Genomic DNA, 54,212 nt, shown 5'->3' with positions numbered 1-54,212 from the left:
GTGCGCGTGCCGGAGCTGTTCGCGGTGGAGACCTACCCCAACGTCCATCACCTGGTCAGCAGCGTGCGCGGCGAGCTGGCGGACGGCAAGGACGCGCTGGACCTGCTCGAAGGCAGCTTCCCCGGCGGCTCCATCACCGGCGCACCGAAGGTCCGCGCCATGCAGATCATCGACGAGCTGGAACCGACCCAGCGCAGCATCTACTGCGGCAGCCTGCTCTACCTCGACGTACGCGGCGAGATGGACAGCTCCATCGCCATCCGCACCGTGCTGGTGAAGGATGGCCAGGCCAGTTGCTGGGCTGGCGGCGGCATCGTCGCCGACTCCAACTGGGAGGAGGAATACGAGGAATCGCTGACCAAGGTGGGCGTGCTGCTGCGGACACTGGAAGGCCTCTGAGTCCTGCCGCATCCCTGTAGGAGCGGACCATGTCCGCGAAGTCTGTCAGGCCGGCCTGTCGGCCGGTTCGCGGATAAGATCCGCTCCTACAAAAAGCGCCCAAAAGAAAAAGCCCCGCTGATGCGGGGCTTTTTCGTCACAGCCGGTCTTACAGGCTGAGCGGGCGGTTGGACGCCTTGAGGAATTCCTTCTTCAGGTCCTCATAGGTGTGCACGGCCGGGAACTGCGGGAACTCGCGAATCACGTTGTCCGGCGCATGGAAGAGAATACCGGCGTGGGCTTCGGAGAGCATGGTGGTGTCGTTGTAGGAATCGCCTGCGGCGATCACACGGTAGTACAGGCTCTTGAAGGCAATGACCGACTGACGCTTCGGATCTTTCTGGCGCAGTTGGTAGCCGACGACGCGATCGGTCTCGTCGGTGATCAGCTTGTGGCACAGCAGGGTCGGGAAACCGAGCTGGCGCATCAGCGGCTGGGAGAACTCGTAGAAGGTGTCGGAAAGGATCACCACCTGGAAGCGCTCGCGCAGCCAGTCGACGAACTCCACCGCGCCTTCCAGCGGCTTCAGCGTGGCGATGACTTCCTGGATGTCGGACAGCTTCAGGCCGTGCTCGTCGAGGATGCGCAGACGCTGCTTCATCAGCACGTCGTAATCCGGGATATCGCGGGTCGTCGCCTTCAGCGCTTCGATACCGGTTTTTTCAGCGAAGGCGATCCAGATTTCCGGAACCAGAACCCCTTCCAGGTCGAGACAGGCGATTTCCACGAACGATTTCCCCGCAGGATTGACTTGAGAGGCGGCACTCTAGCCGCTCGCTCCCAGCGGTGCAACGCGGCACTTATACTCAAACACAGCAGTCCACCTTTCCGATGGTTATTTAGGGGCATATCCACCACTTTGCTACCATCGCGCCCACGCACCGCACTGCGCCATTAAAACTAGGACTACCGCCTGATGAGCCTCCCGTTCGATATCGCGGAAATCGCCGCGAGCTATGCCAGCAAATCCCCACAGGACATCCTGAAGCTTGCCTTCGAGCACTTCGGCGACGAGCTGTGGATTTCCTTCAGCGGCGCCGAGGACGTGGTGCTGGTGGACATGGCCTGGAAGCTCAACAAGAACGTCAAGGTGTTCAGCCTGGACACCGGCCGCCTGCACCCGGAGACCTACCGCTTCATCGAGCAGGTTCGCGAGCACTACGGCATCGTCATCGACGTGATGACCCCGGACCCGCGCCTGCTGGAACCGCTGGTGAAGGAAAAGGGCCTGTTCAGCTTCTACAAGGACGGCCACGGCGAGTGCTGCGGCATCCGCAAGATCGAGCCGCTCAAGCGCAAACTGTCCACCGTCACCGCCTGGGCCACCGGCCAGCGCAAGGACCAGAGCCCCGGCACCCGCAGCCAGGTGGCAGTGGTCGAGGTGGACAGCGCCTTCTCCACGCCGGAGAAGTCCCTGGTCAAGTTCAACCCGCTGGCCAACATGAGCAGCGAAGAGGTCTGGGCCTACATCCGTATGCTGGAAATCCCCTACAACAGCCTGCACGAGCGCGGCTTCATCAGCATCGGCTGCGAGCCCTGCACCCGCCCCGTGCTGCCGAACCAGCACGAGCGCGAAGGCCGCTGGTGGTGGGAAGAGGCCACGCAGAAAGAGTGTGGCCTGCACGCCGGCAATTTGATCAGCAAGGCCTGACGCCCTACCCTTGGGCTGACAGAAATTTCCTTGTCAGCCCGCAGTCCAGGATCGCACGCCTGCCTGCGGCGGAGCCGATCCCATGCGCATCACCCTGGTGAAAAAGGTCCTGGCCGATGGCCAGGACTGCCGCAAGTGCCGCGAAGTCCACGAACGCCTGGAAAAAGGCGGCTACCTGAACCGTATCGACCGCACCCTGGTGGCCGACGAGCGCAATCCCGCCAGCACCGGCTGGCTCGTTGCCGCACAGTACGGCGTGGACACCGCGCCGTTCTTCGTCGTTCGCCACGATGACGGCCGCGAAGTCGTCTACACGGTGTTCATGAGTTTCCTTCATGAAGTGCTCGAAGGCCGTGGCGAACTTCCGCTGGATTCCCGCGAAGCCCTGGCCGAACTGGCCCGGCGCGACGACCTGGACCGTCTGTAAGCCCCACCCTTGACGCTTTCTTGATGGCAGCTCAGCCAGGCTGCTGTCCTCTCCCCCGCCGCACAAGGAAGCTCCCCCATGGCCGACGGTTCGGACCGCACGCGCCCGCGCATTCCCGGCACCGTCTGGGCGCTGGGCTTCGTCAGCCTGTTCATGGACGTGTCCTCCGAACTGCTGCACAGCCTGCTGCCGCTATTCCTGGTTGGCAGCCTCGGGCTGAGCATGGTCGCGGTCGGGCTGATCGAGGGCATCGCCGAAGCCACCGCGCTGATCGTCAAGGTGTTTTCCGGCGCCATCAGCGACTACCTCGGCCGGCGCAAGGGCCTGGTGCTGTTCGGCTACGGCCTGGCAGCACTGTCCAAACCGCTGTTCCCGCTGGCCACCACGGGCGAGACCATCTTCGCCGCGCGCCTGCTCGATCGCATCGGCAAGGGTATCCGCGGTGCGCCACGAGACGCACTGATCGCCGACGTCTCGCCAGCCGAGATCCGCGGCGCCTGCTTTGGCCTGCGCCAGTCGATGGATACCGTTGGCGCCTTCGCCGGCCCGTTGCTGGCCATCGCGCTGATGCTCTGGCTGGGCAACGACCTGCCCCTGGTGTTCTGGTTCGCCTGCATCCCCGCCGCCATCGCGGTGCTGGCCATCGTCTTCTTCGTCAAAGAGCCGGAACAGGCCGAAGGCAGCCACCGCTTCCGTTCGCCGATCCACCGCGAGGCGCTGCGCAGCTTCCCGGCGCGCTACTGGTGGGTGGTCGGCATCGGCGCGGTGTTCACCCTGGCGCGCTTCAGCGAGGCGTTCCTGGTGCTGCGCGCCCAGGCCATCGGCTTGCCCATGGCGTGGACGCCGCTGGTGATGGTGGTGATGGCCCTGTTGTTCATGCTCTCCGCTTATCCGGTGGGCTGGTGGTCGGACCGCACCGACCGCACCGGGCTGCTGGCCATCGGCATGCTCCTGCTGGTGGCGGCCGACCTGCTGCTGGCCTGGGCCGACTCCACCGCACTGATGCTGGTGGGCGTGGCGCTGTGGGGCCTGCACATGGGCTTTACCCAGGGGCTGCTGGCGACGTTGATCGCCGACACCACGCCGGCCGACCTCAAGGGCACCGCGTTTGGCGTGTTCAATCTCGCCAGCGGCCTCGCCATGCTGCTGGCCAGCGTGCTGGCCGGCTGGCTGTGGCAACGCTTCGGCGCCAGCTGGACCTTTCTCGTCGGCGCAGGGCTGGCGTTCGCCGCCCTGCTCTTGCTGCACTGGCGTATCCGCTGAGGCGCGGCGCCGTTGTAGGAGCGAGCTTGCTCGCGAACCGCCCAACACTGATGTAGCCGGTGAATCCGTTCGCGAGCAAGCTCGCTCCTACAGGGTGCATTTGCGCCCCACCCTGGAAGCCAAACGAGAACGCCGCGTCCCCTTTGGGGATCGCGGCGTTTCCTGTGAGCCCAGCGCCGAGAGAGCGGCGCCGCGCGATCAATAGATCGGCAGCTCGATGCCTTCGAACAGTTCGTCCAGCTCGGTCTTGTTGTGGCACTGCACCGCCTTCGACAGCAGGTCGCGGGTCAGGTGCGGGGCGAACTTCTCGATGAAGTCGCACATGAAGCCACGCAGGAAGGTGCCGCGGCGGAAGCCGATCTTGGTCACGCTGGATTCGAACAGGTGGCTGGCGTCCAGCATCACCAGGTCGCTGTCCAGCTTCGGATCGACCGCCATGTGGGCCACGATGCCCACGCCCAGGCCCAGGCGTACGTAGGTCTTGATCACGTCGGCGTCGGCGGCGGTGAACACCACCTTGGGCACCAGGCCACGCTGGTTGAACGCCTCGTCGAGCTTGGAACGGCCGGTGAAGCCGAACACGTAGGTGACGATGGGCTGCTCGGCGAGCAGTTCCAGGGTCAGCTTCGGCACCTTGGTCAGCGGGTGGCCCTGGGGCACGATCACGCAACGGTTCCAGCGGTAGCACGGCATCATGATCAGGTCGCCGAACAGCTCCAGCGCCTCGGTGGCGATGGCGAAGTCGACGGTGCCGTCGGCGGCCATTTCGGCGATCTGCATCGGCGTGCCCTGATGCATGTGCAGGGAAACGTCCGGGTACTGCTTGATGAAACCGCTGATGACGCCGGGCAGCGCATAGCGCGCCTGGGTGTGGGTGGTGGCGATGGACAGCGTGCCCTTCTTCTCGTTGGAGAATTCCTGGGCGATCTGCTTGATGCTCTCGACCTTGCGCAGGATCTCGCCGGCGGTGGTGATGATGCGCTCGCCGGCCGGGGTAACGCGGGTCAGGTGCTTGCCACTGCGGGCAAAGACTTCGACGCCCAGTTCGTCCTCCAGCAGGCGGATCTGCTTGCTGATGCCGGGCTGGGAGGTATAGAGGCTTTGCGCGGTGGCCGAAACGTTCAGATCGTGGTGCGCGACTTCCCAGATATAGCGCAGTTGTTGAAGCTTCATGGACTTTCCTCGAAATGATGTCGCGACCCGCGATCAGGGGCTTGTCGTTTTATAACCATATTAATGGTTTAAGGAATAAAACTAGACGTTTTTTTTTGCCGTGCATGCCATTCGTCTAAAGCCCCACGGAAATTCCGGGCTTCATCGACGTATCGTCACAAAGCGTTCAACGATGCTGCAGCATCGGCACCAGGTACACCGGCACCTCGGCCAGTTGCACCAGGCGCGCGGCGGTACGCCCCAAAGGCGTGTTCAGCCCATCCCCATGGCTGTGGCTGCCGGCGACGATCAGGTCGACGCCCAGGCGCTTGGCCTCGTCGAGAATTACCATCGGCGCATCCCCCTGCACCACGCGCACCGAGCGGATCAGCTCGGCGTCCGGGCGCGCTTCCCCCAGCTCGTCGCGGAACCCTTCCATCACCCGCTGCTCGATGCTGCCCATGACATTGGTCAGGCCATTGGTGCGCATCTCGTTCAGCGTGCCTTCGTCCAGGTAGGTCTGCAGCACGGACTCGGCGAACAGCCCCAGCGGCTCCACCGCATGCACCACGTACACCTCGGCGGAATACGCACGGGCCAGCGAAAGCGCGTGCTGAAGGACATAGGGGGCGTAAAGACCGAGGTCAGTGGCGTAGAGAATCGTTCGGATCATGCGGCCTCCTCGACTGCCTGCGCGGCGGGGCCTATCCAGCAGCGTAGCAGGAGAACGCGAATCGCTCCGCGAAGCCGGCTGCGGGGCCAGCCGGCTAGCCGGTGACCTTTTTCTCGTTGCTGACGCCGTGGGGAACATGGCCGGTCGCCACCACGTCCCGCGCCTTCTCGCAGTGCAGCGGCTGGTCGTCGAAGAACACGTCGGCGGCGAAGGCTTCGAGGAACGCTGCTTTGTCCAGTCCGCCCAGGAACAGCGACTCGTCCAGGCGGATGTCCCACTCGCGCAGGGTGCGGATCACCCGCTCGTGGGCCGGCGCGGAGCGCGCGGTGACCAGCGCGGTGCGGATCGGGCAGGACTCCTGCGGGAAGGCCTGCTGCACACGGTTCAGCGCCGCCAGGAACGGCTTGAACGGGCCGCCGCCCAACGGCTCGCGGGCGGACTCCCGCTCGTGGGTCTGGAAGGCCTCCAGCCCGCCCTGCTGGTAGACCCGCTCGGAGTCATCGGAAAACAGCACCGCATCGCCGTCGAAGGCGAAGCGCAGTTCGCCGCTGGCCTCCCGGCGGGTGCCGCCGGAGAGGATGGTCGCCGCGGCAAAGCCGGCGTCCAGGGCGTTGCGCACGTCCTCGATATGGGTGGAGAGGAACAGGTGGCAGTTGAACGCCTTGAGGTAGGGATAAGGGCTGCGGCCGCCGACGAAGGCGGCGCGGGAAATGCCCAGGCCATAGTGCTGGATGGAGTTGAACACGCGCAGGCCGGTGTCGGCACTGTTGCGCGAGACGAGGATGACCTCCACCGGCGCACTGTCGGTGCCGCCGTTGAGGGCGAGCAGCTTCTGCACCAGGGCGAAGGCGTCTCCCGGTGGCAGGACGTCGTCCTCGCGGGCGATCTGGTACTGGCGATAGGCTTCGACGCCTTCACGTTCATAGACCTGATGGCTTTCGCGCAGGTCGAACAACGCCCGCGAGGAAATCGCCACCACCAGCTTGTCGCCCAGCCCTTTCGCCATGCTTCCCCCGGTGCTCGTCAGCGTGCCTGGTTGCGTGCGTCGATGAAACGCAGCGCGCGATACAGCGCTTCGATCTTCGGCAATTCGCGCCCTGCCCGGCGTGCGGCCTCCAGCGGCGCGGTGTAGATCGCGCCCAGCTCCAGCGGCCGGCGCTGGGCGAAGTCATGGTACATGCTGGGCAGGTAGTCCGGCATGGCGTCAGTGGAGCTGAGCATGGCGCCGACGATGCCCTGGGGCAGCGAGTAGCCGCAGGCGGCGGCGCCGGCGACGACCTCCTCCATCAGCTCCGCCGCCAGGGCGCGGCTGTCGGGGTTGTCCATGATCGCCCGCGTGCCGCTGTTCAGCAGCACCGAAAGACCGTTGTAGGGAATGTTCCAGACCAGCTTCTGCCAGCGCGCCTGGACCAGGTCGGGCATGGCCTTGGAGTCCAGGCCGGCGCTGCGGAACAGCGCAGCGCCCTCTTCCACGATGGCCTGGCGGACCTCGGCCTCGAGCGCCGGACCGCTGTGGTAGCCGAGGTTCACCCCACCCAGGGCCTGGTGTTCGATGACACCCGGCTCGGCGCGGTGCACGCAGATGTAGCACAAGCCGCCGAGCACATGCAGATGCTCGGGCAGCAGCGCACGCAGCTGGTCCTCCACGGCAAGACCGTTCTGCAGCAGCACGACCTTGGCGCCCGGCGCGGCGGCGCGCGCGATCAGCGGCGCGAGGTCGGCATTGCTGGTGGCCTTGGCGCCCACCAGTAGCCAATCGCAGGCCGGCATCTTCGCCACGTCGTCGTAGGCGTTCACCGGCGCCAGGCTCAGCGCGCCGTGCACCTGGCTGTTCAGGCGCAGGCCGTTCTGCACCACGGCGGGATATTCGCTGCGCAGCAGGAAGTGAACGTCATGGCCGGCGCGGGCCAGCATCAGACCATAGAAACCGCCAATGGCACCGGTTCCGATGATGCCGATTCGCAGACTCATCAAGGCAACTCCTCAGCAGGGCGCGCCAGGGCAGCGCGCAGGGCATGAATCAGGGGTTCGGGGCGCAGCGGCGCGTGGACGGCGCCATGAAAATGTCCGTCGCGCACCAGGAACAGGGACGGCAGATGGAAGACTTCGTAGCGCTCGACCAGCCCGCCACTGTGCCCGGCGTCGATCCAGCACAGACGATCCACCGGCAGGTCGAACTGCGGCAGCGCATCCTTCGCCCAGCGACAGGTGGAGCAGCCCTCGCCGGTGAAAATCAGCAGCGACACCCCCGGCAACTCCAGCAGCCGGCGGTCGGCATCCAGGTCGGTCAGCTCCAGGGCCGGCACTATACTCACAGTGCCACCACGATAAAGATTGCAGTCGGAGCGTTCCGTCATGCGTCAGTTCCTGCGCCACCCGTGCGATTTTCCGGTCGAGCTGGTCATCCGCAAGCAAACGTTCCTGCCGCGCCAGCGGTTGCACAATATCAGCCTCGGCGGCGTTGCGTGCAATTCGCCGCGGGGCTTTCGCCGTGGCACCTCCATCGAACTGCGCATTCCCCTGCTGGGCGATGCCGCGCGTTACGCCGGCGTGATCGCCTGGAGCCGCAAGCAGGTGAACGACTACTGGGTGGGCATCGCCTTCATCGACGAAGACACGCTGTTTCGCGCGCGCATGGTCGAGCAGGTCTGCCGGATCGAGCAGTACCGGCGGCAGCGCGAACAGGCCAGCGGCGGCAGCCTGCCGTTCGAGGAGCTGGCGCTGGAATGGATCGCGCAGAACGCCGCCGACTTCCCGATGTTTTGCGCGGTCTGATCGGCGGCGGGCAGAAAGTCGCGCAAATCCCCGTGTTGCGGGCATTTTCCTCAAGCGAGCCATTGTCGAGGCGACGCCTGAACGGTTAAGGTTCGGGTTCCCCTTAGCGACACCAATGCCTGCGCCCCATCGCACGGGGATTTCTGGCGGCCGGCACCCGTGACCTGATTGAGTACCACGATGGCTGATTTACAGATCGACGACCTTAACGTTGCCTCCAACGAGACCCTGATCACGCCGGAGCAGCTCAAGCGCGAAATCCCCCTGACCGACGCCGCCCTGCGCACCGTCGCCCACGGCCGCCAGGTCGTACGCGACATCCTCGACGGCAAGGACCACCGCCTGTTCGTGGTGATCGGCCCCTGCTCGATCCACGACATCAAGGCCGCCCACGAATACGCCGAGCGCCTGAAAGTACTGGCCGCGGAAGTCTCCGACACCCTGTTCCTGGTGATGCGCGTGTACTTCGAGAAGCCGCGCACCACCGTTGGCTGGAAGGGCCTGATCAACGACCCGTACCTGGATGACTCCTTCAAGATCCAGGACGGCCTGCACATCGGCCGCCAGTTGCTGCGCGACCTCGCCGAGATGGGCCTGCCCACCGCCACCGAGGCGCTCGACCCGATCTCCCCGCAGTACCTGCAGGACCTGATCAGCTGGTCGGCCATCGGCGCTCGCACCACCGAATCCCAGACCCACCGCGAGATGGCGTCCGGCCTGTCGTCGGCGGTCGGCTTCAAGAACGGCACCGACGGCAGCCTGACCGTGGCGATCAACGCGCTGCAGTCGGTTTCCAGCCCGCACCGCTTCCTGGGCATCAACCAGGAAGGCGGCGTCTCCATCGTCACCACCAAGGGCAACGCCTACGGCCACGTAGTGCTGCGCGGTGGCAACGGCAAGCCGAACTATGACTCGGTCAGCGTCGCCCTGTGCGAGCAGGAACTGACCAAGGCGAAGATCCCGCTGAACGTGATGGTCGACTGCAGCCACGCCAACTCCAACAAGGACCCGGCCCTGCAGCCGCTGGTGATGGACAACGTCGCCAACCAGATCGCCGAAGGCAACAACTCCATCGTCGGCCTGATGGTGGAAAGCCACCTGGGCTGGGGCAGCCAGCCGATTCCGAAGGACCTGTGCCAGCTGCAATACGGCGTGTCGATCACCGACGCCTGCATCGATTGGGACACCACCGAGAAGGCCGTGCGCAGCATGCGCGCCAAGCTCAAGGACGTGCTGCCCAAGCGTCAGCGCGGCTGAGGCTTCAGGCACGAACGAAAGCCGGGCAAATGCCCGGCTTTTTCTTTGGCTCTTCGTAGGACCGAGGGGGACGCCTAGTCCTTGCTGGCGAATGGAGTCTCCCACAGCACCGGCCTCAGCGCTTCGCGAGCCAGCTCGCTCCTACCAAAGAGCCGCCCATGAAAAAGCCCCGCATCAGCGGGGCTTTTTCATGTCGCGCCTGTCAGAGCGCAGTGTCGGTGTGGCGCTGGCGGCGTTCCAGGTAGCGCTCGACGTAGGAGCACGACGGAATGACGCTGTAGCCCTCGCGCTCGGCGTACTGCAGCGCATGCTCGGTGAGGGCGGCGGCGATGCCGCGGCCGCGCAGGCTGTCCGGAACGAAGGTGCGGTAAATGTCGAGCGTCTGCTTGCCCAGATCCATGTAGGCCAGATAGGCGCGATGACCATCCACCGTCGTGACGAACTGGTGGCTGGTTTCATCATGCTGGATGGACAACGACTCACTCACTTGCTCTCTCCTTCCGGGGGCTTACAACATGACCCGCACCTGATTGATCTTGTTCAGGCGGAGGAACATTTCTGCCGAACCCGTTCCCATCAGGACGGTGATATAGACTCGACCGTTCTCCACCTTGTGCAGCACACCCTGGTAATAGGCACCATCGTACGTGATGAACTGCAGGCGCTTGCCGGTGTACTGGGCAAGGCTTTCAACGTTAACGAACTCATATTGCTGCGTTTTGGCCTGCGACTCAACCGTTTCCGGGGCCGAAACCATTTGATATTGGCTTTCCGGCGTGATTTTTTTCTTCAGCGGGTCGACCCAGGCGAACCCCAGCGGTGTCACCGATTCCTGGTTGACCAGCACGACCGGACGCAGCATCTGGATCACATCCTTGGGCTCGAAAAATTCCAGGCCGCCCCAGGCCATGCCCTCGGTAGGTGTCAGCTCCACGCGCAGCGAGCGCGGGTCGGCCAGGTAGCGCCCATAGGCATCGAGCAGCGGCTTGTCGAGGGCGATGCGCTGCAGGCGCAGGGCCTTGTCGAACTGCTCCAGCGCCATGGCGGTGTAGGCCTTCTGGTCCACGCCGAGCTTGCTCCGGCAGAACTCGCTGACGCGGCGCTGATACTGGTTGTCGTTCATCTCGACCACGACCTGGGACACGCGCGGGGGGTTCACGCGCATGTCGCCGGGGCGCTCGGACACGTTCATCAGCGTCATGCTGGTGTGCATGTCGAGCATGTCACGGGTATCGCTGCGCAGGTCGAAGGTCAGGGTCTGCGCGCCCGGCTGCAGACGGTAGGAGAACTCGATGTCCGACTCGAGCGTGCGGTAGCCCATCTGCAGGAGCTCGTCGACGCCGATATTGCGCACGCTGCCACAGGCCACTTCGCTCAACGCGGTGAAGGCGCTCTTCTCGGCAGGCTGCGCATACAGCGATTGCATGAACGGGCCGTGAATCTGCAATTCCACGCCCTTGAGGTCCACGGCCATCTGTTCCGGCAGCTTGCCCTCGCCCAGGCGCTCCTTGAAGCTGAGCAGCTCGCGCAGGCCATTGAACTTCAGCTGTGCATGGGCGACCTTCAGGCTGTCGTTGGCCGCCGGCACGCGGATCACCACGTTCTGCAGACCCACCCGGCCGTCGAATGACGAGGAGATGCCGCCATAGGTGATTTCCATGAACGGCGAGACGCGGGCGATGGCGTCATTCACCACGCTGCGAACGGAGAGCCAGAGCGACGCCTTGATGATCAGGGCGATCGCAACGACGGCAAACAGGGACCACTTGAGAAGCTTCGACATGGCAGGCACATCCTGGATTGTGCAAGAGCGGGACGCAGGGATACTGGCAGCTTAACAGTACGCCTCAGACCTCTCCATTGGAGTCGTCGGAATTTGCGTGCACAGCGCACAGAAATTGCCCGATTTCTATGGCATGCGGCTGACTTACCAGTCAGTCAAATCGCTTTACGCCCCCGGCCTGCGCCAGTATGTTCTGGCCCACTTTCAACCCACGGCTTCCAACCCAGGACTCTCTGCCATGAGTGAGCTGATCAGCTACCAATTCGAAGACGGCATCGCCACCCTGACCCTGAACAACGGCAAGGTGAACGCCATCTCCCCGGCGGTCATCGAAGCCTTCAACCAGGCCCTGGACCAGGCGGAGAAAGACCGCGCCATCGTCATCGTCACCGGCCAGCCGGGCATTCTCTCCGGCGGCTACGACCTCAAGGTGATGACCTCCGGCCCGGAAAACGCCGTGAACCTGGTGGCCGCAGGTTCCACCCTCGCCCGCCGCATGCTTTCCCACCCCTTCCCGATCATCGTGGCCTGCACCGGCCATGCGGTGGCCAAGGGCGCCTTCATCCTGCTCTCGGCCGACTACCGCATCGGCGTTGATGGCCCGTTCCAGATCGGCCTCAACGAAGTGGCCATCGGCATGACCATGCACCACGTCGGCATCGAGCTGGCCCGTGACCGCCTGCGCCGTTCCGCCTTCACCCGCTCGGTGGTGAACGCCGAGATGTTCAACCCGCGCGACGCCGTGGACGCCGGCTTCCTCGACAAGGTCGTCCCGGCCGAACAGCTGCAAGCAGCCGCCCTGGAAGCGGCGCAGCACCTGAAGAAGCTGAACATGACCGCGCACCGCAACACCAAGCTGAAAGTGCGCAAGCACCTGCTGGAAACCCTCGACAAGTCCATCGAGCTGGACAAGCAACACCTGGCCTGACCATCCGAACACGAAAGCCCGGCCATGTGCCGGGCTTTTCTTTGTACGACTGTTACCTAAAGGGCAACACTGATTAAGCATATTTGCTATTTTTCGAAAATTATTACGCATTAACCTATGGATGAACCCAAAGCAAACCAACCGGAGGTGTTCATCATGAAACTCAACATCATTGCCGCCAGCGTACTGGCCGCCGCTACCGCTTTCGCCGCCCAGGCCAGCTTCGCCGAGGAATCCTCGCTGATGCAGGACCGTATGGTTCACATGACCCAGGCCGCTATCGGGCAACAGCAGGCCGAGCAGTCCGCCAGCCAGGTGAACGTCGAAGCGGCTGCCAAGCAGGGCTGAAACCTTCCCATACCAGCCGCCGCCCACCGCAGGTGACGTCATGCAGTCCCGCCCGACGCGAAAAGCCCGGCGTGATGCCGGGCCTTCCAGGGACGATGACGCAGGCTCAGAGTTTTTCGGCGGCCGCTATCCCACGGCGATAGGTCTCATAGACCACCACGTTGATGTCCAACTCGCCCAGGTAGCGCTCCACCAGCGGCTTGACCTCTTTCCAGTCCAGCCCGCCGACACCCGTCGCCAGGCAGGGCAGCGCCACGCTGCCGACACGCTCGCCCTTGAGGTATTTGACCAGCTCCTTCAGGCAGTGGCCGACGTTCTCCAGCGTCGCCCCGGCCGGTTTGGCCGCGCGCCCGTCGCCCTGCATGCCCTGGGTGAGCAGGTTGGCGATGCAGCGGGTCGAGCCATCGGCGTCCACGCCCGACCAGATCCAGATCGAGCCCGGCTTCGGCGCGTTGGAATGCGAGGCGTGGCGGTAGTCGCGCACCATCGACGGCCAGCGTTCGCGCAGCTCCAGCGCCAGGCCGCTGTCGAAATGGTCCTGCGGCGCAATGCCGTGCGCGATGACCTGGGCCTTGCTCAGCAGAATGTCGCCTTCAACGTATCGAATCATGGGAAGTTCCTTGCGTTCGGGAAATCCGTGGCAGCCTCGCGCCACCACCTGATTTCCACGCTACGCCGGGCAGTTTCCCCCTCCTTGACGAGGGTCAAGCAGCCATGAAGCCCGCCAGAGTCCCGGAAACATCCGACAGCCTCCCGCTACCGCCCCTGCGCCTGGTCACGGCGAAGCCATCTATCAATTTGCCTGATACCCGGAAGCAACCGGCATCGTTATTCAATCGAAATGACCAAAGCGACACTGGGCCATCACTTCCCCGGACCCGAGTTGCCAGCATGAACCGTCAAGCCCACCGCTACGCCCGCAATGGCGCCCTCGCCGCCCTGGGGCTCTACACCATCGTCATCCTGGTGGTCACCGCCCTCAGCGCCGGCTTCGACGGCGCGCGCCATGCCCCGGTGGACAACGTCGACCGCAGCGACCTGTTCCAGCGCTTCAACCAGGTGGTCCCCGTCGCGCTGCAAGGCCTGCAGGACGCCCTCACCCCGCACTCCTGATTCGAGCCCCGCTGGCGCGTTGCGCCAGGCTGTCCAACACTGAACCCTGCACCAGGACCCCAGACTCCATCGCCGCAGGGTGGGCTTCGCCATGGGCCGAGTCATCGCTTCCGCCGTCTACAGCAAGGGCCGCAAGGTCTCCGACATCGCGCTGGAGGACGGCTATCGCTGGGCCTGCCAGCCCGACCACTTCGTCTGGACCGGCCTGCAGGAGCCGACGCCAGAGGAAATGTTCAACCTGCAACGGCAGTTCAACCTCCATGAACTGGCCGTCTCCGATGCGCTGGAAAAGCACAGCCGGCCGAAACTGGAGACCTTTGGCGATGCGCTGTTCATCGTCATCTATTCGCCGATCCGCGCCGATAACCGACTAATGTTCGTCGAAACCCACCTGTTTGCCGGGATCGGCTACATCATCAGCGCGCGTCACGGTTTCTCCCAGTCCTACGCCCAGGTCCGACAACGCTGCGAAGCGCGCCCGCTACTGCTGGCCCACGGCACCGACTTCGTGCTCTATGCCCTGCTCGACTTCGTGATGAGCAACTACGAACCGGTGGTGGAGGCCATCCGCGGGGAAATCGAGGAGGTGGAGCAGCAGGTGTTGCGCAAATCGCTGACCCAGGAGCAGATCGAGAAGATCTACGGCCTGCGCCGCGAGGTACTGCGGCTCAAGCACTACGCCGCCCCGATGGTGGAGATCTGCCAGGAGCTGCAAAGGCTGGACTTCCCCTTCATCGACAAGCAGATGCGCCCGTACTTCCGCGACGTGGCGATCCACGTGAACCGCCTGCTGGAAGACCTCACTACCCTGCGCGACGTGGCCAGCCAGACCATCGAGGTCGGCCTGGCGCTGGAGTCGTCCCGGCAGAGCGTGGTGCAGCGCAAGTTTGCCGCGTGGGCAGCGATCCTCGCCTTCCCCACCGCCGTGGCGGGCATCTACGGGATGAACTTCGAATACATCCCGGAGCTGCACTGGCACTACGGCTACTTCCTGATCATGGGGCTGCTGGCGCTGGGCTGCGTGGGGTTGTACATCAGCTTCAAGCAGGCGGATTGGCTGTAAGCCACGTAGGGGCCTGAGGGCTATCGCGGACGGAGTCCGCTCCTACATGAGATATCGTGCCGGCCCGCCCTCTCCCTGAAGGGAGAGGGCGCCGCGCGTGCCGGCTGACAAGATGGTCTCAACCTGCACCAAGCGGTCTTCTCCTCCTGCAGGAAGAGGGAAACACCGGCATGGACATTCAGAAGAAGACCTTTGCTCCTACGCTAGCGGGTTGCGCAGGAGCGGACTCCGTCCGCGATCGGTCCGAATCCGCACCCACCTCACCCGTAACCACATCCTCTGGCACAAACGAAAACGCCGCTCCTATGAGCGGCGCTTTCCGTCAGCACGGCAGGAATCAGGCCGCGCTTTTCTTCTTCTGGTCACGCCCCTGCTGGACGAAACGCATCATCCATTCACCCACCGCGGTGCCCTGGTGCGGGCGCGCGAGGCTGTCGATGCCGGACTGGAACACCGGCTCGCTGAAGATGTGCTTGCGCAGCTCGAGGATCGCCTGGGAATAGTCGCTCTGGAACTCTGGGTGGCCCTGGAAGCACAGCACCTGGTCGCCAATGGCGTAGGCGGCGTTGGGGCAGAAGTCGCTGGAGGCGATGCGGCGCGCGCCGTGGGGCAGTTCGGTGACCTGGTCCTGGTGGCTGACCAGCAGGGTCAGACCATCACCCAGCGACGGGCTCATCCATTCCGGCTGCTCTTCGATGCGGTAGTCGTGGATGCCCACGCCCCACCCCTGGCTGGCGCGCTCGGTCTTGCCGCCCAGCACCAGCGCCAGCAGCTGGTGGCCGAAGCACACGCCCAGCAGCTTGTCGCCGCGCTGGTAGAGCTTGAGCACGTAGTCCTTGAGGGTCTGGATCCAGGGATCAGTGCCGAAGGAGTCCGCCTTGCTGCCGGTCACCAGGTACGCATCGAACCTTTCATCGTCGGGCGGGTAATGCCCTTCCACCACGTTGTAGACCTTGAACTCGGCCGGAACGGGTTGCTTGGCGAACAGTTGCTGGAACATCCAGCCATAGCCCTTGTACTGGTCGATGAGTTCGGGGCGGAGGATGTCGGTTTCCAGAATGCAGATGTGCAACGACATGCAGGGGTGATTCCTGGGGGGTTAGCGGCTGATAAGAATGGTTATCCTGACACTGATGAAACGCGCGTGAAAATTACGCCCTATTTTTTCACCACACAAGATGCCAAGGCGAATCTTGCGTAGGAATTTCAGGGGAAATACCGGAAAAATCGACTTCCTTCAATTGCACGGATGCACAGGGGTGACGGCCGGTTGGCAAGGACTCAGCCCAAAGGCAGCCGTTGCCGCAGCGCGTCCGCGGTGAGTACCTGCGCATATTCGCCCTGCAGGTTGGCCAGGGACATGGCGTGGACCTCCTCGGCGCTGCGTTGCACGCCGTTGAAATCGCGCTTGGCGAACGCGAAACAGGCGTCTGCCACCACCTGGGTAGCGAAGCCCAGGTTGCCCGATGTGCGCGCCGTGGCCTCCACCGAGTTGCTGGTGCTGACGCCGCAGATCACCACGGCCTCGATGCCTCGCACGCGCAGCCAGCGCTCCAGGCTGCTGTTGATGAAGGCGTCAGGAACGTTCTTCTCCACCACGTGCTCGTGCTCCAGCGGCGCCAGGGCGTCCTGGAACTCCGCGCCCGGCTGCCCGGGCCAGAACGGCGAGCCTGGCGTGCGCGAGATGTGCCGGATGTGCACCAGCGGCCAACCTTCGCGACGCCACAGGGCCAGCAATTCGCCGATGCGCTGCTCGGCCTGCGGGTTGTTGCGCGGCTCCGGGCTTTCGCGCATGCCTTTCTGCTGGTCGATGGTCAACAGGGCGGGAGGCGTCATCGGGCATTCCTTGCGGGACAGAAAGCGCCATCCTACGGCCTGCAACGGCAAGAAAAAACCGGCCACGTGAGCCGGTTCTCCAGAGCGACGATTCTTCTGTAGGAGCGAGCTTGCTCGCGAACAGCCCCGCTGCGAAGCCGGCTTCGCGAGCAAGAACTAGACGCCCCCTCGCTCCTACAGAAGGGCCCTTCAGAACGTCTCGTTGCGCGCGGCCTTCTCCAGCAGCAGCGCCGGCGGCAGGAAGCGCTCGCCGTACTGTTCTGCCAGGTATTGGGCGCGGGCGACGAAGTCCTTCAGGCCGTACTGGTTGATGAACTGCAGCGCGCCGCCGCTCCAGGCGGCGAAGCCGATGCCGAAGATCGAGCCGATGTTGGCGTCGGCGGTGGAGGTCAGCACGCCCTCCTCCACACAGCGCACCGTCTCGATGGCCTGCACGAAGAGGATGCGGTCACGCACGTCCTCGGCGGAGATCTGCGCGTCAGCCTTCTCGAAACGCTGCTTCAGCTCCGGCCACAGGTGCTTCCTGCCGTTGGCGGGATAGTCGTAGAAGCCGGCGCCGGCGGCTTTGCCCGGGCGCTTGTACTCGTTGACCATCAGGTCCACCACGGCGAAGGCCGGGTGCGCGGGCAACGGCTTGCCCTCGGCCTCCAGGTCCTTGCGGGTCTGCTCGCGGATGTGGCTCATCAGGCTCATCGACACTTCGTCGCTGATCGCCAGCGGGCCCACCGGCATGCCGGCCTGACGCGCCTGGTTCTCGATCATCGCTGCCGATACGCCTTCGCCGAGCATGGCCAGACCTTCATTGGTGAAGGTGCCGAACACGCGGGAGGTGAAGAAACCGCGGCTGTCATGGACGACGATCGGCGTCTTCTTGATCTGCAGGACGTAGTCGAAGGCGCGGGCCAGGGTGGCGTCGTCGGTCTTCGCGCCACGGATGATCTCGACCAGCGGCATCTTGTCCACGGGGCTGAAGAAGTGCAGGCCGATGAATTTCTGCGGCTGCGCCACGGCTTCGGCCAGGCCGGTGATCGGCAGGGTCGAGGTGTTGGACGCGATCACCGCCTCGGGCAGCGCGGCGGACTCGGCGGCGGCGCTGACCTTGGCCTTCAGGCCACGGTCCTCGAACACGGCTTCGATGATGAGGTCGCAGCCCTCGAAATCGGCGTCGCTGGCGGTCGGCTTGATCCGCGCGAGGAAGGCGTCGCGCTTCTCGACACTCATCTGGCCCTTGCTGACCTTCTTGTCCAGCAGGCCAGCGGAGTACGCCTTGCCCTTTTCCGCCGCCTCGAGGGAGACGTCCTTGAGCACCACGTCGATGCCGGCGGCGGCCGAGACGTAGGCGATGCCCGCGCCCATCATGCCGGCGCCGATCACCCCGACCTTCTTCGTCTGCTGCGGGGCGATGCCCTGCGGACGGGACTTGCCGGCGTTGATCTCGTTGAGCTGGAACCAGAAGGTGCCAATCATGTTCTTCGCCACCTGGCCGGTGGTCAGCTCGGTGAAGTAGCGCGCCTCGATCAGCTGCGCGGTGTCGAAGTCCACCTGCGCGCCCTCGACGGCGGCGCACATGATCTTCTCCGGCGCGGGGAAGCAGCCCTTGGTCTTGTCGCGCAGCACGGACGGAGCGATGGCCAGCATCTGTGCCACGGCCGGGCTGGAGGGGGTGCCGCCGGGAATCTTGTAGCCGGCGCTGTCCCACGGCTGCTTGGCGGCCGGGTTGGCGGCGATCCATTCGCGGGCCTTGCTCAGCAGTTCTTCGCGGCTGGAGGCCAGTTGATGGATAAGGCCCGCCTTGAGCGCCTGGTCCGGGCGCACCTTCTTGCCTTCGGCCAGGTACGGCAGGGCTTTCTCCAGACCGAGCAGGCGCACCATGCGCACCACGCCCCCTCCGCCGGGCAGCAGGCCGAGGGTGACTTCCGGCAGGCCAAGCTGGACGTGGCTTTCGTCCAGAGCGATGCGGTGATGGCAGGCCAGGCAGATTTCCCAGCCGCCGCCCAGCGCCGCGCCGTTGATGGCGGCGACCACCGGCTTGCCGAGGGTTTCCAGGCGGCGCAGCTGGCCCTTGAGCACCAGGATGCCTTCGTAGAAGGCCTGGGCGTCTGCCTTGGTCACCTTGATCAGTTCGTTCAGGTCGCCGCCGGCGAAGAAGGTCTTCTTCGCGGAGGTGATCACCACGCCGGCGATCGAGTCCTTCTCGGCTTCCAGGCGCGCCACGGTGGCGGCCATGGCCTCGCGGTACACACCGTTCATGGTGTTGGCGCTCTGGCCGGGCATGTCCATGGTCAGGACGACGATGTTGTCCTGGCCTTTCTCATAACGGATGGCGTCAGTCATGTTGTTCTCTTCCCAGGGTGGGAGACCTGTAGGAGCGAGCTTGCTCGCGAAGCTCTGGGCGGTTCGCGAGCAAGCTCGCTCCTACGAAAGTCAGATTCGTTCGATGATGGTGGCGATGCCCATGCCGCCGCCCACGCAGAGGGTGGCCAGGCCATAGCGCAAATTGCGCCGCTCCAGTTCGTCCAGCAGGGTGCCGAGGATCATGCAGCCGGTGGCGCCCAGCGGGTGGCCCATGGCGATGGAGCCGCCGTTGACGTTGACCTTGCTCTCCGGCACGCCCATGTCCTTCATGAACTTCATCACCACCGAGGCGAAGGCTTCGTTGACCTCGAAGAGGTCGATGTCCTCGGCCTTGAGCCCCGCCTTGGCCAGTGCCTTGCGGGTCGCCGGCGCGGGGCCGGTGAGCATGATGGTCGGGTCGGTACTGGTCACCGCGGTGGCGACAATGCGCCCGCGGGCCTTCAGGCCCAACTCGCGGCCCTTGGCCTCGGAGCCGATGAGCATGGCGGCGGCGCCGTCGACGATCCCGGAGCTGTTGCCCGGCGTGTGCACGTGCTCGATGCGCTCCACCTGGCTGTATTTGCGCAGCGCCGTGGCATCGAAACCCATCTGCCCCATCATCTCGAAGCTGGGCTTGAGCGCGCCGAGGCCCTCGAGGGTGGAGTCGGCGCGGATGAACTCGTCATGGTCGAGCAGGACGATGCCGTTCTGGTCGGTCACCGGTACCAGCGACTTGGCGAACAGCCGCTCGGCGCGGGCCTTGGCGGCTTTCTGCTGGGAACGCAGGGCGAAGGCATCGACGTCGGCGCGGCTGAAGCCTTCGAGGGTGGCGATCAGGTCGGCACCGATGCCCTGGGGCACGAAACTGGTATGCAGGTTGGTTTCCGGGTCCAGCGCCCAGGCACCGCCGTCGGAGCCCATGGGCACGCGGGACATGGACTCCACGCCGCCGACCACCACCAGGTCCTCGAAGCCCGAACGCACCTTCATGGCGCCCAGGTTGACCGCTTCCAGGCCCGAAGCGCAGAAGCGGTTGATCTGCACGCCGGCCACCTGCTCGTCCCAGTCGGCCACCAGCGCGGCGGTCTTGGCGATGTCCGAGCCCTGGTCGCCCACCGGGGTCACGCAGCCCAGGACGATGTCGTCGACCTGGGCGGTATCGAGCTGGTTGCGCTGCTGCAACGCACGCAGGACACCGGCCATCAGGTTGACCGGCTTGACGCTGTGCAGCGCGCCGTCCTTCTTGCCCTTGCCGCGGGGAGTACGCACCGCGTCGTAAATGAATGCTTCGGTCATGGCGTTCTCTCTTAGAGTTGTCGTCACGCAGGCGTGGCGTGTCGGCCTACCTTAACGGCGTATCGGCCGGGAGCAATGACCGCAGCGCTCAGCGCAATTGACCGCCACGCTCAGCCACCGACCGGCGGCGAACCGCCCGAAGGCTCTGGAAAGGGCCTGTCGGCGCGGCCGGACGAACGGTCGAAATGCTGAACAGAGCTGTCACGGCCCGGTCATATAGAGGGAATATGCCTGGAGCTGCGGGACTTGCTGCCAGATGGTCTAAGCCCGCGCGGCACTAGGCTTAGACTCAATCAGGCAGAGACTGCGAAGAGTGCCGTTGCCGGGTTTTGCCGGCTCGGCTCGAATCACCAGAAGCCAAGGCATGCGCGACACTATCAACAGGCCGTGAGTGAGCCATGCCAAGAACAAGAAAGGCGGAAGGACATCATGGACAAACAATCGAGAAAATGGCGTCAGGCTAGCCTGATCGTCTTCGCAACCACCGTCGTGCTGATCATCCCCAATCTGAGTCGTCTGGTCGGCTAGGGCCAACCCTCGGTCATCCCGCCGCTGCGTACCGCGTGCCGCCATCCGCGAGCCACGGTCAACGCAGCGCGGGAGCCACCCACCTCCTGCAACGCCCCCGGCTCTGCTAATGTTCCGCGGCCCTTTCCCGCCACGGATGCGACCATGCGCCCACTGCTGCTGACGCTGCTTCTGCTCTGCCCCACCACCTTCGCCGCCACGCTCACCCTGGAGCTGCCCGACGGCAAGCACGACTTCACCACCGAGCAACTGCTGGCCAACCCCAAGGTGCAGGACATTGAGATTCCCGCCGACGTCTCCTACAACCGCAGCATGCACTACCGCGCGGTGCCGCTGGCGGCGCTGCTGCAGGGCGTGAAGCCGGCCGATCACCTGCAGGCCGTGGCGCTGGACGGCTTCGCCGCCGAACTGCCGGCCGCGCCGTTGCTGGCCGGGAAAGGCTCGCGCGCCTGGCTGGCCATCGAGGAGCCGAACAAGCCCTGGCCGCCGCTGGCCGAGGGCAAGCCGTCCGCCGGGCCGTTCTACCTGGTGTGGACCGACCCCAAGGCCGCCGGCATCGGCCCGGAGCAATGGCCCTTCCAGGTCGCCAGCATCCGCTACCTGAAGCCGCTGGCCGAACGATTCCCGGCCCTGCTGCCGGCGAAGAATGCGCCCAACGCCGTGCAGCAGGGCTTCGCCCAGTTCCAGAAGAACTGCCTGGCCTGCCACCGCCTGAACGGCGCCGGCGACTCGCAGTTCGGCCCGGACCTGAACCTGCCGCACAACCCCACCGAGTACTTCGCGCCGGGGTACCTCAAGCAGTACATCCGCGACCCGCAGAGCCTGCGGCACTGGCCGGAGGCGCGGATGAAGGGCTTCGCCGTCGATGTGGTCAGCGACGCGGAGCTGGACCAGATCGTCGCCTACCTGAAACACATGGCGGGGCGGAAGGTGAAGGCCGGAAGCTGACCGCCCGCCGGAGTGAACCTGTAGGAGCGGGCCATGCCCGCGACCGCGCGCAGGGCGCGCTCCTACAGGGTGCGGCGAACTTTCGATCCGTGGGAACCGGCAAGACCGGCATGGCGACGGTCGCGAGCAAGCTCGCTCCTACGAAAAGCACGCCCCGAGCACCGAATTCAACCTGTAGGAGCGGGCCACGCCCGCGACCGCGCGCATGGCGCGCTCCTACAGGGTGCGGCGACCTTTCGGTGCGAGGGGATCGGCAAGACCGGCATGGCGACGGTCGCGAGCAAGCTCGCTCCTACGAAAAGCACGCCCGAGCACCGGATTCAACCTGTAGGAGCGGAGCTTCTCCGCGAAATCCCGGCGCAGCCGGGACATAAGGCGCAGGCTTGAGCACCGAGCTGGCGCTCGGCATCGCGGATAAGATCCGCTCCTACGAAGAGCACACGCCCTGCCGAACCCGCCCAAGCGCTCCAGCGAGTGCACTGCGCTCCGGGAACCTGCCGTCAGTGCCAATAATCCCCCGGCGGCGCCGGCAGCTCGCCCAGCAACTGGCGCAGCCCGGCGCCCCACTGGTTGCGGATGCCTTCGAAGTACGGGTCGCCCTCCTGGATGCGGTAGCCCGCCGGCACTTCCAGGCTGCCCTCGCGGTACACCAGCAGGTCCAGCGGCATGCCTACCGAGAGGTTGCTGCGGATGGTCGAGTCGAAGCTGATCAGCGCGCAGCGCAGGGCCTGCTCCAGCGGGGTGGAGTAGCTCATGGCGCGGTCGATGATCGGCTTGCCGTACTTGCTCTCGCCGATCTGGAAATAAGGCGTGTCGCGGGTCGATTCGATGAAGTTGCCCTGCGGGTAGACATTGAACAGGCGCGGCACTTCCGTGCCGACCTGCCCCCCGACGAGGAACGAGCTGCCCAGGTCGACGCCCTGGTTCTGGCCGATGTTCTCGTCGTGGTCGACCACCTCGCGCAGCGTCGAGCCCACCAGCCGGGCAGCTTCGAAGAGGTTCTCCACTGTGCCCAGGTTGGGCCCGTCGCTCCCCATGCGCTGGCGCAGCGTGCTGATCACCGACTGCGAGGTGGCCAGGTTGCCGGCGCTCTGCACCACGATCAGGCGTTCCCCCGGCGTACCGAAGATATGCAGCTTGCGGAACACGGCGATGTTGTCGACGCCGGCATTGGTGCGCGAATCGGAAACGAAGACCAGGCCCTGGGCGAGGTTCATGGCGACGCAATAGGTCATGGCAATCTCATGCTGGCAGGAACTGGCACCGATCTTAAGCCGGTGCCAGGGCTTGTGCCACGCCTCCTCACTGCTGCGCCTGCTGCATCTGCTGCAGGTGCCCCGGCGCCACGGTGACGCGGGCGTGCATCTGCTCGCCACCGCCGCCCCGGCGCATGCCGCGCACCGGGCAGGCGTCGAGGTAGTCCAGGCCCACCGCCAGCTTCAGGTGGCGCTCGGGGCGGTCCAGCACGTTGGTCACGTCGAAGCTGTACCAGGCGTCGTCCAGCCAGGCCTCGGCCCAGGCGTGGCTGGCCAGGTGTTCCTCGACGTCGGTGTACAGGTAGCCCGAGACATAGCGTGCCGGCACGCCCAGGTAGCGCAGGCAGGCGAGGAAGGCGTGGGCGTGGTCCTGGCAGACGCCCTGCCCGGCCGCGAAGGCTTCGGCGGCGGTGCTGTCCACCTGGGTCGAGCCGGGCACATAGGCGATGCGCTCGTTCAGAGCCTGCATCAGCTTGATCATCGCCTTGCGGTCGCGGCGCTCGGCGCACTGGGCCCGGGCGAACTCCTGCAAAGCGCCGTCGGCCTGGGTCAGGCGGGTGCCGCGCAGGAACGGCAGCGGCGACAGGTGATCGTGCTCACGCTCGTTCTCCTCGTCGATTTCCACGTGGCCGTGGGCGGCGATGACGATGGCCTCGTGGGGCTCGTCCAGGGTCAGCACGTGGAGGATGTTGCCGTAGGCGTCGCGCTGCGGGTGCGCCGGGCGCGGCAGGTGCAGTTGCCAGTCGAGCACGTGCTGGCGCTCGCTTTCCTGCGGGGTCAGGCGCAGGTACTGGATGCTCGCGCGCACCTGGTCTTCGTAGCGGTAGGTGGTGTCGTGGCGGATGGAGAGTTTCATGCGGCCTCCAGGTACGAGCTGTGAATGGCGTTGGCGAGCTGGCGCACCAGCCCGATGTGGTCGGTGATCCAGGGGTGCAGGCCGCTGCCCAGCACTTCGTCGATGCCGGTGTAGCGCACCCGCGCTTCCAGTTCGGCGGCCAGGCGCTGGGCCGGGCGGCCGTTGATGCCGGGCAGGCTGGCGAGGATCTGGCGCAGCTCCTCGGCGCAGGCCAGCAGCGAACGCGGCACGTCCTCGCGCAGCAGCAGGAGTTCGGCGATGTTCCGCGCATTGAGGGCGTCGCGGTACAGCTCGGTGTACCCCTCGAACGCCGACAGCGCGCGCAGCAGCGCGGTCCACTGGTAGTAGCCGCGCGCCGAGCCTTCGGCGGGGCCGGCGCTGTGCTCGCCCAGCACTTGATGCCGCGCATCGAGCAGGCGCAGGGTGTTGTCGGCGCGCTCGATGTAGGTGCCCAGGCGGATGAAGTGGAAGGCGTCGTTGCGCATGCTGGTGCCGAAGGTGGCGCCGCGGAACAGGTGCGAGCGGTCCTTGACCCATTCGCAGAAGTGGCTGATGCCGTAGCGCAGCAGGCCCTGGTGGGCAATGTCGCGCATCTCCAGCCAGGTGGCGTTGATGTTCTCCCACATGTCGGTGGTGATCCGCCCGCGCACCGCATGGGCGCCGGCGCGGGCGGCGCCGAAGCAGGAGTAGATGCTCGCCGGGTTCTGCGCATCCAGGGCGAAGAAGTTCAGCAGGCGCTCGGCGTGCAGTTCCCCGTGGCGGGCGAGGTAGGCGTCGAGGTTGCCGGTGATCAGCAGCGGCATGGCCAGTTCTTCCAGGCCGTCGCCACGGCCGTCCTGGGGCATCAGCGACAGCGAGTAGGACACGTCGAGCATGCGCGCGAGGTTCTCGGCGCGCTCCAGGTAACGCGACATCCAGTACAGGTCGGAAGCGGTTCTACTGAGCATGCTTAGTCCTCTACTACCCAGGTGTCCTTGGTACCGCCACCCTGTGACGAGTTGACGACCAGCGAGCCTTCGCGCAGCGCCACGCGGGTCAGCCCGCCGGGCACCAGGCGCACGTTGTCCGGCGCGGAGAGCACGAAGGGGCGCAGGTCGATGTGGCGCGGGGCGATGCCGTTCTCGACGAAGGTCGGGCAGGTCGACAGGCTCAGGGTCGGCTGGGCGATATAGGCCTCCGGGCGCGCCATCAGGCGGGCGCGGAAGGCTTCGATCTCGGCGCTGCTGGCGGCCGGGCCGACCAGCATGCCGTAGCCGCCGGAGCCCTGGGCTTCCTTCACCACCAGCTCGGGCAGGTGCGCCAGCACGTGGGACAGGTCCTGCGGCCGGCGGCATTGCCAGGTCGGCACGTTGTGCAGGATCGGCTCCTGGTCGAGGTAGAAGCGGATCATCTCCGGCACGTAGGGGTACACCGACTTGTCGTCGGCCACGCCGGTGCCGATCGCGTTCGCCAGTACCACGTTGCCGGCGCGGTACGCGGCCAGCAGGCCGGGCACGCCGAGCATGGAGTCGGGGTTGAAGGCCAGCGGGTCGAGGAAGTCGTCGTCCACCCGGCGGTAGATCACGTCCACGGGCATCGGGCCGGCGGTGGTGCGCATGTAAACGCGCTCGTCGCGGACGAACAGGTCGGCGCCTTCCACCAGCTCCACGCCCATCTCCCGCGCCAGGAAGGCGTGCTCGAAGTAGGCACTGTTGAAGCGTCCGGGCGTCAGCACCACCACGCAGGGCTGCTCCACCTGGCTGGCCTGGCGCAGGGTGTCGAGCAGCAGGTTCGGGTAGTGGTCGATGGGCGCGATGCGCTGGGCGCCGAACAGCTCGGGGAACAGGCGCATCATCATCTTGCGGTTCTCCAGCATGTAGGAGACGCCGCTGGGGGTGCGCAGGTTGTCCTCGAGGACGTAGTAGGCGCCGTTGCCGTCGCGCACCAGGTCGATGCCGGCGATGTGCGCGTAGACGTTGCCGGGCACGTCCAGGCCCTGCATGGCCAGCTGGTACTGGTCGTTGGCCAGGACCTGCTCGGGCGGGATCAGGCCTTCCTTGAGGATGCGCTGGTCGTGGTAGAGGTCGGCGAGGAACAGGTTGAGCGCCTGCACCCGCTGGATGCAGCCGGCCTCGATGATCTTCCATTCGCTGGCGGGAATGCTGCGCGGGATGGTGTCGAAGGGGATCAGGCGCTCGGTGCCCTGGTCGTCGCCATAGAGGGTGAAGGTGATCCCGGCGCGGTAGAACAGCAGGTCGGCCTCGCGGCGGCGCTGCTGCAACTGTTCGCCGGGCATGTCCGCCAGCCAGCGGGCGAACTCCGTGTAGTGCGGTCGGCAGGCGCCAGCGGCGTCATGCATTTCGTCATAGAACACCCGAGCCATCTTCCACTCCTTGTTGCCGCTCTCACTCGGCTACAGGTGCCGTCGCAAGGCCCGTGCCAGAGGTCGATTTCCTGTCCATTCAATGACTTGCAAAGGCTGTTGGCGCCGGTCGCACTGCCATGGTGCGAAACCGCAGCACACCTCGCGCGGCGCGCCCCGTTTGGGGCCACAGGCCGCGCCAGTGCTGGCTTGTCAGCCTCCGGGGGCAGAACTACGCTGCAAGAGCGTGGCCATTTGCTATGGACCCGCAGCGGTCAACGGAGGTGCCATTTATCTGCGCGCTGGTTCCGCAGTGGCTCCCACAACGAAGAACAACAGGAGTCCGTCCATGTCATCCGTGCATTTGTCTTCAGTGAACGTCGCGGCGCTGACGTTCGCCGCCATCAGCCTGCTCGGCAGCGGCTCGGTGCAGGCCGCCGAGGCACTCAAGCAACTCGGCAACCCCGAAGGGGCGCTGGATATCATTGCCTGGCCGGGCTACATCGAACGTGGCGAGAGCGACAAGAACTACGACTGGGTCACCCAGTTCGAGAAGGACAGCGGCTGCAAGGTGAACGTCAAGACCGCGGCCACCTCCGACGAGATGGTCAGCCTGATGGCCAAGGGCGGCTACGACCTGGTCACCGCCTCCGGCGACGCCTCCCTGCGGCTGGTCTATGGCAAGCGCGTGCAACCGATCAACCTCGCCCTGGTGCCCAACTGGAAGAACGTCGACAAGCGCCTGCAGGACGCGCCCTGGCACACCGTGGACGGCAAGCACTACGGCACGCCCTACCAGTGGGGGCCGAACGTGCTGATGTACAACACCAAGGTCTTCCCCCAGGCGCCGAACAGCTGGAGCGTGGTGTTCAGCGAGCAGAAGCTGCCCGACGGCAAGAGCAACAAGGGCCGCGTGCAGGCCTACGACGGGCCGATCTACATCGCCGACGCGGCGCTGTACCTGAAGACCGCCAATCCCAAGCTGGGTATCCAGGACCCGTACGAGCTCAACGAGGAACAGTACGCCGCCGCCCTCAAGCTGCTGCGCGAGCAGCAGAAGCTGATCCACCGCTACTGGCACGACGCGACGGTGCAGATGAGCGACTTCAAGAACGAAGGTGTGGCTGCCTCCGGCTCCTGGCCCTACCAGGTGAACGCGCTGGTGGGCGAGAAGCAGCCGATCGCCTCGACCATCCCCGGCGAAGGCGTCACCGGTTGGGCCGACACCACCATGATGCACGTGGACGCCAAGCACCCGGTGTGCGCCTACAAATGGCTGAACTGGTCGCTGGAGCCCAAGGTGCAGGGCGACGTCGCCGCCTGGTTCGGCTCCGTGCCGGCCGTGCCCGACGGCTGCACCGGCAGCCAACTGCTGGGCGAGAAAGGTTGCGCCGCCAACGGCTACGACCAGTTCGACCGCATCGCCTTCTGGAAGACCCCGCAGGCCAAGTGCGACCAGGGGCAGTGCGTTCCGTACAGCCGGTGGACGCAGGATTACATTGCGATCATGGGCGGGAGGTGACCAAGCCCCGCTTCACTGCTGACCTGTAGGAGCGAGCTTGCTCGCGAACCCGCCTCCGCTGCGGGGCCATTCGCGAGCAAGCTCGCTCCTACCAAGAGCATGTCCTTCCCGAGCGCCCTTCCCCCCATGCGCTACCTTTTCTGATGCAGCCCCGCCCTTCAGGTAGCCAGCAGCATGACCACAGCCGTCCAGTTCACCGACGTCAGCCGTCACTACGGCGAGGTGCGCGCCGTCGACGCGGTGTCCATCGAGATCCGCGACGGCGAATTCTTCTCCATGCTCGGCCCTTCCGGCTCGGGCAAGACCACCTGCCTGCGGCTGATCGCCGGTTTCGAGCAGCCCACGTCCGGCTCCATCCGCATCCACGGTGCGGAAGCGGCGGGCCTGCCGCCCTACGAGCGCGACGTGAACACGGTGTTCCAGGATTACGCGCTGTTCCCCCACATGAACGTGCTGGACAATGTCGCCTACGGCCTGAAGGTGAAAGGCGTGGCCAAGGCCGAGCGCTATCACCGCGCCGAAGAGGCCCTGGGCATGGTCGCCCTGGCCGGCTACGGCACGCGCAAGCCGGCGCAGCTCTCCGGCGGCCAGCGCCAGCGCGTGGCCCTCGCCCGCGCGCTGGTCAATCGCCCGCGCGTGCTGCTGCTGGACGAACCCCTCGGCGCGCTGGACCTGAAGCTGCGCGAGCAGATGCAGGTGGAGCTGAAGAAGCTGCAGCGCCAGCTCGGCATCACCTTCATCTTCGTCACCCATGACCAGGGCGAAGCGCTGTCCATGTCCGACCGCGTGGCGGTGTTCAACAAGGGACGCATCGAACAGGTCGACACGCCTGGCAACCTCTATCGCCGCCCGGCCACGCGCTTCGTCGCCGAATTCGTCGGCACTGCCAACGTGCTGCGCGACGACCTCGCGCAACGCCTGCTGGGCGAATCGCGCCCGCACTCGCTGCGCCCCGAGCACGTGCGCTTCGGCCGCGCCGGGGAAGGCGAACTGGAAGTCAGCGGCACCCTGTTCGACGTGCAGTACATGGGCGCCAGCAGCCGCTACGAGATCGAGCTGGAAAACGGCGCGCGCCTGGTCGCCGCCCTGCCCAACGGCGAGCGCGAGGAGCAACGGCCGAAACCGGGCGATGCGGTGACTGCCTGCTGGGCCCGCAGCGCGCTGGTGCCGCTGCGCGAGGAGTCGGCGCCGTGAGGGCGATCTCCAGCTTCCTCTACCGGCGCAGCACGCTCTACCTGCTGATGCTGCTGATCCCGCCGCTGCTGTGGTTCGGGGTGATCTACATCGGCTCGCTGTTCGCCCTGCTCTGGCAGAGCTTCTACACCTTCGACGACTTCACCATGGCGGTGACGCCGGACCTGACCCTGGCCAACTACCGGGCGCTGTTCAACCCGGCCAACTACGACATCGTCCTGCGCACCTTCAGCATGGCGATTGCCGTGTCGGTGGCCAGCGCCATCCTCGCCTTCCCCATCGCCTACTACATGGCGCGCTATGCCGGGCCGAAGGAGAAGGCCTTCTTCTACATCGCGGTGATGCTGCCCATGTGGGCCAGCTACATCGTCAAGGCCTACGCCTGGACGGTGATCCTGGCCAAGGGCGGCATCCTCTACTGGGTGATCGAGCGCCTGCACCTGCTGGGCCTGCTGGACTTGTTGCTGGGCGTCCCGGGCGTGGGCGGCAACACCCTGTCCACCTCGCACCTCGGGCGTTTCTGGGTGTTTACCTACATCTGGCTGCCGTTCATGATCCTGCCGATCCAGGCCGCCCTGGAACGCCTGCCGCCGTCGCTGCTGCAAGCCTCGGCGGACCTCGGCGCGCACCCGCGGCAGACCTTCTTCCAGGTCATCCTGCCGCTGGCCTTCCCCGGCGTGGTGGCCGGCTCGATCTTCACCTTCAGCCTGACCCTGGGCGACTTCATCATCCCCCAGCTAGTCGGCCCCAGCGGTCTGTTCATCGGCACCATGGTCTACGTGCAGCAGGGCGCGGTGGGCAACATGCCGCTGGCGGCGGCCTTCACCCTGGTGCCCATCGTGCTGATCGCCGTCTACCTGTCCATCGCCAAGCGGCTGGGGGCCTTCGATGCGCTCTGACGCCCATTCCACCGATCGGCCCTCCTGGTTCCTGCGCCTGGCGGCCTGGGGCGGGCTGGTGTTCCTGCACTTCCCGATCCTGGTGATCCTGCTCTATGCCTTCAACACCGAGGAGTCGGCCTACAGCTTCCCGTTGCAGGGCTTCACCCTGAAGTGGTTCAGCATCGCCTTCGCCCGCGGCGACGTGCTCGATTCCATCTGGCTGTCGGTGAAGATCGCCTGCGTCGCCACGCTGATCGCCATGGTCCTCGGCACCCTGGCCGCTGGCGCGCTGTACCGCCGCGACTTCTTCGGCAAGGAGAGCATCTCGCTGATGCTGATCCTGCCCATCGCCCTGCCCGGGATCATCACCGGCATCGCCCTGCTCTCGGCATTCAAGACCCTCGGCATCGAGCCGGGCTTCCTGACCATCGTCATCGGCCACGCCACCTTCTGCGTGGTGATCGTCTACAACAACGTGATCGCCCGCTTCCGCCGCACGTCCTTCAGCCTGATCGAGGCGAGCATGGACCTGGGCGCCGACGGCTGGCAGACCTTCCGCTACATCATCCTGCCGAACATCGCCACGGCGTTGCTGGCCGGCGGCATGCTGGCCTTCGCCCTGTCGTTCGACGAAATCATCGTCACCACCTTCACCGCCGGCCACGAACGCACCCTGCCGCTGTGGCTGCTCAACCAGCTGACCCGCCCGCGCGACGTGCCGGTGACCAACGTCGTCGCCATGCTGGTGATGCTCGCCACCATGCTGCCGATCCTCGGTGCGTACTACCTGACGCGCGGGACCAGCGATGTGGCGGGGAGTGGCAAGTGACTCCGTGCCAAACGCCCCCTCCCTAGCCCTGGCTGCGCGCCCCGCCCCGAAGGGAGAGGGAACCGGATCGGCGCCGGCTGAAACCGTGGTGTCAGCCGGCACGAACAGCCCCCTCTCCCTCTGGGAGACGACTGCAGGGATGCAGGAGTCAGAGCGACGCAGGATGCCAAAGCCGAGGGTTGGGGTGAGGGAAAACCCATTGAAGGAGGAGCCCCCATGCAAACCAAACTCTTGATCAACGGCCAGTTCGTCGCCGGCGAAGGCGCCGCGCTGGACATCCTCAACCCCGCCACCGGCACGGTGATCGGCCAGGTTGCCGAGGCCAGCGAAGCCCAGGTGGACACCGCCGTGCGCGCGGCCGATGCGGCCTTCGACGGCTGGTCGCAGACCGCTCCCAAAGACCGCGCCCTGCTCCTGCTGCGCCTGGCCGACCGCATCGAGGAACACGCCGAGGAGCTGGCCCGGCTGGAGTCGGACAACTGCGGCAAGCCCTACGCCGCCGCGCTGAATGACGAAATCCCGGCCATCGCCGACGTGTTCCGCTTCTTCGCCGGCGCCTGCCGCGTGCTGCCCGGCTCCGCCGCCGGCGAATACCTGTCCGGCTTCACCTCGATGATCCGCCGCGACCCGGTGGGCGTGGTCGCCTCCATCGCGCCCTGGAACTACCCGCTGATGATGGCCGCGTGGAAGCTCGGCCCGGCGCTGGCCGCCGGCAACTGCGTGGTGCTCAAGCCTTCCGAGCAGACACCGCTCACCGCCCTGCGAGTCGCCGAGTTCATCGCCGAGCTGTTCCCCGCCGGCGTCGTCAACCTGGTGTTCGGCCGCGGCCCGAGCGTGGGCGCGCCGCTGGTCAGCCATGACCTGGTGCGCATGGTCTCGCTGACCGGCTCGGTGGGCACCGGCAAGGCCATCATCAAGAGCGCCGCCGACAGCGTGAAGCGCCTGCACATGGAACTGGGCGGCAAGGCCCCGGTGATCGTCTTCGACGACGCCGACCTGGACGACGTGATCGCCGGCATCCGCACCTTCGGTTTCTACAACGCCGGCCAGGACTGCACCGCGGCCTGCCGCATCTATGCGGGCAAGAAGGTCTACGACAACTTCGTCGCCGACCTCGCCAGCGCCGTATCGAGCCTCAAGACAGGTTTGCAGAACGACCCGAACACCGAACTCGGCCCGCTGATCACCGCCGCCCAGCGCGACCGCGTCTCCGGCTTCGTCGAGCGCGCCAAGGCCAGCCCGCACATCCAGATCGCCACGGGTGGCAAGGTGGTCAGCGGCAGCGGCTTCTTCTACGAGCCCACCGTGGTGGCCAACGCCCAGCAGGACGACGAAATCGTCCGCCGCGAAGTGTTTGGCCCGGTAGTATCGGTGACCCCGTTCAGCGACGCGGACGAAGCGGTGCGCTGGGCGAACGACTCGGACTACGGCCTCGCCTCGTCGGTGTGGACGAAGGATGTCGGCCGCGCCTCACGGGTGGCGGCGCGCCTGCAGTACGGCTGCACCTGGGTGAACACCCACTTCATGCTGTGCAGCGAGATGCCCCATGGCGGCTTCAAGCAATCCGGCTACGGCAAGGACCTGTCCATGTATGGCCTGGAGGACTACACCGTGGCGCGGCACATCATGTTCAAGCACTAACCCCAGCCTGTAGGAGCGAGCTTGCTCGCGAACGACCCCCGCTGCGAGGCCGGATTCGCGAGCAAGCTCGCTCCTACCAAGAGCACCCCCCGCGGGATCGATACGTAGGATGGGTGGAACGTGGCGCCGTTCAGACCAGCCCCGCCAACTTCAGCCAATGCTGGTAGAACCCCTCCGCCACCCGGTTCATCGCCGCCACCTTCTGCGGCAGGTCGGCCAGCATCGCCTGGGCGCTTTCCTGGCTGGGCTGGGTCGGATCCTGGTATTCCGGGAAGCCATTGACCCAGCCGCTCACCAGCTCCTCGGTCATCTCCGGATGACCCTGCAGGCCGAGGATGCGCTCGCCGAAGCTGAAGGCCTGGTTCTCGCACCAGGGGCTGGACAGCAGGCGGGTGGCGCCCGGGGGAATATCGAAGGTATCGCCGTGCCACTGGTAGATCGGAAACTCCTCGGGCAGGTGCGCCAGCCAGGGGCTCTGCCCTTCCAGGCGGCGCATCGGCTGCCAGCCCATTTCGGTATACGGCAGGCGATGGATGTCCGCGCCCAGCGCCTTGGCCAGCAACTGTCCGCCCAGGCAGTGACCGATCATCGGCACGTCGCGCGCGATGAAGCGGCGGATCGCAGCGATCTCATCGCGCAGCCATGGCAGGTCGTCGTTCACGCTCATCGGCCCGCCCATGATGGCGACGGCTTTCGGCCGTTCCAGGTCGTAGCCTTGCAGCTCGCCGAGGTCGGCGCGGCGCACGTCGAATGGCAGTTGCAGTCGGTCGAGCAGCGCGCCCAGGTGGCCGGGCGGGCAGAAATCGACGTGGGTCAGGATCAGGATATCGGTCATGGTCACCTCCGCGCGGCAGTCTGCCGCATCGGGGGCGCTGAAGAAACCTGGCGTGTCCGCAAGCGCGTGCTTGCACGGCTGCCGCCCAGGGCACGCTGCCCAGCGAAGAAAGGCAACGAAGAAAGGCGCGCCGTCACCGCTGGCGACGGCACGCTTTTTCGTGGCTTGCGGGTAAAAGACGCGGGTAGAAGATGGGCCGTCCTGCGACAGCTCAACGCTGCGTTGCGCTCAACGCAGGGAGGTGACCTCCTGGGTCACTCCCCAGCCATCGAGAATACCGCCCAGTGGCACCACGACTTCCTCAAGGTCGTGCTCGAAATCGCCGATGGCGGCGTGGGTGGCGAACATCACCTTGCTGATCTGCAGGTTCCAGCCGCCATCATCGCGGGCTTCGACCTGGGTTCTCAGCGACTCTCCGCGAAACTGCCGGGCAGCTTTGCGGGCGTTCTGTTCATCGGAAAAGATGGCGAAAAAATCGATGGGATGAATGCGAGCGAAATCGAAGCCACCTTCCTTCATCCGGCGCAACACGTTGACGCTGATATCCTCCGAGAGGGGCTTTTCCATGGTACGCACCTCCTGTCGAGACGTTCAGAGTGTATTCCCCGCCAACGAACACGCCCTGGGCGGGCATGTTCCGGGCACTTCAGTGTGCCGCCGGGAAACGTCAAATGACGCAACGTCCCCCGAAATGGTGGCCAACTCCGCCGAACGCGCCGAGCGGCGCAACGGAAATTTCCCGGCCACTTCCTCAGAGTAGCGCCTGGCGGCAGCCCGCGCCGCTCCTTCCATGCTTCCAACCGTTTGGCGGCGACAGGCGGCAGTCGGGGGAAAGCCTGCGCCACTAGCCGCCCAGCGCGATGCACAGGCCGGTCATGGCGACGCCCAGCGCCGTAAAACCCAGCGCACCCGGCCAGGGCGAGTCACCGGACCAGCGGCTGAGCAGCCAGCCCAGGCCGAACAGCATGGCGACGCCGATGCCCTGGGCCAGGCGCAGCGCCAGCAGCTCGTCCGGCACCAGCCACAGCGGCAGGATCAGCGGCAGGGTGATGCCGGTCACCAGCAACACGATCAGCAGCGCCGCCAGCCAGACCTCGGCTCCGCCATGGCGCAGCGGCCCGGTGCCCAGTTCGGAGCGCATCAGGCGCTGGCGCAGCCGCCAGACCTCGTCCGGCTGCAGCGCGGCCACCAGTCGTGGAGGCAGGAACTCGCCGAGTCCGTCACGGAAATCGCGGTCATCGGACGTGCCGCGCAAGGCGCGCAGGCGACCGTGCTGGTGCACCCGCTCGACCCTCAGACGCACCAGCAGCATCAGCGCATCCACCAGGCCCCAGGCGAGGTTGCAGCCCAGCGCAGCGACGATCAGGTCCTGCCGGCTCGCCCCGCCGCTGGCGGCGGAAATCACCGAGATGATGGTCAGGGTCATGATCACCCCGTAGGTCATCTCGCTGATGCGGTCGAAAGGTGAGGTGATGTCCTGCAGCACACGCTGCCAGGCCGATGGCTGAGGTTCCAGGATCTGCTGCATGGGACGGCCTCCTTCGCCGCCCCTGCAGTTTACTCAGGCGCGGCTGAGCCAGGCCATCACCCAACGGTTGAGCGCCGGCGGCGACAGCTGGCCGGACCAGTACATGGCGCGGAACATGGCGCCGATCGGCCGGTGCACCCCGCTGCTCTGGGCCTGGCGCCAGGCGGCGCGGGCGATGTCCTCCGCCACCAGGGTCACGCCCAGGCGGCGCAACACGGGCGGCTCGAAGGTCTGGCTGGCGACCATCGGCGTGCGCACGAAGGGCGGCATCAGGTCGGCGACGCGAATGCCCAACTCGCGCCACTCCAGCTCCAGCGCTTCGGTCAATCCGCGAATGGCGAACTTCGACGCCGAGTAGCTGGCCATCTGCGGCACCCCGTACAGCCCCGAGGCGGAGCCCATGTTCAGCACCTGCGCGCCCGGGGTGCGCTTGAGGAACGGCAGCGCGGCATAGCAGCAGTTGAGCACACCCTGCACGTTGATGGCGATGATGCGGTTGTGCTCGGCGAGGCTGATGTCCTCGAAACGGCCGAAGCGCAGGATGCCCGCGCAGTTGAACAGCAAGCGCAGCTGTCCGGCGTTGGCCTCGGCGAACTCGCGCACCGCCGCCGTTACCGCGTCGGCGTCGGTGACGTCCAGCGCCCGCTGCCAGGCGCCGTCCAGCTCGGCTGCCAGCGCCGCCAGCGGCTCGGGGTTGAGGTCGAGCAGGCCGACACGCCAGCCGCGCTGGTGGAACAGCTTCGCGGTGGCGGCGCCGATGCCCGAGGCCGCCCCGCTGATCAGGATGGTGTTCATCGCGGCGCTCCTTGCGCAGTGGCAGATTGCACATGGCTGGCAACAAAGCGGGCGACGTCCTGCAGGGCGCGGTCGGCCACGTCCAGCAGGCCGGCGTGGGCCTGGAACACATGCCAGCAACCGGGGAAGCGCTGCAGGTGCACGGTGTTGCCATGGCGCCGCGCGGCGTCGGCGAAGCGCAGGCTGTCGTTGCGCAACACCTCGTCCTCGCCGACCTGGATCAACAGCGGCGGCAGCCCGCTGAGGTCGGCATACAGCGGTGACAGCTGCGCATCCGCGCGCGGTACGCCCGGCGGGCAGAACATCGCCATGGCGCTGTCCATCCAGGCGCGGGTGATCAAGGGGTCGCCCGCCGCCGGCGCGTGCAGGTGTTCGTTGGAAAGATCGGTCACCGGCGAGAAGGTCACCAGCGCGCCCGGCGCCGGCAGGCCCTGCGCTCTGGCCTCCAGGGCCAGTTGCAGGGTCAGGTGGCCGCCGGCGGAATCCCCCGCCACCGTAATGGCGCGGGCCGGGACGCCTTTATCCAGCAATGCCCGGTAGGCCGCCACGGCGTCCTCGCGCTGGGCGGGGAAACGATGTTCCGGCGCCAGGCGGTAATCGATCACCCAGACCTCGGCCTGGCACAGCCGCGCCAGGTTGGCGGTGATCGCCCGATGGGTGGCCGGCGAGCCGATCAGGTAGGCGCCGCCGTGCAGGTAGAGGATCACCCGGCCCTCGCCCGCGCCCTGCGGCCGCCAGACTTCGGCGGGCACGCCGCCCAGGGTCGTCTGCTCGCGATGCACGCCTCGCGGCGTCAGCGTGGCGGCCGTCAGCCCACGCAGCAGCGCACGCTGCGCCTTCACCGGCAACGGCGGGCCCATCAGCCCGCGGAACAGCAGGTTCAGCGTGCCGCGCAGGGTGGCCGTCAGCAGCTTCTGGCGAGTCGACAGCGGCAGTTGCGGTTCAACGGATGCAGTCATAGTCGGCGAACTCCGGCTGACGGGTCTGTTGGCGATACCGGAAGGTGAAGCCCGGCCAGTTCACGGTGTTGCGTCCACTGGCGGTCTTGTACCAGCTGCTGCAGCCGCGCTCCCAGATGGTGTGTTGCAGGTCGTGCTGCAACTGGCGGTTGAAGCCCTGTTGCACCTGCGGCTTGAGGTCCAGGTATTTCAGGCCGTCGCGCTGGACGCGTTGCAGGCAGCCGAGCACGTAGGGGAACTGGCTTTCCAGCATGTAGATGATGGAGTTGTGCCCCAGGTTGGTGTTGGGCCCGTAGAGGATGAAGAAGTTGGGGAAGCCGCTGACGCTGATGCCCTTGTACGCCTCCGCGCCATCGCTCCACGCCTGGTTCAGCTCGCGGCCGGCAAGGCCGGTGACGCGCATTGGGGCGAGGAATTCGGTGGCGGCGAAACCGGTGCCGTAGATGATGGTGTCCACCGGGTGGCGCACGCCGTCACGGGTGACGATGGCGTCCTCGGTGACCTCGTGAATGCCGCTGTCCACCAGCTTCACGTTGCGGCGCGCCAGCGCCGGGTAGTAGTCGTTGCTGATCAGGATGCGCTTGCAGCCCATGGGGTAGTCCGGCTCCAGCCGGGCGCGCAGCTGTGGGTCGGCGATGCTCTTGCGCATGTGCCGATGGAAGCTGATCCGCATGACGTTCATCAGCGGCGGAAACACCGTGAAGGCCAGCGCGCGGGCCTCGTGCTGGATGTACTTCAGGCCTCGGTCCAGGCGTTGCAGCCAGGGCAACCGCGCCTTGAGACGGCGTTCCCAGTCGGCGTAGGGGCGATCCGGCTTGGGGATGACATAGGCGGCGCTGCGCTGGAACAGCAGCAGCTCGGCCACCTTCGGGGCGATCTGCGGAACGAACTGGATGGCGCTGGCGCCGGTGCCGACTACCGCGACGCACTTGCCCTCCAGCGGTGTGTCGTGGTCCCACTGCGCGGAGTGGAAGGCCTTGCCCTGGAAGCGCTCGATCCCCGGCAGTTTCGGGATCAGCGGGCGGCTCAGCTGGCCGAGCGCGCAGACCAGCGATTGGGCGCGCAACTCCTCGCCATCGGCGCAGGTCACCCGCCACTCGCCGGCCGCTTCATCGAAGCTGGCCTCGCGCACTTCGCGGTTGAAGCGGATGCGCTCGCGCAGGCGGTACTTGTCCGCGCAGTGCCGCGCATAGTTGAGGATTTCCGCCTGGGGCGCGAACTTGCGCGACCAGTCGGCCTTGGGTTCGAAGGAAAAGGAATACAGGTGCGAAGGCACGTCGCAGGCGGCGCCCGGATAGACGTTCTCGCGCCAGCAGCCACCGACGTCGGCGGCCTTCTCGAGGATCAGGAAGTCCTGGATGCCGGCCTTCTGCAAGCGGATTGCCAGGCCCAGGCCGGCGAAGCCGGCACCGATGATCAGCACGCGCGGGGCGGCCGGTCGACGGGAAGGTGTTGTCATTGTTGTGCTCCCGGTTCTGAAGTCCGCACGGCGGCGGATGACGACATCCTAGTGCGACTTCCCACCCAGGGTTATGGCATAGTCGGACATAAAATTGTGACTTTCGGTCACCCCTGATTTTCGGTCACCCTGCCATCCGAGGTCTCGATGCCTGCCACCCCGCCCTGGTCGCCCCGGCGCAGCGCCATCAGCGTGCAGCTCATGACCCAGTTCGGCCTCGACCACGGCATGACCCTGGAACAGTGCCTGGACGGCACCGGGCTGGACATCGGCGTGCTCGCCGACCCCGGCGCCGAGGTGGAAGCCAGCCAGGAGCTGGCGCTGCTGCGCAACATCCAGCGGCAGATCGGCCAGCGCCCCGGCATCGGCCTCAAGGCCGGCCTGCGCTATCACCTCAATACCTACGGCATCTGGGGCTTCGCCCTGCTCAGCAGCTCGACCTTCCTCAGTGCCGCGCACCTGGGCCTGCGCTACCTCGACCTGACCTACGCCTTCCACCGCATGACGCTGGAGGAACACGACGGCGAGGCGCACCTGGTGCTGGACGACTCGGCGGTGCCGGAAGACCTGCGCGACTTCCTCATCGACCGCGACGGCGGAGGCGTGCTGCGCATCCAGCGCGACCTGACCAACCAGCCGCCACCGATCCGCCAGGCGCTGTTCCGCCGCGAGGCGCCAGCCGACCTTTCGCCCTACATCGAGCACCTGGGGGTGACGCCGCTCTACGGCCAGGCGGAAAACCGCATCGTCTTCGACAGCCGCATCCTCGATATGCCGCTGCCTGGTGCCAACCCGGAAGTGGCGCGACGCTGCGAGGAACAATGCCGCGCCCTGCTCGCCCGCCGTCAGGTGCGCACCGGGCTGTCCGGGCAGATCCGCGATCGCCTGCTGGGCACGCCGGGACGCCTGCCGGACATGGAGCAACTGGCGAACGAGCTGCACATGACCTCACGCACGCTGCGCCGCCGGCTGGAAGCCGAGGGCAGCAGTTATCGCGCCCTGCTCGATGAGGTGCGCCAGGCGCTGGCCGAGGAGTTGCTGGCCACCGGGGCGATTCGTCTGGAGGAGATTGCCGAGCGGCTCGGCTACGGCGAGGTGTCGAACTTCATCCACGCCTTCCGCCGCTGGAAAGGCGTGACGCCGGGGCGTTTCCGCCGCGGCTGAGCGCTCTGGGAAACCGGCGCTTAGAAGACCAGCTTGTAGCCGATCATGGCCAGCATCACCGCCAGGCACGGGCGCAGCACGCCGTCGGGGATGCGGCCGGCCAGATGGCTGCCGATGTAGATGCCCGGCAGCGAGCCCATCAGCAGGTAGCCCAGCAGGCCCCAGTCCATATTGCCCATGCTGGCGTGGCCGAGGCCGGCGACCAGGGTGAGCGGTACGGCGTGGGCGATCTCGGTGCCGACCAGGCGCCGGGTGGCGAGGAACGGATAGAGGATGAACAGCGCCACGGTGCCCAGCGCGCCGGCGCCGATGGAGGTCAACGCGACCATCGCGCCGAGGATGGCGCCGGTGACGACCGTCAGCGCGTTCAGCTTCGGGCCGCTGAAGTGGAAGCTGTCGCCCGCATGGCGCTGGGCGAAGGCCAGCACCTGCTTCTTGAACAGCACGGCCAGCGCGGTGAGCAGCAGCACGACGCCCAGGGCGTTCTTGATCACCGCGTTCATCGTTGCGGTATCGGCGTGCAGGCTGTGCAGGAACAGCAGCGTCAGCGCCGCCGCCGGAACGCTGCCCAGGGCCAGCCAGCCGGTGATGCGCCAGTCGATGTTGTCGTTCTTGCGGTGAACCAGGACGCCGCCGGACTTGGTGATGGCGGCATAGAGCAGGTCGGTGCCCACCGCGGCAGCGGGGTTGATACCGAACCAGAGCAGGATCGGGGTCATCAGCGAGCCGCCACCGACACCGGTCATTCCAACGATAAAGCCAACGACAAGACCCGCGACTACGAAACCGATATTGCCAACATCCATCTACGCGTCCTGACTGGCGAAACTGATCACCTCGTGGTGTGGGCGGCAGGATAACGAGTTTTCTTATAATTCATTAGATCGATATCGTCTTAATTTATAACTTGTTTTAATCATTTTTCCCGCCGCTCCGCAGCGTCTGGCATGCACCCTGTAGGAGCGGGCCATGCCCGCGAACCGCCGGTAGGACCGGCGTGTGCGCCGATATCAACGGACAGATTTCCTGCTTCGGCGTGGGTGTGCCAGCGCCGCTTTGGCGTACGAGCGGACTCCATGTTTCGCCCCCTCGGGCGAAATCCTGAGAGCCAGACTTGGAGTAGTGTACAGCGCTGGGGCAGCAGCCCATCGTAGCGAGCTCGCTCAACAACCGTGCGGCGCCAATGTGTCGTTGCAAGAACGATACATCAATCAATCCTCGGGAATGAAAAAAGGGCCCGTAGGCCCCTTTTCACTTACCGCTCGATCACTTCACGTCGGGCTTGCCGTCGACCACGCCGGTCTTGTTGTCCAGCAGGGCCTGGGTGGCGGTCTGGATGAAGGATTCCAGGCGGCCCTTCATTTCCGACTGCTCCGGGGTGTCCTGGACGCGAGTCGCGCCGAAGTCCTTGCCGAGCTTGTAGTCATAGACACGGATGTCGCCTTCCTTGGGCTTGATCAGGATGCGATTGCCATAAACCAGCGCCACGTCCTGGCCACTGCCCGACGGCTTGATCATGCCGAAGCCCTTGTCGCCTTCAGGCAGGTTCAGCAGATCGCGGCCCCAGCACTGGTGGCGGGCCTCGCCGCCCAGGCGGCCCATGATGGTCGGCACGATGTCGATCTGGGTGCCGACGGTGTCGCGGGTAGCGCCGAATTTCTCCTGGATGCCGGGAGCGATGATCAGCAGCGGCACGTTGAAGCGGAACAGGTCCATCTCGGTCAGTTGCTCGGGGGTACCGAAGCCGTGGTCGCCGACGACGACGAAGATGGTGTCCTTGTAGTACGGCGACTTCTTGGCCTTCTCGAAGAACTGGCCAAGCGACCAATCGGAGTAGCGCATCGCCGTCAGGTGCTCGTCCAGGCTGCCGTAGCCGGTCACCGGCTGTACCGGCAGATCCTTGGGCAGCGCGTAGGGCACGTGGTTGGACAGGGTCTGCAGCAGCGCATAGAACGGTTTGCCGGTGGCGTGCAGCTTGTCCAGTTCTTCGTTGCCGCGAGCGAACATGTCTTGGTCGGACACACCCCAGGTCGGGTCGGAGAACACCGGATTGACGAAGTCGTTGCGGCCGATAAAGGAGGTCATGCCCTGGTTGGCGAAGAAGCCGGACTGGTTGTCCCAGGCGAAGTCGCCGTTATAGACGTAGACGTCCTCGAACTTGCGTGCCGACAGCAACTGCGGCAGGCCGGAGAACTTGTGACCGCCCTCGGGCGTCTGCATCAGGTACTCGAAGCCCGGCAGGTTGGGGAAGCACGCCATGGTGGCGAACATGCCCTGGTGAGTGTGGGTGCCGTTGGAGAAGTACTGGGTGAACAGCAGCCCCTCCTTCGCCAGCTTGTCGAAGGACGGGGTGATGTTGCCCGGAGCGCCCAGCGCGCCGACGTAGTGGCCGGCGAAGCTTTCCATCAGGATCACCACGACGTTCTTCACCGGCAGAGTGCCATCGGCCGGCGGCGTATAGTCGCGGCGAACCGGTGCGTCATCGGCGTCGACCAGCTTGTCGTCCGGCATCACCAGCATCTTGCGCACGGTGGCCAGGGCCTGGTCCTGCGGCAGGGTGGATTTCCAGATGTTGTCGCGGTCTTCGGAGAAGCGGCTCTCGGCGGCCTTGATCAGGCTCAGGGTACCGTTCAGGCCGAGCTGGTTGGCGAACTGCGAGTCGGTGGTGAAGGCATCGCCCCAGCGCAGCGGCGGGCCCTGGCGCAGGGTGCCGCGGGCGGCGACCACGCACAGTGCGATCAGCACCAGCAGCGCCACCACGCGCAAGTACCAGGCAGCGGCCGACGGACCGCTGGCGGCCGGGCGGGTGGCGCGGTCGATGCCACGGAACAGCAGGTACAGCAGCCAGGTGGCGATGGCCCAGGCCAGCAGGTAGCGGACCACCGGATAGCCGTACCAGATCATGCTCATGACCGTCTTCGGGTCTTCGGACATGTACTGGAACACCAGGCTGTTCAGGCGCTGGTGGAACTCGCGGTAGAAGTCCATCTCCAGCACGCCCAGGAACAGCGTGATGCTCGCGGCGATGGTCAGCCAGGTTTTCCACAGCCAGCGCCAGCCCATGGCGCGCACGCTGACGACCGCGAAGACCAGCGGAGCGACGATGTAGACCACGGCGCGGATGTCGAAGCGCATGCCGGTGAGGAACGCCTCGACGAAGGTGGAAGCCGGGGTGTTGCCGATCAGCTCGCGGTTGTAGATGAACAGCGCAAGGCGCAGCAGGGAGAACATCGCCATCAGCGCGACGACGCTGAGCGCGGTGAACGCCAGGTGGCTGGACACGGTGGGCCGCGTGAGGCTTGCACCGGTCTGGCGGTTGGTCAGGACTTCTGATTGGCCCATGTCTTGGTTCCGTTGTGAACGTTTCGGGTTCGAAGGCGCATCGCCATGGCCGGGCAGCAGGGGCTGCCCGCGCGAGCGCGAAAAGGCTGCGGCATTACACCGCAAAAGCAGCGGCGGCGCATTCTATTGTGTGCCGCTTAAGCAGACCTTAAGCCTGGCCGGGGAATCGTTTCGAGATGATGCGAACGAGAACCAGCGCGGCACTGCACCGCCTGAGGGCGGCCATGGTGCAGGGCGGGGCGTGAAGAAAATGTCGCGGAGCGCCCGAGGGCGCGTGGTGGGCCGCGCCGCCAGGCGACGGCGCGGCACCCTCCCCCGATCAGTCGTTGGCCGGCTTGCCGATGGCTTGCAGCACGTACTGCGGCAGGGCGAAGGCACCCTGGTGGATGGCGGGGTTGTAGTAGCGGGTCTGGATGCCGCTGGCGGCAAAACGCTGGGCCAGGGTGCCCGCGTCGACCTGGCGCAGCGCCGGGTTGGTCGAGCCCCAGGCGAAGGTCATCGAGCCGCCGATGTAGGTCGGCACGGCCGCCTGGTAGAAGTGCCAGTCGGCGAACAGGCCGTTCATGCGGCCGGCGGTGTTGCGCACGGTGTCCAGCTGCATGAAGGGCGTGCCGTTCTGGGTCACCAGCACGCCGCCCTCGTTCAGGCAGCGATGGCAGGCCTGGTAGAAGTTCTCCGAGAACAGCACCTCGCCCGGGCCGATCGGGTCGGTGGAGTCGGAGATGATCACGTCGAACTTCTCTGTGGTGGTGGCGACGAAGCGCATGCCGTCGTCGATCACCAGGTTCAACCGGGCATCGTCGAAGGCGCCCTGGGAGTGGTTGGGCAGGAACTCCTTGCACATGTCGACCACGGTGCCATCGATCTCCACCATGGTGATGTGCTCGACGCTGGCATGCTTGGCCACTTCACGCAGCATGCCGCCGTCGCCGCCGCCGATGATCAGCACGCGCCTGGCAGCGCCATGGGCGAGGATCGGCACGTGGGTGAGCATCTCGTGGTAGATGAATTCGTCGGCTTCGGTGGTCTGGATGACGCCGTCCAGCGCCATCACCCGGCCCATGCGCGCATTCTCGAAGATCACCAGGTGCTGGTGCTCGGTGCGCACCTCGTGGAGCATCCTGTCGACGCTGAATCGCTGGCCATAGCCGTCGTAGAGGGTTTCCTGGTAATCGTGCATGCAATGGGCTCCCGTCGGGACAAGACACTAGGAGGGGACGGCCGCGCCGCCCCGAAAGAGGCGCGCATTCTACGTGCCGGACGATGACAGGTCGAACCCTGCCGTCGGTGCTTTCCGATAAAGCAGGGTTCCCGTTGCGGTTTGAAAGCCAGACGCGGGACGACAGCCCAGCGCGCAACAGGTAAGGTCGCTGCATGACGAATACTGCCCCCCACTCCCGTCTCATTCGCCTGCCCTACCACGCCCCGTGGGACTGGCAGCAGTTCCACGACCACTTCGCCCTGCGCAGCCTGGCCGGCGTCGAGTGCCTGTCGCCCCGGCGCTACGCCCGCAGCGTGCGGCTGGGCGCGGCGTGCGGCTGGTTCAGCGTTGCGCCGCTGGAGGGCAGCGCCGAACTGGAACTCGAACTGCACCTGCCGGTCGCCCATGTCGAGGCGCTGACGGCGCGGGTGCGCAAGATGTTCGACCTGGACAGCAACCCCGCAGTGATTGCCGACCACCTGGGCGACGACGCGGTACTCGGCCCCCTTCTGCAGCAAGCCCCCGGCCTGCGCCTGCCCACCGCCTTCGATCCGTTCGAACAGGCCGTGCGCGCCATCGTCGGCCAGCAGGTCACGGTAAAAGCCGCGGTGACCATCGTCGGGCGGCTGGTGCAGCGCCTGGGCGAAGCGCTGCCGGGCGCGGTGGACGGCCAGCCCACCCGCCTCTTCCCCACACCGGCGGCGCTGGCCGACGCCGACCTCGCCGGCATCGGCATGCCCGGCAAGCGCGTGGAAACCCTGCAGCGCTTCGCCGCCGCCTGCGCCAGCGGCGCGCTGGCGCTGCACGTGGACGACGGCGCCGACGACCTGGTGAAGCGCCTCTGCGCCCTCCCCGGCATCGGCCCGTGGACCGCCGAGTACGTTGCCCTGCGCGCCTTCGGCGATCCGGACGCCTTCCCTGCCGCCGACCTGGGCCTGCTCAAATCGCCGGTCTGGGGCAGCGACGGCATCACCGCCCGCGAGCTGCAACGCCGCGCCGAAGCCTGGCGGCCCTGGCGGGCCTACGCCGCCGTCTATCTCTGGCACGCCTACTCCCAGGCGGGCCGCACCGGAGGATGAGCATGCACTACCGCTACCACGACAGCCCCACCGGGCGCCTGCTGCTGGCCGGCGACGAAGGCGGCCTGCGCATGCTCTACATGGACCTGGAGACCCGCCACTACCCTGAGCCGGACTGGCGCGAGGGCAGCCCGCTGCTGGACGAGGTGGCGCGGCAACTGGACGAGTATTTCGCCGGCAAGCGGCGGCGCTTCGACGTGCGCCTGAACACCGGCGGCACCGCGTTCCAGCGCCAGGTCTGGCAGGCGCTGGTGGATATCCCCTATGGCTACACCACCGTCTACGCGGAACTCGCCCGGCGCATCGGCCGGCCCACGGCGATCCGCGCGGTGGGGGCGGCCAACGGCGCCAACCCGGTCAGCATCATCGTGCCCTGCCATCGGGTGATCGGCAGCAACGGCAGCCTCACCGGCTATGCTGGCGGGTTGCCGCGCAAGGAACTGCTGCTGCGCCTGGAAGGCGCGCTGGAGCCAGCCTAGAAGTCGAAGGTGGCCTGCGCTGCCTGCGGGTCCTCGTAGCCTTCCAGCGCCAGCATGCGCATTTTCGAGGTACCGCCGCCGGGCGCAGAGAAGCCGCCGGTCTTGCCGCCGCTGGCGAGCACACGGTGACAGGGAATGATCAACGGGATCGGATTACTGCCCATCGCCTGCCCGACCGCGCGGGACAAGCCAACGTCGCCCAGGCGCCGGGCGATCTCGCCATAGGTCGTGGTTTCGCCGCCCCCCAGTGGCAGGATGTCGGCGTAGACGCGACGGTGGAAATCACTGACGGCGGACAGGTCCAGCGGCAGCGTGTCGAAGCACACCGCCTCGCCCCGCGCGTACCCCAGGATCAACTGCCGCGCCTCGTCGATGAACGCCGGCCAGTGCGCGGTTTCGCTGGCGAACCTGTCGAAGCGCTCGCGCAGGCTGTGTACTGGATCGCCCGGCAGGTAGGCGCGCGTGATTCCCTGCGGGCTCCAGGCGAGCCCGAACCAGCCGAGGTCTGTTTCGATCAGGCAGTAATGCATCGGGCAAGTGTCCTTCGCGACGACTTATCCCGCAACCCTTTCGTCCTTTAGCACCAGTTCGCACCAACGAAGCTCGGCGCGGATAATGCTGGAGGAGTATTACACCAGGGAGACACCCCATGGCGCGGATTCTCGGCTACATCGCCAGCAGCCTCGACGGCTTCATCGCCACCCCGGAGCACGGTCTGGACTGGCTGTTCAAGCACGACCCGCTGCAATTGGGCGAACACGACTACAACCTGTTCCTTGAGCGCATCCGCACCGTGGTCATGGGCCGCGCGACTTACGACTTCCTCGCTGGCGATCCCACCCCCTGGCCCTACGGCAAGCAGCGGGTGCTGGTGGTGACATCTCACCCTATCGACGAACCGAAAGGCCCGCTGGAAACCCGCAGCAATATCGACGCGCTGATCGCCGAACTGCGTGCGCTGGACGATGGCGATGTGTGGATGCTAGGCGGCGGCCAACTGCAGATGGCCTTCCTGGAGCGCGGGGCGCTCGATGAGCTGGAGATCTACGTGATGCCGGAGATCATCGGCGGCGGTTATCCGCTGTTCCCCGCCACCGGGCTGCGAGCGTCGCCGACATTGCTGTCGGCCAAGGTCATCGAGCCGGGGTGCGTACGGATGCATTATCGGTTCGATTGAGCGGCAGCCGGGCGTTGAGGTGCGGTCGGCGGGATTTCGCGGACAAGGTCCGCTCCTACGGGCATGACCGTGCCGTGCGGTTCGCGAGCAAGCTCGCTCCTACAAGAAGCCCATGCCTGCGGTTTGGCTTTGGCTTCGTAAGACTTCCAGAGAAATACCCGCACGCTCCGAACGCCCCGCTCAGCAGGCCGAGTGGAAGCGGAGTTTCAGGGGTTGAGCGGCATGGATGCCGCGAGAGCTGCGATGGGCCAGGGATGGCCCTTCGCAGCGTGCCCCTGAAACGCCCCTTCAACGAGGGAATTTTTCGCCTAAGCGAAAAACCGGATGTCCGGGGCAAGACCTTTGGTTACTTTGCGTCGTTTGGCAAAGTGACTCGCCCGAGGGGGCGAAACCAGAGATCCCAGCGTACGCCGAAGCAGCGCTGAAATACCCAAGCTGAAGCTGAAAGAACCTCCACCTTTGGAGCCAGGACAAACGCCGCTCTGCCGGGGGATCGCGGGCATGGCCCGCTCCTACAAGGCGTTAGACCCTCACATTCCCCCGCGGCCCGGCGACGGCCCAGATGATCAGGCCCAGCACCGGCAGGATGACGATCACCAGAATCCAGACGATCTTCAGCCCCATCTCGGCGTTGCTTTTCACCACGTTGATGATCGCCCAGATATCCAGGGCGAAGATGATCAGACTGATCAGGCCACTCAGGGTCGAACCCATGTAGAAAATCCCTTTGGATGATTGAGGTCTGATCAGCATAGTCGCCCGCGCCGCATTGGCACGGGCATGGGTTCAGACCCGCGCCGGGTCGATCACCGCGAAGCTGGCCACGGTGTCGTGACCTTCCAGCACGCCGCCCTCGCGAGCCAGGCCGATGGTCTGCAGGCCGGCCTGCTGCGCGGCGTCCAGCTCCTGCACCACATCGGACAGGAAGAGAATCTGCTCGCCCGGCAGACCGATGGCGGCGGCGATGCGCTGGTAGGACGCCGCCTCGCGCTTGGGCCCGCTGGTGGTGTCGAAGTAGCCGGAGAACAGCAGCGACAGGTCGCCTGCCTCGGAACAGCCGAAGATCAGCTTCTGCGCCTGGATCGAGCCGGACGAATAGACGTACAGCTGGTAGCCCTCGGCGTGCCAGTGGCGCAGCGCATCGACGGCATCGGGGTAGACGTGGCCCTTGAGCTGGCCGGCGCGGTAGCCCTGCTCCCAGACCATGCCCTGCAACGCCTTGAGCGGCGTGGCCTTGCGGTCCTCGGCGATCCAGCCCAGGAGGATCTCGATGCAGCGCTCGGTATCGGCATTCGCCTCGCCGCTGTCGGCGCGCACGGCGGCCAGTTGCTCGGCCACGGCGGGCTCGGAGGCATGCTCACGCACGTAGTCCGGCAGGTGCGCGGCGGCATAGGGAAAGAGCACGTCGAAGACGAAGCTGACCGCGCTGGTGGTGCCTTCGATGTCGGTGAGAATGGCTTTGATGGGCATGGGTACTCCAGGAAAGCGGAACGGCTCGGGCAAGAACCCCTCTCTCCCCCCGCCCTCGCCCTGAAGGGAGAGGGCGCTTATCGGCGTATCCGGTAAGACAGGTGCTTCCCGATAACTCCGGACAATCCCCTCTCCCGTCAGGGAGAGGGTCAGGGAGAGGGTGGTTCAGGTAACGACCGTGGGTGGGTGCACACACGGCCATCGTTCTTTATCAGGCTCCGCCGCGGGACTCGTTCGCGAGCAAGGACTCGGCGTCCCCCTCGCTCCTGCGAAGAGCAGGAAACGCCCGGCAACGCCGGGGCGGAAAATCAGTCGTCCAGCAACGGAAACCGCTTGGCGATCTCGTCGCCGGTGAACTTCGCGACCCAGCCCTCGGCATTGTTGAACAGGCGGATGGCGACGAAATGCGGGCGCTCGCCCATGTCGAACCAGTGGCGGGTGCCGGCGGGCACCGAGATCAGGTCGTTCTTCTCGCACAGCACGGCATAAACGTGATCCTCGATGTGCAGGGTGAACAGGCCACGGCCGGCGACGAAGAAGCGTACCTCGTCCTCGCCGTGGCGGTGCTCGTCGAGGAATTTCGCGCGCAACTCGTCCTTCTGCGGGTGATCGGCGGTCAGGCTGACCACGTCGACGGTGACGTAGCCCTCCTCTTCCTGCAGGCGGCGGATTTCGTGCTGGTAGGCGGCGATCACTTCTTCCTGGCTGGCGCCGGGGGCGATGGGCGCGTTGGCTGCCCAGCGCTGGAAGCGCACGCCCAGCTCGCCCAGGGTGGAGGCGATGTCCTCGGCGTGGGTCAGCAGCTTCAGCGGCTGCTCGGGGTTGGATTCGTGGTAGACGGTCAGGCTGCTCATGGTCGGTATCCTTCTGGGCTTTATCCGCAAAAGCGGGCCGGATTCGCTCAGCGTGTGCCGCCGCGAAGGCTCAGTACTTTCAGTTCGCATTCGAAGAGGAATTCGAAGGCTTCGATCTGGCGCAGGGCATCGGCCATGCGTGGCCCCCAAGTGTACAGGCCGTGACCACGGATCAGGTACCCGGGGCAATCCGGATGCGCTTCCAGCCAGGGCTGCACCTGGGCGGCCAGGCGGGCGATGTCCTGGTCGTTGTCGAAGATCGGCACGGTGACGCGGCCTTCGTGGGTGGTGACACCGGCGAAGGCCTTCTGCAATTCGTAGTCCTCCAGCTCCAGGCGGTCGCCGGGTGTCAGGCGCGACAGCACGGTGGCGTTGACCGAATGGGTGTGCAGCACAGCGCCGATCTCCGGGCGCCAGGCGTAGAGCTGGGTGTGCAGCAGGGTTTCCGCGGACGGCTTCTTGCCCGGTTCCAGGCTGTTGCCGGCCAGGTCGGTCTCCAGCACGTCGTCCTCGCCGAGCTGGCCCTTGTGCTTGCCGGAGACGGTGAGCAGTGCGCGATCCGCGGCCAGGCGCGCCGAATAGTTGCTGCTGGTGGCCGGCGACCAGCCGCGGCCATAGAGGAAGCGCCCGGCCTCGATGATCTGCTGGGTCAGTTGTTCACGGTTGGCGTGCATGCGGGTCCTCGTTCAGACGGGTCCAGATGATGAGTGCGGCCGCCAGCGCGGCAACGCTGGCGATGGCGAAGGTCCAGGCCGGGCCAAGGCTACCCCAGCTGTAGCCGGAGTAAAGCGCGCCGAGTGCGCCGCCGGTGCCGGCCAGCGCGGCGTAGAGCGCCTGCCCCTGGCCCTGCTGGCGCGCCTGGAAGCTGCGCTGGACGAAGTGAATGGCGCCCGCGTGGAAGCTGCCGAAGGTCGCCGCGTGCAGCAGTTGGGCGAACAACAGCACGCCCAGGTGCCCGGCCAGCGTGCCCAGCAGCAGCCAGCGCAAGGCCGCCAGGAGGAAGCTTGCCACCAGCACCTGGCGCAGGGAGAAGCGCGTGAGCAGGCGCGGCATGACCAGGAACAGCAGCACCTCGGCCACCACGCCCAATGCCCAGAGCTGGCCGATCAGCCCGCGGGCGTAGCCGAGCGATTCCAGGTGCAGGGTCAGGAAGGTGTAGTACGGGCCGTGGGACAGCTGCATCAGGCACACGCACAGGTAGAAGGCGAGGACGCCGGGCTTGAGCAGTTGCTGGCGCAAGCCGCCGGCGGTGGCTTCGTCCTGCCGCGCCGGCGGCTGGGCGTTGGGCACCCACCAGCTGGCACCGACGATGCCGAGCATGATCGCCAGCAGCGCCAGCGGGTAGGCATCCAGGCTGGCGAACTCGAACAAGCTGCCCAGGCCGACCACGGTGCAGATAAAGCCGATGGAACCCCACAGGCGAATGCGGCTGTAGCGCTCGGTGCCCCCGCGCAGGTGCGCCAGGGTGATGACTTCGAACTGCGGCAGCACCGCGTGCCAGAAGAACGCATGCCCGGCCATGACCAGCGCCAGCCACGCATAGCTATGGCCGAGGAAGATACCGGCGAAGCACAGCGCCGTGCACACCGCGCCAAAGCGCACGATGGCCAGCCGCTGGCCGCTGCGGTCGCCCAGCCAGCCCCACAGGTTCGGCGCCACACAGCGCATCAGCATGGGAATGGCGACCAGCTCGCCGATGCGCGCGCTGGAAAAGCCCAGGTGATGGAAATACAGCGCAAGGAACGGCGCCGTCCCGCCCAGCAGGCAGAAGTAGAAGAAGTAGAAGCTGGACAGGCGCCAATAAGGAACAGCCATAAGCGGCAAGCGTGAGGCGGCCGGCGAAGAGCCGGGTGTCGCACCGGCTCAGCGCTTGCCGCTTCTGGCTCAGAGCTGGCCGAGAATCGGCGTAGTGACCTTCACATCGGCGTTCTGTGCGCGGTGGCGCAGCAGGTGGTCGAGCAGCACGATGGCCATCATCGCCTCGGCGATGGGGGTCGCGCGGATACCCACGCACGGGTCGTGGCGGCCCTTGGTGATCACGTCCACCGGGTTGCCGTCGACGTCGATGGAGCGGCCGGGGGTGGTGATGCTGGAGGTCGGCTTGAGCGCCAGGTGGGCGACGATCGGCTGGCCGGAGGAAATGCCGCCGAGGATGCCGCCAGCGTTGTTCGACAGGAAACCTGCCGGGGTCAGCTCGTCGCGGTGCTCGGTGCCGCGCTGGGCGACGCTGGCGAAACCGGCGCCGATTTCCACGCCCTTCACCGCATTGATGCTCATCAGCGCGTGGGCCAGTTCGGCGTCCAGGCGGTCGAAGATCGGCTCGCCCAGGCCCGGCGGCACGCCTTCGGCGACGACGGTGATCTTCGCGCCCACCGAATCCTGGTCGCGGCGCAGCTGGTCCATGTAGGTCTCCAGCTCAGGCACCTTGTCCGGGTCGGGGCTGAAGAAGGCGTTTTCTTCCACGCTGTCCCAGGTCTTGAACGGAATCTCGATCGGGCCGAGCTGGCTCATGTAGCCGCGCACCGTGATGCCCATGCCTGCCAGCACCTTCTTGGCGATGGCGCCGGCGGCCACGCGCATGGCGGTCTCCCGCGCCGAGGAACGGCCGCCGCCACGGTAGTCGCGGATACCGTACTTGTGGTGGTAGGTGTAGTCGGCGTGGGCCGGGCGGAACAGGTCCTTGATCGCCGAGTAGTCCTTGGACTTCTGGTCGGTGTTGCGGATCAGCAGGCCGATCGGGGTGCCGGTGGTCTTGCCTTCGAACACGCCGGAGAGGATTTCCACCTCGTCGGCTTCCTGGCGCTGGGTGGTGTGGCGGCTGGTGCCGGGCTTGCGGCGGTCCAGGTCGCGCTGCAGGTCTTCCAGGGAAATCTCCAGGCCGGGCGGGCAGCCGTCGACGATGGCGACCAGCGCCGGGCCGTGGCTTTCGCCAGCGGTGGTGACGGTGAACAGCTTGCCGTAGGTGTTGCCGGACATGCGAGGCTCCGCGAAAAGACTGGGATTCGAAAAGGCCGAGCAGTATACCTGCGTCAATCCGCCCTGCGAACCTTCGCGCCCCGTTAGGATCAAAGCGCCATCAGCCCTTGCCTGAAGTCCTCGATGCGTCGTCTCGCCCTGCTCTGCCTGTCGTTCATCGCCGCCCTCGCCCAGGCCGCGCCCACCAGCATCCTGCAACGCCCCTATGACCTGGATACCGGCCATGGCGTCCTGCGCGGCACCCTGCTGCTGCCGCAGACCGCCACGCCGCCGCCCGTGGCCCTGCTGATCGCCGGTTCCGGCCCCACCGACCGCGACGGCAACAACCCCGAGGGCGGGCAGAACGCCTACCTGCGCAAGCTGGCCGAAGCGCTGGCGGAAAACGGCATCGCCAGCGTGCGCTACGACAAGCGCGGCGTGGCCCGCAGCCTGCCGGCGGCGCCGCGGGAGGAAGAGCTCAGCGTCGAGGCCTACGTCAGCGACGTGGTGGCCTGGAGCGACAGGCTGGCCCACGACCCGCGCTTCGGCCGGCAGGTCCTCATCGGCCACAGCGAAGGCGCGCTGATCGCCAGCCTGGCTGCGCCGGACACCCACGCCGAGGCGTTGGTGTCCCTGGCCGGCAGCGCCCGCCCCATCGGCGACGTGCTGCGCGAGCAATTGCAGGGCCGCCTGCCGCCTCCCCTGCTGGCCCAGGCCGACCAACTGATCGACGGCCTGCAGGCCGGGCGCCTGCAACCGCGGGTGCCGGAGCCGCTGAAGGTGCTGTTCCGCCCCAGCGTGCAGCCCTACCTGATCTCGCTGTTCCGCCAGGACCCGGCCCGCGCCTTTGCCGCGCTCAAGCTGCCCACGCAGATCCTGCAGGGCACCAACGACATCCAGGTCGGCGTCGAGGATGCCCAGGCGCTGCAGCGCGCCAAGCCCGACAGCGACTTCCACCTGATCGCCGGGATGAACCACATCCTGCGCATCGTTCCGACCAGCGGTCCGCAGCAACTGGCGTCCTACAACAACCCCAACCTGCCGCTGGCCCGCGAGCTGGTGGAGCGACTCACGGCGTTCATCCGGCACGCGCAGACCCTGCCCGGTGGCACGCTGGCGGAATCTGGAGCGAGCGTCTCAAGAAATTCGCCGCTGCGTCGATAAACCACGGAAGAAGCCTGGTCACGCCCGCCAGGCCCGAGGTGGATCCCCATGACCGAAGCCGAACAGACCGCCGTCGCCGCCGACGAGAGCGCCGCCCGCCCGCATCCCTGGGCGGAGCTGGCGCCGGAACACTATCGCCTGCTGCGCCTGGCGCCGCTGCCCACCGATCGCACCACCGGCGCGCGGCCCTTGCGCTTCGTGCAACTGGGCCGGGTGGAGCGGCACAACGCCGAGCAGAGCCTACTGCGCCTGAGCGTTCAGGTGCCGGGCCAGGTGTTGCGCAAGGAGGTGAACCTCCTGGAGGTCTGGGCGGACCACCGCAACAAGGAAGTGCGCTTCGGTGCCGACTCGGGCTTCGCCACCGAGCCGCTCAACCGCGGCCTGGGCCGCTTCCTGCTGGCCCAGGGGGTGGCCTGGGCGAAGAAGAAATGGTCGCACTACCGCGTCGAGGGCGGCGCGCTGGCAATGAAGGACGCGCCCAACGAAGAGGCCCGGCAACGCCGCGACCACTTCCTGCGCGCCCAGGGCTTCGATGTGATCTATGAGGACTCGCGGCTATTGAAGGCGCGCTATAGCGTCGGCCGGGTCAGCGAGCTGTACGACGACTGGCACAAGGACAAGGTGCAGATACTGCCGCTGCTGGAAGCCGGCTCGATGCTGGAACAGGCCGACCAGAACCTTGCCAGCCAAGCCAACGAAATCCGCCGGCTGGAGCAACGCATCGAGACCTTCCGCCGCGACGACACCAGCCTGCGCTTCACCATCGCCTGCCTGACGGTGTTCGCCGTGTTCCAGGCGGGATTGCTGATCTGGATCGCCACGCACTGAGCCATTGCGCCCCGCCGACACATCGGCGGGGCCGCCCGCTTCTACACGAACCACGCGCCACCTGTAGGAGCGTGCCATGCACGCGATCGCGGACGAAGTCCGCTCCTACCCAAAACTCGCCCTCGCGTAAGAGCAACTGTCTTTCTCAGAATTTGTACCTGAGATTTCCCTCTCCCCAACCCTGGCTACGCGCCCCGCTCCGAAGGGAGAGGGGACTGGATCGGTGCCGGCTGAAACCACAGTGTCAGCCGGCATGGATAGCGCCCCCTCCCTTCAGGGAGAGGCTGCCCCGCACAGAAATTCGCGTAGGAGCGGACTTCGTCCGCGATTGGCCGAGCCCCGCGCTGAACCCACCCGAAGCCGCTTTTCGTAGGAGCGAGCTTGCTCGCGAACCGCCCAGCCTGGTCGCGGCCGGTGAGCCCTGTTCGCGAGCAAGCTCGCTCCTACAGGTTCGGATTCAGGCCTTTATGCGGGACTTGAACAGCGCCTGGTGCTCGCGGCACTGCTGCGCCGAGAGCAGGAACACCCCGTGGCCGCCGTATTCGAAGTCGAGCCAGGTGAAGTCCACTTCCGGATAGAGCGCCGCCACA

56 protein-coding genes (2 of these 56 cut by a window edge) are annotated in these 54,212 nt (G+C 66.2%); 22 read left to right on the top strand and 34 right to left on the bottom strand.

The genetic code is table 11. From position 1 onward, the window contains the following. Window positions 1–399 carry the final stretch of an aminodeoxychorismate synthase component I gene (pabB, locus tag N0B71_RS18495; RefSeq protein ID WP_259754151.1) on the top strand. 945 nt of this gene lie to the left of the window's left edge, so only the last 399 of its 1,344 coding nucleotides appear in the window; its start codon lies beyond the left edge, outside the window; the stop codon is at window positions 397–399. Window positions 400–547: 148 nt separating this feature from the next. On the opposite strand, the gene thrH is transcribed toward pabB, so the two are convergent. Then, a complete protein-coding gene (thrH, locus tag N0B71_RS18490; protein ID WP_259754150.1) occupies window positions 548–1,165 on the bottom strand; it encodes a bifunctional phosphoserine phosphatase/homoserine phosphotransferase ThrH in 618 nt (205 codons plus the stop codon). A gap of 189 nt (window positions 1,166–1,354) precedes the next feature. On the opposite strand from thrH, the gene N0B71_RS18485 reads away from it, so the two are divergent. The 3 genes from N0B71_RS18485 to N0B71_RS18475 all read left to right on the top strand — a co-directional run bounded on the left by N0B71_RS18485 (window position 1,355) and on the right by N0B71_RS18475 (window position 3,779). After that, the gene (locus N0B71_RS18485) at window positions 1,355–2,089 is read left to right on the top strand and encodes a phosphoadenylyl-sulfate reductase (protein ID WP_259754148.1); all 735 of its coding nucleotides are present in this window, start codon (window positions 1,355–1,357) and stop codon (window positions 2,087–2,089) included. A gap of 82 nt (window positions 2,090–2,171) precedes the next feature. After that, window positions 2,172–2,516, top strand: coding sequence for a hypothetical protein (locus N0B71_RS18480; RefSeq protein WP_259754147.1), 345 nt, complete (start codon window positions 2,172–2,174; stop codon window positions 2,514–2,516). Window positions 2,517–2,594: 78 nt separating this feature from the next. Beyond that, a complete protein-coding gene (locus N0B71_RS18475) occupies window positions 2,595–3,779 on the top strand; it encodes an MFS transporter (RefSeq protein ID WP_259754145.1) in 1,185 nt (394 codons plus the stop codon). Window positions 3,780–3,977: 198 nt separating this feature from the next. Here N0B71_RS18475 and cysB read toward each other — a convergent pair whose 3' ends face one another. From cysB to N0B71_RS18450, 5 genes are all read right to left on the bottom strand, one after another. Continuing rightward, window positions 3,978–4,952, bottom strand: a complete 975-nt coding sequence (cysB, locus tag N0B71_RS18470) for an HTH-type transcriptional regulator CysB (RefSeq protein ID WP_259754144.1) — start codon at window positions 4,950–4,952, stop codon at window positions 3,978–3,980. A gap of 166 nt (window positions 4,953–5,118) precedes the next feature. Beyond that, window positions 5,119–5,604 carry a universal stress protein gene (locus tag N0B71_RS18465; RefSeq protein WP_259754143.1) on the bottom strand — a complete coding sequence of 162 codons (486 nt, stop codon included), beginning with the start codon at window positions 5,602–5,604 and terminating at the stop codon, window positions 5,119–5,121. A gap of 94 nt (window positions 5,605–5,698) precedes the next feature. After that, window positions 5,699–6,610 (bottom strand): 5'-nucleotidase, encoded by a 912-nt coding sequence (locus N0B71_RS18460; protein WP_259754142.1) that lies wholly within the window; start codon window positions 6,608–6,610, stop codon window positions 5,699–5,701. 17 nt (window positions 6,611–6,627) lie between these two features. After that, complete coding sequence (locus N0B71_RS18455) at window positions 6,628–7,575, bottom strand: putative 2-dehydropantoate 2-reductase (RefSeq protein ID WP_259754141.1); 948 nt, start codon at window positions 7,573–7,575, stop codon at window positions 6,628–6,630. Next, window positions 7,575–7,961, bottom strand: a complete 387-nt coding sequence (locus N0B71_RS18450) for a thioredoxin (RefSeq protein WP_259754139.1) — start codon at window positions 7,959–7,961, stop codon at window positions 7,575–7,577. Before N0B71_RS18450 ends, N0B71_RS18455 begins: the two co-directional genes overlap by 1 nt. On the opposite strand from N0B71_RS18450, the gene N0B71_RS18445 reads away from it, so the two are divergent. Both N0B71_RS18445 and N0B71_RS18440 read left to right on the top strand, forming a co-directional pair. Beyond that, window positions 7,960–8,379, top strand: coding sequence for a PilZ domain-containing protein (locus N0B71_RS18445; protein WP_259754137.1), 420 nt, complete (start codon window positions 7,960–7,962; stop codon window positions 8,377–8,379). The two genes, N0B71_RS18450 and N0B71_RS18445, sit on opposite strands and share 2 nt — an antisense overlap. 180 nt (window positions 8,380–8,559) lie before the next feature. After that, window positions 8,560–9,636 (top strand): 3-deoxy-7-phosphoheptulonate synthase, encoded by a 1,077-nt coding sequence (locus N0B71_RS18440; RefSeq protein WP_259754136.1) that lies wholly within the window; start codon window positions 8,560–8,562, stop codon window positions 9,634–9,636. Window positions 9,637–9,838: 202 nt separating this feature from the next. On the opposite strand, the gene N0B71_RS18435 is transcribed toward N0B71_RS18440, so the two are convergent. After that, entirely contained in the window at window positions 9,839–10,123 is a 285-nt protein-coding gene (locus tag N0B71_RS18435; protein WP_259754135.1) for a GNAT family N-acetyltransferase, read from the bottom strand. 21 nt (window positions 10,124–10,144) lie between these two features. Next, entirely contained in the window at window positions 10,145–11,419 is a 1,275-nt protein-coding gene (locus N0B71_RS18430; RefSeq protein WP_259754134.1) for a hypothetical protein, read from the bottom strand. A 238-nt stretch (window positions 11,420–11,657) separates the two neighbouring features. On the opposite strand from N0B71_RS18430, the gene N0B71_RS18425 reads away from it, so the two are divergent. Both N0B71_RS18425 and N0B71_RS18420 read left to right on the top strand, forming a co-directional pair. Then, window positions 11,658–12,347 carry a crotonase/enoyl-CoA hydratase family protein gene (locus N0B71_RS18425; protein ID WP_259754133.1) on the top strand — a complete coding sequence of 230 codons (690 nt, stop codon included), beginning with the start codon at window positions 11,658–11,660 and terminating at the stop codon, window positions 12,345–12,347. Window positions 12,348–12,503: 156 nt separating this feature from the next. Further along, window positions 12,504–12,695: a hypothetical protein gene (locus N0B71_RS18420; RefSeq protein WP_259754132.1), complete on the top strand. Its 192-nt coding sequence runs from the start codon at window positions 12,504–12,506 to the stop codon at window positions 12,693–12,695. A 106-nt stretch (window positions 12,696–12,801) separates the two neighbouring features. Here the strand turns inward: N0B71_RS18420 and N0B71_RS18415 are convergent, their stop codons facing one another. Continuing rightward, window positions 12,802–13,305, bottom strand: a complete 504-nt coding sequence (locus tag N0B71_RS18415; protein WP_259754131.1) for a macro domain-containing protein — start codon at window positions 13,303–13,305, stop codon at window positions 12,802–12,804. Between the two features lie 281 nt (window positions 13,306–13,586). Here N0B71_RS18415 and N0B71_RS18410 point away from each other — a divergent pair, with 281 nt between their 5' ends. Both N0B71_RS18410 and N0B71_RS18405 read left to right on the top strand, forming a co-directional pair. After that, the gene (locus N0B71_RS18410) at window positions 13,587–13,808 is read left to right on the top strand and encodes a hypothetical protein (RefSeq protein WP_259754130.1); all 222 of its coding nucleotides are present in this window, start codon (window positions 13,587–13,589) and stop codon (window positions 13,806–13,808) included. Window positions 13,809–13,899: 91 nt separating this feature from the next. Then, window positions 13,900–14,871: a magnesium and cobalt transport protein CorA gene (locus N0B71_RS18405; protein WP_259754129.1), complete on the top strand. Its 972-nt coding sequence runs from the start codon at window positions 13,900–13,902 to the stop codon at window positions 14,869–14,871. Between the two features lie 337 nt (window positions 14,872–15,208). On the opposite strand, the gene N0B71_RS18400 is transcribed toward N0B71_RS18405, so the two are convergent. The 4 genes from N0B71_RS18400 to N0B71_RS18385 form a co-directional block, all read right to left on the bottom strand. Further along, window positions 15,209–15,949, bottom strand: a complete 741-nt coding sequence (locus N0B71_RS18400; protein WP_259754127.1) for an amidotransferase — start codon at window positions 15,947–15,949, stop codon at window positions 15,209–15,211. Window positions 15,950–16,152: 203 nt separating this feature from the next. After that, on the bottom strand, window positions 16,153–16,707 hold the full coding sequence (locus N0B71_RS18395) for a cysteine hydrolase family protein (RefSeq protein WP_259754126.1): 555 nt from the start codon (window positions 16,705–16,707) through the stop codon (window positions 16,153–16,155). A gap of 189 nt (window positions 16,708–16,896) precedes the next feature. Continuing rightward, the gene (locus tag N0B71_RS18390) at window positions 16,897–19,041 is read right to left on the bottom strand and encodes a 3-hydroxyacyl-CoA dehydrogenase NAD-binding domain-containing protein (RefSeq protein ID WP_259754125.1); all 2,145 of its coding nucleotides are present in this window, start codon (window positions 19,039–19,041) and stop codon (window positions 16,897–16,899) included. A 90-nt stretch (window positions 19,042–19,131) separates the two neighbouring features. Next, entirely contained in the window at window positions 19,132–20,337 is a 1,206-nt protein-coding gene (locus tag N0B71_RS18385) for an acetyl-CoA C-acetyltransferase (protein ID WP_259754124.1), read from the bottom strand. Window positions 20,338–21,009: 672 nt separating this feature from the next. On the opposite strand from N0B71_RS18385, the gene N0B71_RS18380 reads away from it, so the two are divergent. After that, window positions 21,010–21,813 carry a cytochrome c gene (locus N0B71_RS18380; protein ID WP_259754123.1) on the top strand — a complete coding sequence of 268 codons (804 nt, stop codon included), beginning with the start codon at window positions 21,010–21,012 and terminating at the stop codon, window positions 21,811–21,813. A 500-nt stretch (window positions 21,814–22,313) separates the two neighbouring features. Here N0B71_RS18380 and N0B71_RS18375 read toward each other — a convergent pair whose 3' ends face one another. The 4 genes from N0B71_RS18375 to N0B71_RS18360 all read right to left on the bottom strand — a co-directional run bounded on the left by N0B71_RS18375 (window position 22,314) and on the right by N0B71_RS18360 (window position 26,287). Then, complete coding sequence (locus tag N0B71_RS18375; protein ID WP_259754122.1) at window positions 22,314–23,048, bottom strand: proteasome-type protease; 735 nt, start codon at window positions 23,046–23,048, stop codon at window positions 22,314–22,316. A gap of 67 nt (window positions 23,049–23,115) precedes the next feature. Continuing rightward, window positions 23,116–23,925 (bottom strand): transglutaminase family protein, encoded by an 810-nt coding sequence (locus N0B71_RS18370; RefSeq protein ID WP_259754121.1) that lies wholly within the window; start codon window positions 23,923–23,925, stop codon window positions 23,116–23,118. After that, on the bottom strand, window positions 23,922–24,872 hold the full coding sequence (locus tag N0B71_RS18365; RefSeq protein ID WP_259754120.1) for an alpha-E domain-containing protein: 951 nt from the start codon (window positions 24,870–24,872) through the stop codon (window positions 23,922–23,924). The genes N0B71_RS18370 and N0B71_RS18365 overlap by 4 nt, the downstream gene beginning before the upstream one ends. A gap of 2 nt (window positions 24,873–24,874) precedes the next feature. Continuing rightward, window positions 24,875–26,287: a circularly permuted type 2 ATP-grasp protein gene (locus N0B71_RS18360; RefSeq protein WP_259754119.1), complete on the bottom strand. Its 1,413-nt coding sequence runs from the start codon at window positions 26,285–26,287 to the stop codon at window positions 24,875–24,877. Between the two features lie 328 nt (window positions 26,288–26,615). Here N0B71_RS18360 and ydcS point away from each other — a divergent pair, with 328 nt between their 5' ends. From ydcS to N0B71_RS18335, 5 genes are all read left to right on the top strand, one after another. After that, a complete protein-coding gene (gene ydcS / locus N0B71_RS18355; protein WP_259754118.1) occupies window positions 26,616–27,788 on the top strand; it encodes a putative ABC transporter substrate-binding protein YdcS in 1,173 nt (390 codons plus the stop codon). A gap of 174 nt (window positions 27,789–27,962) precedes the next feature. Continuing rightward, window positions 27,963–28,982, top strand: coding sequence for an ABC transporter ATP-binding protein (locus N0B71_RS18350; RefSeq protein ID WP_259754117.1), 1,020 nt, complete (start codon window positions 27,963–27,965; stop codon window positions 28,980–28,982). A 47-nt stretch (window positions 28,983–29,029) separates the two neighbouring features. Further along, entirely contained in the window at window positions 29,030–29,881 is an 852-nt protein-coding gene (locus N0B71_RS18345) for an ABC transporter permease (RefSeq protein ID WP_259759612.1), read from the top strand. Further along, complete coding sequence (locus tag N0B71_RS18340; protein WP_259754116.1) at window positions 29,871–30,692, top strand: ABC transporter permease; 822 nt, start codon at window positions 29,871–29,873, stop codon at window positions 30,690–30,692. Before N0B71_RS18345 ends, N0B71_RS18340 begins: the two co-directional genes overlap by 11 nt. 216 nt (window positions 30,693–30,908) lie before the next feature. Then, window positions 30,909–32,333, top strand: coding sequence for a gamma-aminobutyraldehyde dehydrogenase (locus N0B71_RS18335; protein ID WP_259754115.1), 1,425 nt, complete (start codon window positions 30,909–30,911; stop codon window positions 32,331–32,333). Between the two features lie 130 nt (window positions 32,334–32,463). On the opposite strand, the gene N0B71_RS18330 is transcribed toward N0B71_RS18335, so the two are convergent. The 6 genes from N0B71_RS18330 to N0B71_RS18305 form a co-directional block, all read right to left on the bottom strand. Next, window positions 32,464–33,168, bottom strand: a complete 705-nt coding sequence (locus tag N0B71_RS18330) for a type 1 glutamine amidotransferase (protein WP_259754113.1) — start codon at window positions 33,166–33,168, stop codon at window positions 32,464–32,466. 228 nt (window positions 33,169–33,396) lie between these two features. Continuing rightward, on the bottom strand, window positions 33,397–33,735 hold the full coding sequence (locus tag N0B71_RS18325) for a ribonuclease E inhibitor RraB (protein ID WP_259754112.1): 339 nt from the start codon (window positions 33,733–33,735) through the stop codon (window positions 33,397–33,399). Between the two features lie 277 nt (window positions 33,736–34,012). After that, the gene (locus N0B71_RS18320; RefSeq protein ID WP_259754111.1) at window positions 34,013–34,696 is read right to left on the bottom strand and encodes a VIT1/CCC1 transporter family protein; all 684 of its coding nucleotides are present in this window, start codon (window positions 34,694–34,696) and stop codon (window positions 34,013–34,015) included. Window positions 34,697–34,729: 33 nt separating this feature from the next. Beyond that, on the bottom strand, window positions 34,730–35,491 hold the full coding sequence (locus tag N0B71_RS18315; RefSeq protein WP_259754109.1) for an SDR family oxidoreductase: 762 nt from the start codon (window positions 35,489–35,491) through the stop codon (window positions 34,730–34,732). Then, window positions 35,488–36,450 carry an alpha/beta hydrolase gene (locus N0B71_RS18310; protein ID WP_259754107.1) on the bottom strand — a complete coding sequence of 321 codons (963 nt, stop codon included), beginning with the start codon at window positions 36,448–36,450 and terminating at the stop codon, window positions 35,488–35,490. The genes N0B71_RS18315 and N0B71_RS18310 overlap by 4 nt, the downstream gene beginning before the upstream one ends. Then, window positions 36,434–37,909 (bottom strand): flavin-containing monooxygenase, encoded by a 1,476-nt coding sequence (locus tag N0B71_RS18305; RefSeq protein ID WP_259754106.1) that lies wholly within the window; start codon window positions 37,907–37,909, stop codon window positions 36,434–36,436. The genes N0B71_RS18310 and N0B71_RS18305 overlap by 17 nt, the downstream gene beginning before the upstream one ends. Window positions 37,910–38,056: 147 nt before the next feature. On the opposite strand from N0B71_RS18305, the gene N0B71_RS18300 reads away from it, so the two are divergent. Further along, window positions 38,057–39,073, top strand: coding sequence for an AraC family transcriptional regulator (locus N0B71_RS18300; protein WP_259754105.1), 1,017 nt, complete (start codon window positions 38,057–38,059; stop codon window positions 39,071–39,073). Window positions 39,074–39,093: 20 nt separating this feature from the next. On the opposite strand, the gene N0B71_RS18295 is transcribed toward N0B71_RS18300, so the two are convergent. The 3 genes from N0B71_RS18295 to speE all read right to left on the bottom strand — a co-directional run bounded on the left by N0B71_RS18295 (window position 39,094) and on the right by speE (window position 43,595). Then, the gene (locus N0B71_RS18295) at window positions 39,094–39,879 is read right to left on the bottom strand and encodes a sulfite exporter TauE/SafE family protein (protein WP_259754104.1); all 786 of its coding nucleotides are present in this window, start codon (window positions 39,877–39,879) and stop codon (window positions 39,094–39,096) included. 460 nt (window positions 39,880–40,339) lie between these two features. Beyond that, complete coding sequence (locus N0B71_RS18290) at window positions 40,340–42,415, bottom strand: LTA synthase family protein (protein ID WP_259754103.1); 2,076 nt, start codon at window positions 42,413–42,415, stop codon at window positions 40,340–40,342. 319 nt (window positions 42,416–42,734) lie between these two features. Next, complete coding sequence (speE, locus tag N0B71_RS18285; RefSeq protein ID WP_259754101.1) at window positions 42,735–43,595, bottom strand: polyamine aminopropyltransferase; 861 nt, start codon at window positions 43,593–43,595, stop codon at window positions 42,735–42,737. Between the two features lie 194 nt (window positions 43,596–43,789). On the opposite strand from speE, the gene N0B71_RS18280 reads away from it, so the two are divergent. Next, window positions 43,790–44,695, top strand: a complete 906-nt coding sequence (locus tag N0B71_RS18280) for a DNA-3-methyladenine glycosylase family protein (protein ID WP_259754100.1) — start codon at window positions 43,790–43,792, stop codon at window positions 44,693–44,695. A gap of 2 nt (window positions 44,696–44,697) precedes the next feature. Further along, complete coding sequence (locus N0B71_RS18275) at window positions 44,698–45,174, top strand: methylated-DNA--[protein]-cysteine S-methyltransferase (RefSeq protein WP_259754098.1); 477 nt, start codon at window positions 44,698–44,700, stop codon at window positions 45,172–45,174. On the opposite strand, the gene N0B71_RS18270 is transcribed toward N0B71_RS18275, so the two are convergent. Continuing rightward, on the bottom strand, window positions 45,171–45,704 hold the full coding sequence (locus tag N0B71_RS18270; RefSeq protein ID WP_259754097.1) for a methylated-DNA--[protein]-cysteine S-methyltransferase: 534 nt from the start codon (window positions 45,702–45,704) through the stop codon (window positions 45,171–45,173). The genes N0B71_RS18275 and N0B71_RS18270 overlap by 4 nt on opposite strands. A gap of 119 nt (window positions 45,705–45,823) precedes the next feature. Here N0B71_RS18270 and N0B71_RS18265 point away from each other — a divergent pair, with 119 nt between their 5' ends. Further along, on the top strand, window positions 45,824–46,351 hold the full coding sequence (locus N0B71_RS18265; RefSeq protein WP_259754096.1) for a dihydrofolate reductase family protein: 528 nt from the start codon (window positions 45,824–45,826) through the stop codon (window positions 46,349–46,351). A gap of 522 nt (window positions 46,352–46,873) precedes the next feature. Here the strand turns inward: N0B71_RS18265 and N0B71_RS18260 are convergent. The 6 genes from N0B71_RS18260 to aroC all read right to left on the bottom strand — a co-directional run bounded on the left by N0B71_RS18260 (window position 46,874) and on the right by aroC (window position 51,651). Next, the gene (locus N0B71_RS18260; RefSeq protein WP_259754095.1) at window positions 46,874–47,065 is read right to left on the bottom strand and encodes a PLD nuclease N-terminal domain-containing protein; all 192 of its coding nucleotides are present in this window, start codon (window positions 47,063–47,065) and stop codon (window positions 46,874–46,876) included. 72 nt (window positions 47,066–47,137) lie between these two features. Then, window positions 47,138–47,821, bottom strand: a complete 684-nt coding sequence (mtnC, locus tag N0B71_RS18255; protein WP_259754094.1) for an acireductone synthase — start codon at window positions 47,819–47,821, stop codon at window positions 47,138–47,140. Window positions 47,822–48,129: 308 nt separating this feature from the next. Beyond that, complete coding sequence (locus N0B71_RS18250; RefSeq protein ID WP_259754093.1) at window positions 48,130–48,675, bottom strand: 1,2-dihydroxy-3-keto-5-methylthiopentene dioxygenase; 546 nt, start codon at window positions 48,673–48,675, stop codon at window positions 48,130–48,132. A gap of 47 nt (window positions 48,676–48,722) precedes the next feature. Further along, window positions 48,723–49,349 (bottom strand): methylthioribulose 1-phosphate dehydratase, encoded by a 627-nt coding sequence (locus N0B71_RS18245; RefSeq protein WP_259754092.1) that lies wholly within the window; start codon window positions 49,347–49,349, stop codon window positions 48,723–48,725. Further along, entirely contained in the window at window positions 49,333–50,490 is a 1,158-nt protein-coding gene (locus N0B71_RS18240; protein WP_259754090.1) for an MFS transporter, read from the bottom strand. Before N0B71_RS18240 ends, N0B71_RS18245 begins: the two co-directional genes overlap by 17 nt. 69 nt (window positions 50,491–50,559) lie before the next feature. After that, window positions 50,560–51,651: a chorismate synthase gene (aroC, locus tag N0B71_RS18235; protein WP_259754089.1), complete on the bottom strand. Its 1,092-nt coding sequence runs from the start codon at window positions 51,649–51,651 to the stop codon at window positions 50,560–50,562. Between the two features lie 123 nt (window positions 51,652–51,774). Here aroC and N0B71_RS18230 point away from each other — a divergent pair, with 123 nt between their 5' ends. Continuing rightward, the gene (locus N0B71_RS18230) at window positions 51,775–52,794 is read left to right on the top strand and encodes an alpha/beta hydrolase (protein ID WP_259754088.1); all 1,020 of its coding nucleotides are present in this window, start codon (window positions 51,775–51,777) and stop codon (window positions 52,792–52,794) included. A gap of 48 nt (window positions 52,795–52,842) precedes the next feature. After that, entirely contained in the window at window positions 52,843–53,622 is a 780-nt protein-coding gene (locus N0B71_RS18225; RefSeq protein WP_259754087.1) for a hypothetical protein, read from the top strand. Window positions 53,623–54,079: 457 nt separating this feature from the next. On the opposite strand, the gene prmB is transcribed toward N0B71_RS18225, so the two are convergent. Next, on the bottom strand, window positions 54,080–54,212 hold the end of the coding sequence (gene prmB, locus N0B71_RS18220) for a 50S ribosomal protein L3 N(5)-glutamine methyltransferase (protein WP_259754086.1). 782 nt of this gene lie beyond the right edge of the window; 133 of the gene's 915 nt are visible here — the last part of the coding sequence; the start codon falls outside the window, past its right edge; its stop codon occupies window positions 54,080–54,082.

It is taken from the genome of Pseudomonas sp. GCEP-101, from assembly GCF_025133575.1.
Classification (GTDB): domain Bacteria; phylum Pseudomonadota; class Gammaproteobacteria; order Pseudomonadales; family Pseudomonadaceae; genus Pseudomonas; species Pseudomonas nitroreducens_B.
The sequence above is the reverse complement of the archived record's forward strand: the minus strand, read 5'-3'. Positions and strand labels throughout refer to the sequence as shown.

Excerpts from the sequence above, each read along its gene's own strand:
- N0B71_RS18485 (WP_259754148.1), top strand. The coding sequence starts at position 1,355 with ATGAGCCTCCCGTTCGATATCGCGGAAATCGCCGCGAGCTATGCCAGC.
- N0B71_RS18480 (WP_259754147.1), top strand. The coding sequence starts at position 2,172 with ATGCGCATCACCCTGGTGAAAAAGGTCCTGGCCGATGGCCAGGACTGC.
- N0B71_RS18475 (WP_259754145.1), top strand. The coding sequence starts at position 2,595 with ATGGCCGACGGTTCGGACCGCACGCGCCCGCGCATTCCCGGCACCGTC.
- cysB (WP_259754144.1), bottom strand. The coding sequence starts at position 4,952 with ATGAAGCTTCAACAACTGCGCTATATCTGGGAAGTCGCGCACCACGAT.
- N0B71_RS18465 (WP_259754143.1), bottom strand. The coding sequence starts at position 5,604 with ATGATCCGAACGATTCTCTACGCCACTGACCTCGGTCTTTACGCCCCC.
- N0B71_RS18460 (WP_259754142.1), bottom strand. The coding sequence starts at position 6,610 with ATGGCGAAAGGGCTGGGCGACAAGCTGGTGGTGGCGATTTCCTCGCGG.
- N0B71_RS18455 (WP_259754141.1), bottom strand. The coding sequence starts at position 7,575 with ATGAGTCTGCGAATCGGCATCATCGGAACCGGTGCCATTGGCGGTTTC.
- N0B71_RS18445 (WP_259754137.1), top strand. The coding sequence starts at position 7,960 with ATGCGTCAGTTCCTGCGCCACCCGTGCGATTTTCCGGTCGAGCTGGTC.
- N0B71_RS18450 (WP_259754139.1), bottom strand. The coding sequence starts at position 7,961 with ATGACGGAACGCTCCGACTGCAATCTTTATCGTGGTGGCACTGTGAGT.
- N0B71_RS18440 (WP_259754136.1), top strand. The coding sequence starts at position 8,560 with ATGGCTGATTTACAGATCGACGACCTTAACGTTGCCTCCAACGAGACC.
- N0B71_RS18430 (WP_259754134.1), bottom strand. The coding sequence starts at position 11,419 with ATGTCGAAGCTTCTCAAGTGGTCCCTGTTTGCCGTCGTTGCGATCGCC.
- N0B71_RS18425 (WP_259754133.1), top strand. The coding sequence starts at position 11,658 with ATGAGTGAGCTGATCAGCTACCAATTCGAAGACGGCATCGCCACCCTG.
- N0B71_RS18420 (WP_259754132.1), top strand. The coding sequence starts at position 12,504 with ATGAAACTCAACATCATTGCCGCCAGCGTACTGGCCGCCGCTACCGCT.
- N0B71_RS18415 (WP_259754131.1), bottom strand. The coding sequence starts at position 13,305 with ATGATTCGATACGTTGAAGGCGACATTCTGCTGAGCAAGGCCCAGGTC.
- N0B71_RS18410 (WP_259754130.1), top strand. The coding sequence starts at position 13,587 with ATGAACCGTCAAGCCCACCGCTACGCCCGCAATGGCGCCCTCGCCGCC.
- N0B71_RS18405 (WP_259754129.1), top strand. The coding sequence starts at position 13,900 with ATGGGCCGAGTCATCGCTTCCGCCGTCTACAGCAAGGGCCGCAAGGTC.
- N0B71_RS18400 (WP_259754127.1), bottom strand. The coding sequence starts at position 15,949 with ATGTCGTTGCACATCTGCATTCTGGAAACCGACATCCTCCGCCCCGAA.
- N0B71_RS18395 (WP_259754126.1), bottom strand. The coding sequence starts at position 16,707 with ATGACGCCTCCCGCCCTGTTGACCATCGACCAGCAGAAAGGCATGCGC.
- N0B71_RS18390 (WP_259754125.1), bottom strand. The coding sequence starts at position 19,041 with ATGACTGACGCCATCCGTTATGAGAAAGGCCAGGACAACATCGTCGTC.
- N0B71_RS18385 (WP_259754124.1), bottom strand. The coding sequence starts at position 20,337 with ATGACCGAAGCATTCATTTACGACGCGGTGCGTACTCCCCGCGGCAAG.
- N0B71_RS18380 (WP_259754123.1), top strand. The coding sequence starts at position 21,010 with ATGCGCCCACTGCTGCTGACGCTGCTTCTGCTCTGCCCCACCACCTTC.
- N0B71_RS18375 (WP_259754122.1), bottom strand. The coding sequence starts at position 23,048 with ATGACCTATTGCGTCGCCATGAACCTCGCCCAGGGCCTGGTCTTCGTT.
- N0B71_RS18370 (WP_259754121.1), bottom strand. The coding sequence starts at position 23,925 with ATGAAACTCTCCATCCGCCACGACACCACCTACCGCTACGAAGACCAG.
- N0B71_RS18365 (WP_259754120.1), bottom strand. The coding sequence starts at position 24,872 with ATGCTCAGTAGAACCGCTTCCGACCTGTACTGGATGTCGCGTTACCTG.
- N0B71_RS18360 (WP_259754119.1), bottom strand. The coding sequence starts at position 26,287 with ATGGCTCGGGTGTTCTATGACGAAATGCATGACGCCGCTGGCGCCTGC.
- ydcS (WP_259754118.1), top strand. The coding sequence starts at position 26,616 with ATGTCATCCGTGCATTTGTCTTCAGTGAACGTCGCGGCGCTGACGTTC.
- N0B71_RS18350 (WP_259754117.1), top strand. The coding sequence starts at position 27,963 with ATGACCACAGCCGTCCAGTTCACCGACGTCAGCCGTCACTACGGCGAG.
- N0B71_RS18345 (WP_259759612.1), top strand. The coding sequence starts at position 29,030 with ATGCTGCTGATCCCGCCGCTGCTGTGGTTCGGGGTGATCTACATCGGC.
- N0B71_RS18340 (WP_259754116.1), top strand. The coding sequence starts at position 29,871 with ATGCGCTCTGACGCCCATTCCACCGATCGGCCCTCCTGGTTCCTGCGC.
- N0B71_RS18335 (WP_259754115.1), top strand. The coding sequence starts at position 30,909 with ATGCAAACCAAACTCTTGATCAACGGCCAGTTCGTCGCCGGCGAAGGC.
- N0B71_RS18330 (WP_259754113.1), bottom strand. The coding sequence starts at position 33,168 with ATGACCGATATCCTGATCCTGACCCACGTCGATTTCTGCCCGCCCGGC.
- N0B71_RS18325 (WP_259754112.1), bottom strand. The coding sequence starts at position 33,735 with ATGGAAAAGCCCCTCTCGGAGGATATCAGCGTCAACGTGTTGCGCCGG.
- N0B71_RS18320 (WP_259754111.1), bottom strand. The coding sequence starts at position 34,696 with ATGCAGCAGATCCTGGAACCTCAGCCATCGGCCTGGCAGCGTGTGCTG.
- N0B71_RS18315 (WP_259754109.1), bottom strand. The coding sequence starts at position 35,491 with ATGAACACCATCCTGATCAGCGGGGCGGCCTCGGGCATCGGCGCCGCC.
- N0B71_RS18310 (WP_259754107.1), bottom strand. The coding sequence starts at position 36,450 with ATGACTGCATCCGTTGAACCGCAACTGCCGCTGTCGACTCGCCAGAAG.
- N0B71_RS18305 (WP_259754106.1), bottom strand. The coding sequence starts at position 37,909 with ATGACAACACCTTCCCGTCGACCGGCCGCCCCGCGCGTGCTGATCATC.
- N0B71_RS18300 (WP_259754105.1), top strand. The coding sequence starts at position 38,057 with ATGCCTGCCACCCCGCCCTGGTCGCCCCGGCGCAGCGCCATCAGCGTG.
- N0B71_RS18295 (WP_259754104.1), bottom strand. The coding sequence starts at position 39,879 with ATGGATGTTGGCAATATCGGTTTCGTAGTCGCGGGTCTTGTCGTTGGC.
- N0B71_RS18290 (WP_259754103.1), bottom strand. The coding sequence starts at position 42,415 with ATGGGCCAATCAGAAGTCCTGACCAACCGCCAGACCGGTGCAAGCCTC.
- speE (WP_259754101.1), bottom strand. The coding sequence starts at position 43,595 with ATGCACGATTACCAGGAAACCCTCTACGACGGCTATGGCCAGCGATTC.
- N0B71_RS18280 (WP_259754100.1), top strand. The coding sequence starts at position 43,790 with ATGACGAATACTGCCCCCCACTCCCGTCTCATTCGCCTGCCCTACCAC.
- N0B71_RS18275 (WP_259754098.1), top strand. The coding sequence starts at position 44,698 with ATGCACTACCGCTACCACGACAGCCCCACCGGGCGCCTGCTGCTGGCC.
- N0B71_RS18270 (WP_259754097.1), bottom strand. The coding sequence starts at position 45,704 with ATGCATTACTGCCTGATCGAAACAGACCTCGGCTGGTTCGGGCTCGCC.
- N0B71_RS18265 (WP_259754096.1), top strand. The coding sequence starts at position 45,824 with ATGGCGCGGATTCTCGGCTACATCGCCAGCAGCCTCGACGGCTTCATC.
- N0B71_RS18260 (WP_259754095.1), bottom strand. The coding sequence starts at position 47,065 with ATGGGTTCGACCCTGAGTGGCCTGATCAGTCTGATCATCTTCGCCCTG.
- mtnC (WP_259754094.1), bottom strand. The coding sequence starts at position 47,821 with ATGCCCATCAAAGCCATTCTCACCGACATCGAAGGCACCACCAGCGCG.
- N0B71_RS18250 (WP_259754093.1), bottom strand. The coding sequence starts at position 48,675 with ATGAGCAGCCTGACCGTCTACCACGAATCCAACCCCGAGCAGCCGCTG.
- N0B71_RS18245 (WP_259754092.1), bottom strand. The coding sequence starts at position 49,349 with ATGCACGCCAACCGTGAACAACTGACCCAGCAGATCATCGAGGCCGGG.
- N0B71_RS18240 (WP_259754090.1), bottom strand. The coding sequence starts at position 50,490 with ATGGCTGTTCCTTATTGGCGCCTGTCCAGCTTCTACTTCTTCTACTTC.
- aroC (WP_259754089.1), bottom strand. The coding sequence starts at position 51,651 with ATGTCCGGCAACACCTACGGCAAGCTGTTCACCGTCACCACCGCTGGC.
- N0B71_RS18230 (WP_259754088.1), top strand. The coding sequence starts at position 51,775 with ATGCGTCGTCTCGCCCTGCTCTGCCTGTCGTTCATCGCCGCCCTCGCC.
- N0B71_RS18225 (WP_259754087.1), top strand. The coding sequence starts at position 52,843 with ATGACCGAAGCCGAACAGACCGCCGTCGCCGCCGACGAGAGCGCCGCC.